Here is a 51,718-nt window from a genome sequence, read left to right as displayed (position 1 = left end):
AAAGCCTGAACGCCGGTCATAGATGGCGTCCAATAGAACGACTCAACTGCCATTCTTGCCTTCAAAAATGCCTCAGCCTGTTTTGCATAATTCGGTCTATCGCAGATCCCATCAGTTCCGATGAACGTCAGGGAATATTTGTCCATCAGAGGATTGATCCCCTTTGTTTGACGCTGTTCATAACCATCACCAAGACTGACTACTGCCACATTTGGCGCACGGGAAACCGTGAAGCCTTTTTGCGGGCTCCATGTGAATACTTCAGGCATGGTTAACTCCAGATAATAAAAAACCCCGCCGGAGCGAGGTTGTGTGATGTGGTTGCAAAGATTTATAAATCGTTCAGGGCACGAAATTCCTTATACAGCACTGACGCCTGAGCAAAATCCTCGAAAACCTGACGGTCAATTTTATTTTCCATCTCGTCAAACACTTCTACTGCATAGATGTAGTCATCATTACCATCAGCCATTGCTTCAATGCTTTTGAGTACAACGGTGCGCCCCTCGGTTCCGTTAATCTCATATTCGTAAGATGCCAGGGCAATTCCGATACCAGCCAGCTCGATAGTCATTATGCGTTTCCTTTAAGTTCTTTGTCGTGAGTGAAAGCACCATTCCAGGTCGCCTTCATTGGAAGATCACCCTTCAGATAAAGCTGGTAAATCCGTACTGCGCCTTTGTGAAGAAGCACGGGGATGTATTTAATAAAATCATCACCGCCGTGAACGCTGATTTTGCTCTGATGTTCGGTCAGGTATTTATCGCGGGCATAATTGCCTGCACGCCAACGAGTGCTACTCCTGCTCTCGTTGTATAGCCACTTTCGCCCCTCAAGGAATCGACAAATCATCATGACATTCACGCCGTTTAACATTTTGCAAAACTGCGTTGGAGTCATCCCCTCCTTAAACAGGTTCTCCATGCTCTCAACTTTGTTGCTAAGGTCTTTGTTGGCAACCTCAAGATGTTCGACCTTCTCGGTATATTCCAGCAAAGCATTTCGCAGGAAGACTGGGTCATTGAGAGCGCGTGCCGGGTCGAAGATTGGTGAGGAAATCTGCTTTTCAAGTTCCTGCCAGCGGTCAACCAACTTAGCGGTGAATTCTGGATAAAGCTGTGCGACAACTACGATGCTGTCACGCTTCCCTTCCTCACCTTTAAATACGTAGATATTGGTCGGGCGGCCTGCTGTGGGCTTTTCCTCAATTTGAGGAGAAGTGATTACGCCTTTAACCACTAAAGTTTCAATCGTTCTTTTCACATTGTCGTGACGCTTGCCTACCAGAGTGGCAATTTCCAAGCTGGACATAGTGACAACTTCGCTCTGTACTGCTAAATTACCTGTAAGCATTAATTGATACCTTGTCGTTTAGTTGATGTAAGCCGCCAGCAGCCACTGGCGGTTTTTCTTTTTGCGCCATCCCATACGCCTTTCAGTGAATCCCTTCCTTTCCATTCAAGCGATCTAACATCCCTTGTGCGTTACGGGCATGAAATCCATTCATGTCGATATTCTCAGTTTCGCGAAGCAGACTTTCCCGCGCCTTGTCGATCATATAGTGGCTTTCGTTTGCCATGTCGTAGAAGAAGCCATGGTGCGGAGAGCCGAGTTGATGCAGTGCCGGGTAAACCTGTTTGGCAACGCGACGGCCTTTATCCATCCATACCCACATGTAGGAAAGGTTAATTAGCTCTTCATCGGTGAACTGCTTAGCAATAGGTGAATGAGCGACTTCGCGATCCAGAATGTCGAGCACCCAGCGGCGGAATTCTTTGGCCACAGTTGTACGGGAAAACATTCCCATCAAGTGCGCGCCGCGCAGAGAGAAAACGCGAGAATCTTGCACTCCGCCAGGGGTGGTCACTTTAACCACCCCTGTCATGTTCACGGTAAATTCATCTGCATGCTTACGATAAAGGCGGTGAATGGCTTTATCGTCGGAGTAACCAAGCGCCTCCCCAACCTCTGCCGCTGTCAGCCAGATTTGCCCTGCCATTTCCATGTAGGCAAAGTTTGTGTTGTGGAACTGAAGCTGGTTATTCGCTATACTTTTCATGTCGGTTACTCGCTTAAGGTTTCTGACGCCGAAGCCCTGATTGTTAGTAGCAATCGGGGCTTCACTGTTTTTAGTGACCATTCAAAAAACCCTCTTCTCTCAAGCTTTTCTCTAATCGTTTAATGACTTCACCATTTAGGGAGCGGCATTCTTTGCTGGCTGCCGATTTCAGTGCGTCTTTCAGCCAGTCAGGAAAGCGAATCCCCGTCGGTGCTATGTTTCTTGCGTTTTCCATTTCATCTCCTTAGCTACATGCTGTAGTCATTAAATACTACATCATGTAACTATCAAGTCAACGAAAAATTGACTACATTATGTAGCTAGTTTTATTGGAGGGATTTTTTATGAAAGGTGCCAGTCAGATAGCTCCATTTGGTCTTCGCATGCCGGAAGAACTAAAAGACAAAATTTCTGAAAGCGCGAAAACCAATGGTCGGTCTATGAATGCAGAAATAGTCAGCATCCTAGAAGGTCATTTCTTTACTCAAAAGGCTGGGGGTAATGAATTTCTTCAGGTATTCAGAGAAATTAGAGCCCTAGATGAGGCTAGAGCTAAAGAGTATGAAGAATTTTTTGTTGAGAATGCCAAGAAAGACAAACCAAAAGAGTAAGCCCCACAAAGCAAAAACCCGCCGAAGCGGGTTCATTTTCTAATACTTATCTCACACAACATCTTTACCGCAGAATCGGCAAATGATGGCATCCTTTTTGATTTTTTCGGCGCAGTAAGGACATCTCTTAGTTTCTTCTGTATCAGCCAAGCCTTCATTGGCTTGTTGTCCAGATGGAGATCCGCGCATGCTTTCAGAATTTGTAAATGACCAAACTAATGCCACTATCCAACCTATTCCAGACCAGCCCAAGACAACTGTTAGCACCCAAATTGCACCAGCGTTTGTGTGACCGCGACCACTAGCAATTATCCCTGGCAAAAGATATCCCATGACCATTGCTATTATTAGGATTACCCCTTCCGCACTCATATCCCTATCCCCATAAGTAAAAGTTCGTTACATGGTAGCAGAGGGAGGTGGCAAGGCAATAAAAAACCCGCCGTAGCGGGTTTTTCAGCGTTGGTTGGTAATCAGATCTTCGATACCAACTCTTTCAACTGTTTCTTAGCTTGTTCAAAAAGAAGCTGTTCAATTACAGAGAGTGATGACTCTTTGTCGTGCGGGATGCGAACATTGACATAAATATTCTGGTTATGGTCGTCATAAATAAATTTAACCGTCGCAACAATCCCTGAATCACCCTCACCGGGGTAATCAAAAGCTGCGATATCTTCGACTTGATAATGCATTTTTAAACCTCCTTTCCCTTTTAGTTGCTCATAATTATTGCAGTTTTATTTGCCTCTATTCAATAAACCTTTCGGGCGCTGCTGATCTTGGATTATCAGCAATGTGTCTGTTTTCCATGCCTGACGTAACTTCTTAATGGTTGCCTCATCAAGTCCGTTAGTGGTGTTGACGGTAATATTCATCACCTGATTCAGGGAGGTAGCTCCGCCGCTTCCGCCTTGCATATCCTTGTTGCTAATTACCGAACCGTTATCACCGGGGATCATGAACTGCTTACCTGAGCTGGCTTGGTAAATTTCAGGCATACCGCCTTCGCCAACCTGATACATACTTCCCGCAGATACTGGCCCACCGTTTTTACGGGCACCGGCGATAGCAAGCCCCTTGGATGCAGCAAGCGCAGTAGTGTATGCGGTAGTACCAACAGTTGTAGCTGAGCCAAGAGTCGCTATTGATGCGCTGAGTGCCGCCGGAGCCCATGCCGCTGCCGCGGCTGTCGCCTGAGCTGTCGTTGCCGCTAAAGCAGCCGTTGCCGCTGCCTGACCAACAATCATGTTTTTAACGTACTGCAAGCCCATCTCGACAAGCCCACTGACAACGCTGTTCAAGATAGTTGTGCCGATGTTCGCCAAAGATTCTTGCAGACTCTGAGTCCCGTTTAAGAGACCAGTAATAGCATTGGATGCACCACCAGCAAGTGAATCAATTGCTCCACCCAGCAGTTGATTAGTCTGGCTTTGGTTCGACCAAATCTTCCACGCGGCGTCAATTCTCGCCTGCTCATACTCCATGTTGGCAGCATTCATCAAGGCGATACCGTTAGCTGTGATTACACCTTTCTCGGTTTCGAATTGCTGGATTAAAGCAAGTTTTCTGGCATTTTCATTTGCCAAAGCTTGGACTGGATCAACTCCTCCTTGAGCATCTTGTAATGGGCTAACACGAGAATTACTTTCCGCTCTTATTTTTGCGAGATTTACCTGATGCTGTTGCTCAAGTTGCTCAGATGTGGCGTTAAACTGTTCCTGGGATATTTTCTTCGCCGAAAGGGCTGTCTGAAGGTCAGTCACATCTTGCTTGTAACTGGCATTCTCTTTGGCTTCCGGCAAGAGCTTTTCTGCGGCTGCCTGTGCACGAATGGCATTACCGGTATCCCACTTCGCAGCTGCATAATCTCCTGCCAGCTTAATCTGCTCTGGAGTGGCGGCTGCACCAAGAGACTGCTGAGCGTTTAGGATTGCCTGATCGCGACTAAGTTGGCGGGTGGATTCGCCAGTCAATTCTGACTGCTCTTTCAGCTTTGAAAGTTTTTCAGTGATTGACTCTGCCTGACTGGCTGATTTCTTGCCTTCGGCGTTGGAAGATTTGCGAGCACTCGTATTCTTCTCAGTAGCTGCATATTCATCCTGCAAAGCCTTAATGCGTCCGTTATCTTTTATTCCGGCATCTTCTGCATCGTACTGAGCCTGAAGACGAGCGCGAGCCTCACCCTCTAACTTTGATAGCTCTAACTTACGCTTGGTGGACTTCTCAAGCTTGTCTACCTCTTTGCTATCACCGGCACCTGCAACTTTAATTGGCTGATTACTGGCTGATGAGTTGGCCTTAGATATCGCCGCCAAGTCTCCAACCAAAGCAGCTGCTTTGTTGCTAACGGCATTTATGCCTTCAGCTTGTGCAGCCCAGCCATCAAGACCAAGATAAGAATACGTCTTGGCTCTTCTGGCGAACATTTCTGCGGTGCTATTTAGGTCAGATATCTGCTGCGTGGCGGTTGGCACTTTCCCTGAAAGCCTGTCAATTGCAGCCGTAATTGAATCAATTACGTGCACCATCCCTGTGCTCGCGCCGGTGACGTCATTAATCTGTTTAACCATCTCTTGGAAAGAAATAATTAAACCATTTGTCGCCTGATCAACCGTGCGTGGAAGTCTCGAAAATTCCTGATTTACCAAACCCGTTTGCGTCATGATCGCGTTTAGCGCATCTTCCGCAGAAAGCTTACCCTCAAGCATTCGCTTGCGAAGCTCACCTACAGATATGCCGAGTCCTGCTGCCATTTGGCGAGCGAGTTCAGGCATTTGCTCGATAATCGAATTGAACTCTTCTGCGCGGACTGTGCCTCCGGCAATTGACTGTCCAAACTGACGCAATGCATTTGCCATTTCTTCCGAAGATGACCCACCAATGCGACCTATCTTTTGCAGAGTACTTGTCAGGGTAAGAATCTGATCATTCGTTGCCCCTGCACTTTTCAGTGAAGAGGTAAGCGTCTCCCACAGCTTCTCAGTATCTTTTAGGCTCGCACCTGATGAAGAGGCAATTGATGCCAGAGCCTGAAATGTCGCCGCCCCTTCTTTTGCGCTAGATGACAATCGGTCAATACGCGCCTGAAGCTGAGTCATCGTGTCTGCGATTTCTAGAAATTGCTTACCGTATTGAATCAGCTGAGAAACAGCGATTGCAGAGGCTATGGCGGTTAATCCTGTTTTAACACCGCTCATAATGCCAGTTGATTTCTGCTGTGCGGAATTCACCTGATCTTGCGCATTCTTTAGGTCATACAACTCACCAGCAAGTACGCCAATTTCCTTACGTTGAGCGTCTGTAGCTTTTGTTCCCGCCCGTAGCTCTGCAGCTAAAACAACTGCTGCTCTTGCACCCTTTTGTTGACGCTCTTCAAGAATTGCCACTTCATTGCCGAGCACCTCCATCATCCTGGCAGCCTGACTTGCATCCTGGCTTGACCTGACAATGGCTTTGCTTGATTTCTGGGAGGAACGCTCAAGTCCATCTAAAGCATTCGATGCTTTATCAGCCCCTTTATCCATTGAATCAAAACTGGCATTCACTTGACGCTGGCTATTTATGAGATCGCCGACCTCTAATTCAACCTGATAAACAATACTGCCCAGTTGCTCTTCACCCGCCATTTTTCGCTAACCTCGCAGCCTTTTTCTTCATGTAATCGTCGGCGACGGCATCATACTCGTCTCGGGTAAGGCCTTTCTGTTCCGGGTATTTGGCGTTTAGAAGCAACTGAAACTCAGTCATTGTTAGCTTCTCAGCCTGCTCACGTGGCATATCGAAATGAATGCGAGCTGCGTTGATGTATTCGTATGAATTAAACTCCGGCGTCGCGGCGTTGTTCTCATGACGCTGGAGCTGCCTAACTTTGGCTTTACCAATGATTCCGTGAGTGGAGAGTGACTGCGCGATAACAACCATCTCAGCAGGACTCATGAGCCCCTTTTTATATACAAATGACCACTTACCTGACTTGCTTGGGATTAACTCGCCAGTGAGCGCTGAGACATCTTTTTCGCAGCAAGCCTGAATGAAGCTCATAGCCGCCATCAGAACTTTTTTTGAGCGAAAGTTTCCGCATAGATATTTCAGCAGCCATTGCTGGTCGTCTTGGTTCCCCGAGACAGCCATATACAGGCTTCTCTTTGCATTGCTAATAGCGGTCAGCCTCCTGCATTCGGAAGCAATCAACTCTGCGTCAGCGTTGTTATGCAACTCATAGAAGGTTTCAACGATTTCACGAGGAGAGCCGATTCTCGACATAGCTGAGAAAGACGGACGGAGAAAGTAATCAACCCCTGATTTGGTATCAGTCAGCACCATTTCGCCATGCTCTAAAATCGGGTTCATTCGCTTTCCTTTGGGCAATAAAAAACCCGCACATGGCGGGTGAATAAGCACTTATGATCGCGGACACTCGAAAATGCCCGCTGTGATAATTACGCAGTGATTGTGATAGCGCTGGTTCCGGTCTTGCCGCCATCAGTTGTTGTGAATGTGATCGTCGCCGTGCCTACAGCCACGCGACTGACCAGACCGGAGGCATTCACAGTTGCCTTGGTTGCATCAGATGAAGACCAAACGCCCGCCTTGTTTGTTGCATCAGACGGCAGGACGTTGGCGGTCAGTTGAACCGTTGCACCCACCGCGCCGGTGCTTGTTGCCGGAGTGACCGTTACGCTAGCGACAGGAACATCATCAGTCGTGTCATTCACCTGGACAGTGTCAGCATCAGCGACTTTGAACTCAGTGGTAAAAGTTACAATGTCATTAGTCCCTCCATCAGAACTCAGCGCGGTGATAACCATATAACCGACAAAGGTAACCGGACCATACTCCATGCGTACCCATAGAGTCGGCTGACGAGCGGCTTTAATCTCGGTGTTGTAGTACTTGATGAAGTTGCCGATGCCGTACTGGTCGAGTTTGTCATTCTTGCGGACTTCACCTTCAAAGCTGATGGTGAAATCCGAGTTTGTGACGATGTTCTCTACATAGCCTTTTGTGTCATCGGCGTCAGATGTCACAGTGTTTGGACTGAAGTCGAAGCCTTTACTTGTACCGGCGGCCAGAGCTTTCCATTCAGACTCCAGTGGTACCGTATCCGCGCAACCATCGGCTACTTCGAGCACAATAGCGCGACCGAACAACTTGGAGTTGTCAGTTTGGCAAATTGCCATAGTTCATTCCTCTTTGACTTTGAATCGGCTATTCGCCGTAGACGATGCGGAACTGCAAGCGCAGAACCATGCGGTTTTCTTCTGTGAAAACGGGTGTAGGCGTTGCATCCATGTTTTCGATGTAGCCTAAGCAATCATCGAATGGATTAGCCTGTGTGAAATTGATAATGGCCTGAGCGTCTAATGCGGGTTGCTCGATATCATTTTGACCGGCAACAATCATCAGCAGGATATAGAACTCTGAGCCGAGGTCATTGCGAACGGGAGTGCCGCCATTTGGCTGAATGACTGCGTAACGCTGAGTGCCTTTATCTGAGGTCAGTTGCCGCCACTGGTACATCTGAAGCTTATAGCCAGCGATTAAGCCTGATTCCGTAATCCACTGTTTAAAGCGTTCGTGCATTGAAGGAGTCATACTTTCATCTCGTCAACGATTACTGCACTTACTTGCGCCTCCGTCTTATCTACGGCCTTTTCTAAGAACTGAGGTTCGCCGCTTTTATCCCAGATATACCCCATTGAACCTTTCGCGCTACCTTTCGCGACTGGCCGTAATTTCTTAGCGCCTAGATATTTACCGGGTGCGTTGTGAACATACATTGCGTAGTTAGCTGAGTACCCAACTTTTCCAGTAATGCGAGTCCCTTTAGTATCGATTTCTCTGTACTGGGAGTTGATTAGCATGCTGGTTGCTACTGGAACCATCGTAGCTGACTCGGTTCCGATGATAATAAGCGCCTTCGTGATAGCCCTGACCGCCTTCTTTCCCTGTACGTCTGATATGAATTTAGCGAGATTGTCGCGGGCTGCCTTTTGCCCTTTAACCGTTATACCCATATCAGACTCCGGTCAGAATGGCGAAGTCCTCAGCCACACGGTCGAATGTATCGGCGTATCGAATGACATGCCTCACCTCATCCGCACCGGCCGCCAGCGGGTCAGCACTTAGAGAGGTGCCGATCAGCACGAAATCACCCATCTCAGCCAGCGCGTACTCAGTCCATATCGTGTCTTTGACGACAAACTCGATACCTACGTCACTCTTGCTGGCTTTGATGTCACCGCCGTAGTCGCACAGGATTTGAATGGGCGCGGAATAGGTTGGTTTGCCGTAATCATCCTCATCAAGCTTCTTCCAGATGGTCGCGGTTGCTGTGTATGACCAATTGGCTGCTGCGCTCATAGCTGATACTCACTGTACTGGTCGGGGCAATCACCTTCTGCGCATTGCTTGAATCTACGAATTGTCACCCGCTTAACGTAAAGCGATCTAATGAAATCTCCATCCTCTAACACGATAAATTCAGGAGGAGACTGGTTACTGAACGAGAGCCACTCAGAGAAGCGGAAACGATGCAACTCAGGTCTTAATGTTTCCGAATAAACCTGATTTCCTTCGCCTATGTCGTAGGTGATCTCAATCTCAATTTTCGAGTAGCTGGTGACGATGATGTTAGCCATTAACAACCCCCAACAACGTCAAAAAATCCAACCGATGAGCCAACCGTGATTGGCAGAACGCCAGTGCAACCCGATGTATCCAATGCAGCCAGAGAATCCCTCAGCCAAGTAATCGAATCATCGCCATACTCAAACGAGCGACTCGCGCCCGATGGAGCACTCTGAGATTTAATCTTCCTGGCACCGGACGAGGCAGACATTAGAGCGGCGGCATACATCATGATTAGTGTCTGCGTGCAGTCGTCATAGCCTGCCCCATCCAAGCAATCGATAATCGAATTAACCCGGCATAGGATTGGTGTCAGCAAGGATGAAGGAATGGAATAGCCCAGTTCGGCGAGAAAGGCTTGAACATCTTCCGGCGTTAGCGGGGCTGCCATGATTACTTATCCTTTTTGGTTGCTGCTGCCAGCGCCGCTTCTGCTTCTTCTGCTCGCTTGGTTACCTCAGCGATAGCTTCGGCATGTGCCGCTTCTGCTTCTTCTGCCGCTTTGGTCAGGGCATCAATCTGCTCCTGCAAAGCTTTGGCATTAGATGAGAGAGGAGAAGAAGGTGTTGCCACCTCAAACACCAGCTTCTCGCCTTTCTTCTCGGTGGACTTATCAGCTTTGCCGCTGGCGATCCACTTTTCAGCAACCGCATCATCGACGTCGTATGACTGACCAACCTCCAGTTTCTGGAAGTTGGCACCGGCAAAAAGGTTTGCTACTAAAACTTTTACGAGTGCCATGGTTTTTCCTTAGCTGGATGCGTGGATGACAGAGAAGTGACCGTTGATGTCTTGCTTAACCATCAGGCCAGCAGCACCCCATGTACGCCACACGTAGTCAGAGTTGTAGAACTGGCGAGGGTCGGCAACAGTACCGAAGGCCTGCCCGACAATTGGAGCGATGACACCGGCTTGCAGAGGGACAATCACGATTTCGTTGCCAGTCAACTCAGCATCTTCTTTGATGGCTGAAATACCTGACAACTTCGCGATTTCTTCCAGCACGGTGCGCAGAGAGTTCACGTCGAAGTACTGTTCCCAGTTGGACATGATGTCGCTGGATACGTACCACGTCTGCTGACCGTATTGCAGGTTTTGCAGCTTCAGAACGTCGCGCAGAGCAATGGCTGCCGCACGCATGGCTTTCGGATCAGTGCTGGTCGCGAAGTTTACAGTCAGGGTTACCTGAGCAACGCGCTCATCATGGCGAATCCCCTTCCACGTTTTGCCGTCGAAGCTGATGTAGTTACCATCCGCGTCGCGGAAACCTTCCCAGATGTAGTCCACATACTGGCGACGAACATCATCAACTGAACCCGCCTGCGCATCAGACAATGAAGCCAGTGCAGAGCCTTTGTTGAACACCGGATCACGCCAGTTGAACTTGAATCCGCTGTCGTGGATCGGAACCATCGTGCCGTCGAAGGTATAGGACTTCGCATCCAACGCCGCACCAATCTGGCCTGACATGGATGTGTGAGCCCAGCCACGGCCACCGGTGCGAGCGTACTCGTACACTGACTCTTCTAGACGAACTGAGCGTGACAGTGGCATCAGGTCGTTCAAAAGGGTGAACTCGGTGTTGGGTTCGAACTCTTTCAGCACGGTCTGATCGTAAGCCTTGTACAGGCGGCGAATATCATCAACTGCGTTCACGGCATCAAGCGCAGGAGCATTGGCAGCTTCACCACGCACGCGAGTACGGGCAATAAAATCTGCTACTGCCTGAGCGCTGGAATTACGGGCAAACTGAAGCTCGTGAAACTGAGCCGTGTTGGCCTCAAGGTTTCCGGTCTCGGTCGCCTTCTTAGTGGAAAATGCAAACATTCGGTGCTCCTTACTTGATGACAACGCGCAGGAGCTGGCCTGCTGTCGAGATGGTGTATGAACGGTCTTCTTCTACGTATGCACGAGTAGATTCGCCGGTTGCTTTCGCCTTCACTCGACCATTGACGATAGAGAGAGGCTGGCCTTTGGTGTAAGTGCCGGTTGCTGCCGGAACGTTGAAGAAAACGCCAGGGGTTGGATGCATCGCCACTACCCAATCACCTGCCGCAATGGTGTCATCCACCGTTTTGCAGCACAGGTAATCGAAGTTTGCGACATAAAGGATTGCGTCTTCGTTGCCATCAACTGAGGCGGTGAATTTCTTCGTGGTGTTATCGAAGAAACCGACCGTGCCCGGCTGAGTTGCCGCTGCTGCCGCACCTTCACGATGCAGCTGCGGATTTGCGAAGATGCCACCCGCGTGAATTACATGCTTTCCATCTTTAGCCATTATTTACTCCGGCATTTCGCTGACTGATTGAGATGAGTTGGCTTGACGGAATAAACCATTCAGGCCGGTGGATGTGGAGCATTGAGCAAACAGTTCATTCAGTGGTTCGCCGTCCAGAGCGTTGACCGCAATATCAGTCATGCCGAACTTCGCTTTGACTGCTGCACGCTTCTCGCCTTTCTCTTTGTCAGAGTTGGCTGTAAGGCCGGTTTCGATGCTGTTCAGCTTTTCAGCGAATGGTTTGAACCAAGCCGGTGCTTCTTCGTTGTTGGTGGTGGTCTCTTTGGCTTTTTTGTCAGCCTCTTCTTTGTCTTTCTTGGCTTTTTCTTCTGCATCAGCTTTCGCTTTAGCATCGTCAGCCACCATCTGGTTGTACGCATCCATCAGCTCAGCCTCGGTCTTACCTTCGACCTCTTTGCCTTTCGCTTTCAGCGCGTTGGTGATGAGTTCTTTCATCGGTTTTGTTTCCTCTTTGACGGACTTATTATTGGCGCTGAAAAACGCCATGAATTGGTTAAAGAACTGCTTAATAGCTGGGTCTTGCGGGTCGGGAATTGCTGATTCAGCGATGTTCGCTGTTTCGATTTCTTGCTCATCACCTTCTGCGTTTACGAAGATGCCAACCCCCTCCTCTGGAGTCCCAGCGCCGGGCTGGTCAAGCAATACAGCGACGTGGTCAAAGTCCATGTTGGTGACGATCTTCTCGTAACGCTTACCCTTGGATTCGCCATTCGCGGTGATTTCTTTGTGAAGCAGGCCGGTTGATATATGAACGGGGTCAACGTTCTTGCCTGCTGCCATGTCATCCAGACGTTGAACGAGGCGCTTGCCGTTGTCGCTACCCTCCGCGTACCTCCGGTCAACGTACATATCGCCTGAAACCTTGCCACCATCACGGTTAACGTTCTGCAGCCAGGCGCCTACGTGATAGTCATTTACCGCCTGAACATCGCGCGCCGAAATATGCTTACCGTTTACCTTCGGATGCCCGAAAGGCATAGGGTTGCGCTCAAGCGACTTGTAGCTTTTTTCAATCTCAGCTGCCGGGTATAACTTCCGATTCATAACGATGTCGTCAACGATAGGCGTGACGCCACGAACCACGATGTGTGGTTTGCCGTTGATTGTCTCGGTAGTGATGTTTGAAGCGGAGTTGATGACCGACAGCACGTTTACGCAGATGCGTGACATGCTGTGTCCTCTTTGGTGGATTTCAGGCAATAAAAAAGGCCGCATAAGCGACCTTTGTATTTGGTTAAAATTAGAAGTTCGTTTTTAAAGTAACTTCTATTTGATCTATGTAAACATCATTTGCAACGTCCGAATGAAGTTTCACTTCACAAAGCTCACCACTTAGCGGCTGTGAAGTGTCCCCTATCCAAAACACGAAGGGCTCGTTTAATTGCCTTCTCAAATAGTCGACTATAAGCCTTGCCTCTTGCTGGTCTTTCGGCCACTTACATGTAAATGATAGGGTGTTTGAGTTCTGACCAGAAATAGAACGAAATGCAGTGATTATACCAAGGCAAGAACCATCCTCTGGTTTAACAGTCCCTTTAACGCCTAGATAAAAGCTGGTATTAAAAAACATGAGCTCTCCTTAGTTTAAAATGCTCATGCTAGTTATATCATTTACTTTCCTTCCATTCCTTACGTTCATCAGCCAACCTCTCAGCCAACCCCTCATTAAAAATCTCACCTTTATCATTCAAGATGACCGGTATCTGAGAACAGTAGCAGTGGTATTTATTACCGTTGATGCTGTACCACTCTCTAACCTCTTCTACAGTCCTGACTTTGCCATGCCAAAATGCGTGAGTTTGTCGAGTAGTTGGCTTTAGTGCTGAAAGATGTAACAGGCCAGTATTGAGCCCAAGCCTTTCTCTTGTCCATTCAGTCTCATTCCACTGCGCCTCTCTTAAAGCACCCACCTGTTCAGTCTGCGCGATGTTCTTCGCGTCAGACATCGACACATCGAGTCGTTTGCTGATGAGTCTGGCTGTCTCTTTCGGATTAACACCGCGCCCAATGGCACCTGAAATCACGTTGGAGAGGTCGGCGCGAGCCTTGTCGCTTATGCCTACCCAGTCGCTGTACGTGCTCACGTAAGCCGCTGCAATTTGGTTCTGGTAGGCCGGTGATGAAAGCAATGCGCTTAACGTGGTCTGTGAAGCGTACACTGGCGATTGCACAGAGAGGTTTGTAAACGCGTTGAGTGTGCCGCGCTGGTACTCGTCAGAAACGTATGCAAAAGCCCACAGGTTTTGAGAGCCACCTTCGAGCAGATAGTCATCAAGAATCACCTGCACTCGCTCTAACAGGTCGGCAAGCTGCTGCGCCGTCATGTCGTAGATATACGTGGCAGCATTCACCTGGTAGATGGTGTCGCAATGCAATGCGAATGATGCTTGTGCATTACCTTCCCTCACCCTGCCAGTTAAACGTATGTCGAATAGCTGTTTAAGCGACGTCTTGATGCCGAGGTATCTATCTTCGATATCTCGGTACATCTTGTTTACTGCTCGATATGACTGCGTAGGGTCGGCTTTATTGCGCGGAACTATCGGTGTCCCGATTCGGGGCGCTGTTGTCGTCATCTCCATTCAGCGGATCCTTACCGGTTGGTTTTGCGTTGGGGTCCGGCTCTGCCGGCTCCTTGATGGGTTCAAGCTCACCGGCAGCACGAATTTCGTTAACTTCAACCGCTGGCGTTCCGTATGCCTGCTGAGTTTTGTAGGCGATATCGGCCAACTTGCCCATGTTGTCGAGCTTCTCACTGTCCCCCGGCGCGAGTAAATCCGACCAATCGACGGTGACTTCTCCAGTTGTTGGCTGAGGAATTACCCCCAGTTCGCTCCATCTATGAACGACAGTAGTTATGATGTAAGAGAGCCAACTGCTTCTTCGGGAGTTGCATCGCGCCGCCCAAGCCTTCTTGTCTTCTGTTGAAGCAAGGTTGCCCGTTTGCTTGCCGAAAAGAATGTTGAATGGGCAGCGGATAGTTGCAGCGTAGCTGTTGGCTGACACAGTCCATGATGGAGTTGGGTCAGCAGCGGCCACCGATAGAACTGAAGCCTGCCCTGCCTGCATAACCAGAGACGAATCTGAGCCACGGTTGAGGCGAGTTATTTTGTCATTTAGAGCATCACCTAAATCTTTATAGCCTGCATCCACGGCCGCCTTTTTAAGGGTTTCCATGTCAGTATCTTTGGTGAACTCTATCCCAAGTTGGCGACTGGCGTTCTTCAGGAACCCTTCTGCGCTGCCGCCTTTGGTCTTCTCAATATCAAGCAGATCATTAAATCCGGCCTCATTGAGAGGTTCACCGGAAAGCATGTTGTCGTCTTCAGAGCCCTCGGCGAGAATTATCACCCGGTCTGGGTGCACCGTGATGCTTCTTACATTGCCGTATGTTCCGTCATCACCGACCGGCTGCTCATTGAACGTGTAGTTAACTGGCTGACTGTAAGTATCTGACCGCGTGTCGATGTCATAACTGCCAGGCTTAATCTGTGATTCCCATGCGGGGATCAGCTTAACTAAAGCGGCCTCGCCTAGCTTTGCAACCAGCGCCTTATCTACAGGCTCTGACCAGTCACGATTGTCTTTTATTTGCAGAATGATCGCCGAGTAATGCCCGACCATATTACGGCGGTCGGCATCCTTGATTTTTTCCCAATACTTTTTAAGAAGCTTGGTAACCGTCTTTTCCCAACGCGTTTCTTTCTTCTTCTTATCAGCAAGAGGACCATCAATGATAATTGGCTTATCAACCCAGCAGGAATCCAGCGTTACATGCACACCGGCATATGCAGCTGAGTTTCTGCGGTACGTCCGATAGAAAGTTGCGAAACTTACGGTGTCCGGGTACCCAAACTCTTCCCATAAGGTGGTGCGCTTGGTGTTCCCGTTAAACTGACCGACGTATAAAGCACGCTGGCGACCCACCGCGACTTGGTCAGCGAGGGCATTCACGAGGAACTGAACCTCGTTATTGGTATCACTCACTGATTGCTCCTTAGAAGAATACAGCGCCGACTTGTTTATGGTTGTTCTTGGCTACGGCAAAGTAGCGGAACGCATCAGAGCCGTGAGATGTGTGGTCATGTAATGGCTTGTCTTTCCAGCAGCCGCGTTTGTCATCCCATTCCTTCCTGTACCCTTCCAGATGAGTGATGCCTTCAGCGCACTTCTCGTCGTCAAAGACACATTTCGGGAGGATTTCACGTACTGACTCAATGCCTGTATCAACGCCCGTTTTCGGCACCACTTTGAATGTCATGGAGTAGACCTGGCCGTCAATTTCGTAGCCTTCGCGAGCCAGCTCTTTACGGGATTTGGCATCAGAGCCGAATTCACGGTTCTCAATGTCGTGTGGTCCCCAGTGGTCGCCATACTCATATCCTCGGTCTTTCAGCACTTTCATATAATGCCGCAGACCTTCACCGGAGTTTTCGTAGTAGTCGATGACGTGGAACTCTTCGCCAACCTCACGCACGAACCAGATGGACGTTGAGTCACCCACGCCGATATCCCAGAACGTATGAACGGAAAGGTGTGAATTATCTGGCAACGTACCAATGCGTTTATTGGTGTAAAGGAATCGGAATTGCTGTGCGTAGTAAGCGCCTTCAACTGATTGCTGGAATGCCTCTGCGGGTATGGTCGGGTATTCCCGCTTCATGTCATCGCCGAGCGTCTTTTCTTTGGCGTAGTACCACGCTTGCTGACGCTCGTTTAGGTGAACATCGTGCTTGGCTTCCATCTCGTCGAAGTAATCAACCAAGCGCTGCGGTAAAGCTTCTACCGGGTCGATTGCATACAGCGGATTTTTCCACCAGGAGAAGAAAAAGAATTTCCAGTCCAGCGGGGATAATGGCTTGCCTTGCAACTGAGCGTTCTCAGCTGTTTGGCAGTAATCGAAGAAGTAACCGGCGCGACCTTCAGCAGTGCTTTCGATAGTGGCAAAGCATCCGGTAGATACGGCCTCAAATGCGCCTGTGACAATCTCACGGGCCTTGTCTGGATACTTAGCGCATATCTTACCGAACTCTGATACGTGCAGGTAGCGCAGCGTGCCTCCACGAAATGAGGTGCTGACGTAGAGTGAGCCGCCCTTCTTGAATACCAACTCCCCGGCAGAGTCATTGCTCGCCGGGTTAGCGGCTTTAATTTCTTCGGGCAGGTTGTCGTAGGCGTATTTCACCTTTTCACGGAACAGGCGCTTTGCGTCGTTCAGCGTGTGGGCGATCAAAGCACATTTGGCAGACTCGAACAGCGCCGCATCCAACTGAATAATACAAACCTCGGTCGTGAAGCCGAGTTGACGAGCTTTAAGAATGATGTTGCGAGTGTGGATGCCTTCGAAGTACTCACGCTGTTCAGGTGTCATCCTGAAGCGTACCGGCTTGCCTTCTTTGTCCGTGATCCAATAAAGATTGTTCAGTCGCCAGTCTTTATCAGCCAGCAACTTGAGATGCTCAGGTTTCATTACGCCCCCTGAGACAGTGAATCCATCAGGTCTGAAATGTTATCGACTGATTTGTTGCCTTCGTCACTATCAAGGTTGTAAGCCTTGCGTTCTGCGGCGATCACTTTGATTTGAGCATCCACACCAGCCGCAATTGTGCGAGCCATTGAGGCGTGATTCTCAGTGGTGATATCAGTATCTTCCACAAACTCTCTGAGCTTGTTCGTAATCTCTCTCCAGCCTTTCAGCCCCTCTCGGTGGCTAAGTACTAACTCGGCGGTTGTGTCAGATGCTTCATCAACTATCTCTTCATCAGTTCGCACCTTTGACTGCGAACCGTCATTGCGAACCTCTGTGCGAACAAGCTTTAGCTTAGTTGCCGTCTTTACCTTCTCGGTAAGGTCGCGTTGCCAGTTGTGAAGTGTCGCTTTCTTGCGGATGGCGGTATCGCTCACACCATGCTTTTCTGCAATTGCCCGGATAGACAAAGAACCAGCTCGGTACGCCGATTCGATGGCCTCCCAATCTGGTTTGGTCATTCGTTATTCCTTCTAAAGCTCTACGGAGTCGCCGGTGATAAGTTCATAGGTGAAGCATTTATTGGTCAGCCAATCCCAGTGCAGCAATGCAGAAAGAACGAGAAGCCATTTCATGCGCGGCTTGAGTGATACCTTGTAGGCCAATGTGCCAATAGCCATGTTTCGCTCCTTTGTCATTATCTAGCCCACTCGTAAATGGGCTATGGAATGGCTATATGAGGTTTTGTTTAATCGCTTCATCTCTTGCAATGGAGTTAGCTAACTTGATGATGAGCGATGCCAAGACATAAGCGATTGCCGTTACTATCCATCCTGACCATGCAAAAAGAGATGTCATGATTAAGAATGTTGTCCATCCGGTCACGCGAGCGATAAACGATTTCCTCTTAGCGGCCTGGACGAGTACTTTCGCAATCTTTATCCGGCTTTCTTCATTGGATTTTTCATACAAGATGCTCGCGGCCACTGTTGCTATCGCAATTGGTATTGCAAGGATGCAGATCATCCAGTTAATCGACACAGCCAAAGTCACCAAGCCATCAATCTGATAAAAAACACCTGCGGCCATTGAGATCAGTAGAAGTAAAGAAACCACGTAAGCGATAAATGTCTTCATGATGCATCTCCCTGCATTATTGCAACCATGTCAGGATCCATTTGGTCGATGATTCTTTCACGTGCACCGTTAAGTAATTGCTTGCGGCCGCCCACGCCCCACTTATTCATGGTCTTGGCGCAGTTGCTGACTTCTTTGGATTCATTGGCAATCAGAAGGTCTAGCCGATTCAGTCGTGTCATACTGCTGACGCCATTTAAGATGGCATCGCGGAATGTGTTATATACCCTGATTTCAAACTCAGGCTTCAGCCATGCCGCGTATCTGATGACTACTAATTCAAGCGCCCATGTGCCTTGCTGTAGGCCGCCTTTGATGACATTGACCGATGCACTTTTTGTTGCATCGCTTAATGCTTTAACAAATCGCTTCACCTGTTTGCTTTTGAGGAAAACGCCTGGTCTTTGTGATTCAGTCGCCTCCCCATTTGCTACAGCTGCCGCGTGGAGATCATTCAGGTTGTAACGCCCTTCGTTGTCTACACGAACTGGGACGCCATTTACTACTACGGTTGGATATTGCATAGCGTTAACCTTTTAGAAAGTGAGCCTGTTCGCACAGAAAAGCCGCCCGAGAGAGGTCGCCACCTATAACGGCAATTCTCAGGCTCAGCTTTCTGAAAGACTCTCGTTGAGATGCGCTGCGATGCGCGGTGATTTACTAGGTAATAAAAAGCCCCGCTAGTGCGAGGCTCTGGTTTCTTCTATCTTTTTGATGGCTGCCAACTGGTTGTTGCCTTGGTCTATCAGGGTGAGTAGCGGGTCAATCCACAACACTGCCTGACAGTAGGTTATTCGCTGGGAGGTAGTGGCACTAACAGCGGCTTTAACAGGCTGGCTGGAATCGGCGTACATTGCGCTGGAACGTAAACGGTTCGCGTAGTCGTACAGGCCGTTAGCAATATCAGCAGGGATAGGCAGAGCACAGGTCGGCTCAGCCTTGAGAATCGTTCGATATTCAATTTCACGCTCCTGACTGTCGCCGGTGATTTTCACTGCGTATTTATCTGCCGCCGCTGCAATCTCGTTAGAACGCTGAAAGTTGAGTGATTGCGTGGATATGGTGAGCGTTTGCAGGTCATTATCGCTTTGCAGCTGGGTAACCTTGCCGTCAGCTTCAACTGATGTTCCGTAGAAGTGGAATGCAGCCCACATCAGGATGGCGATGACAGCCAGTATCAGAGCAGAAAGAGCAACGGCGATTTTATTAATCATGGAATAAGCACCCCCGCCATCCAGAACGGAATCCAAATCCAAGGGCTGGCGCGACCCGCTATAAGCAGAACGGATATGATGAAACAAAGGCCGCTCATGATTGCCCCATCAGGCAGACTTCGCGCTCTACTTCGCGGCGGTTCATCAGTCCTTGCCATTTCTTGCCACCGGCATAAATCCAGTTTCGCATTCCATCACAGGCTTTCTGGTATCGACCGGCATTTAGGTCTTTCAGAAGTGTGGACTTCTCGAAGGCGCTGATGCCGACGTTATAGCTAAATGTGATGAGAGCGGCTTTCTGATATTCAGATGATGGGACTTTTACCGAGCGCTCAACAGAACGCGCAAAGGGTTGCAGGTCTTTATCCAGCATCACTTTGCATTCTGCTTCGGAATAGGTTTTGTTGCGGATAATGTCGCTGCCAGTGTGTCCGTAACAAACAGTCCAGACTCCGGCCACATCCTGATAAGGCTTATATTTCACACCTTCAAGCGAAGGGATCATGACTGTGGCAATTGCCAGCGCACCACCACCAGCCGCAGCAATAATCTTGTTCCGCAGGGATGGTGAGATAGCCATGGTCAGTCCTCTTGAGGCGGAGTGGTTTTGTAACCTCGGTTTAATGCAGCTTCGTATGCTTTTGTCTGTCGGTTCTTGTAATAAACATTCACCAAGAAAGTTGCGATACCAATAACGATACCGCTCACTACTGCAACCTGGTTCCAGTCGAGGTCATGCATCCACTGTGACACGCCGCCTCCGCATACAAGTGTCCCGGATACGCAATAGCTTGCTACTGATGCGATTTTGTCGGGCATAGATTTAATCATCCGATCACCTCCAACATGCTTAGTTGGCTGTGTGTTTAGTCATAGGAATAGAGCCTCGACCGCTTAGGTTCATGAAGGTGAGGTGACTGATTGGTCGGGCTCTAAAATGATAAAAGCCCGCAATATGCGAGCTTCTAAAATGTGGCATCCAGTCAAGGAGTCGAACCTTGTCAGCGAGGTTTTGGAGACCTGCCATCGCCCGGCGAACCAGATATTTGTGTATGCTGGGTTCCGCAAGTTTCATCCTGCCCAGCGCAAAATCTCATAACCGATCAGCGGATTTCGTATTGTGATGCCTTCGTCGCCATGGTGAGCCTTTACCCCACCATCTAGCTCATTCATCACATCGGAAAGAACATTGCGGCTTTAAAATCTACGCGTGTTACGCCGCGCACATTGTCCGCTCAACAGCAATGTCCTTACCTGATGTGCAGATACGAAAAAGCCCCGCATTTCTGCGAGGCCTTAATTATGCTTTTCACTCACCGTAACAGATTCACGGATTTGTAGTGTTAGCGTTGATATTGGGCTACTTTCGTCAAGATGTCAATAACCATTTTCTTAATAAGAGTTAATTTGTAGAAAATTATTCTCACATGGTTACTTTGGACAGCATCAACTCTGCTTCTGACTCCTCAACATGGCATCGGGTTATCATAGCCTCGTAGAGCGGCTTGAAGTTCCTCCGCCACGTTGGCTCTGTTAATTCCATCACCTCGCCGCAGATGGCTCTACGCACGTTCTCAGCCGGTAATCTCGCATAGCCACGCCCTGAACATTTCGGACATTCTTTCTGAACCGGTACGCCCTGCAATTCCGTTTGCTCCTTGTCCAGCACAACGCCCTTTCCGTGGCACCGGCAAGCGTTGCTGATTATCCCTTTCCCATCGCATGGCTTACACAGCACCCTGACCACTTCGCGCCGTTGTGTTGCTACGTTGCAGGCCAGTTGATCGCTAATGCGAACCACGCCGGTAAACTCTTCTGGTCGTGCAACGCCGAAAGCAGATTTCATTGTGAAAACCTCTGCCTCTGTGAATCCTTCCCCGCCGCAGCAATCACACGTCCGGACGCTTGCAGCACTCCTGGAATAATCCTGATATGCGAAAGTTGCGAGTATTTGCAGTACGTGATGTTTAATATCATCTTCGAGCTGAGCCACAGCTCTGTATTGATGTAATTGTTTTTCAGCAAACCGGCACAGACTTTCCACGGCCTTGTCTGGTTTACTAATCCCCTGCTTTGCCAAGAACAAATCTAATCCAAAGCCGCTTTTGAGGTCTGCCAACCCTAAAGCGGCCATGATGTCTGTTCCGGTGAGAGTGTCAGAAGCGGTTGCCCTGGGCGAGTCGCTGATCATCGTGCTTTTCGCAAAGAAGTATTTCGATATTGACTCTAGCTTCATGCTTCTTCTCCGAGTTGTCTGAGGTCTTTTAGCTTCTGCTGATACTCAGCCTTGATGGCCTTGCACTCTTCAATCGTCCAACGGTGCCGGTCGTGGTTGCCTTCGATGCTTTCCACTTCAGCCAGACCAATGCGCCTGATGAGCTCTGCCCGGTACGGAACCAGATTCCCGCTTTTGTGCTGGTTGCATACGCTGCATTGCTTCCAGATTTGGCGAGGATCGAACCTTAGCTGTGGGGCTGCGGCCGTAGTTCGATAATGGCCGGCATCCCATTGAGCAGCGCTCAACGTTCCACATGAAACGCAGGGAAGGTGCTTGTCTCTTTCACGGATGTAGGCGTTTACGGCTTGCTGGGCTTGCTTGATGAAGTAACTGCGGGGTTGTACTGCGAGCTTTCGAATTTTGAGGCTTCGTCGTTCCTGCTGGGTTGTTTGCTTTCGCTGTTGTTCCTGTTGCTGTATGCGCTTCTGTCGGGCTTCGGTTGCTAACTTAGTGATTAGCTCTTCCTTGTGCTCTTCGCTGCACCACCAGTCGTACAGAGTGGCTGGCTTGAATCGTTTTTTGCATATTTTGCAGTTACGGCTTCTGGGTAATTTCATCACTCTCACTCCTCAGATGTTCAGATAATTCAATCCCGTCCATAGCGAAGAAGCTTTCGCAATCCCCGCAAACATGCGTCTCGTCCTCTGCCAATGCCATGCCACATGCGGCGCACGTTGCAACAGATGCTTCGTTTCCACTGGTCATATCTGATAATCTCGTCAAAACTTAATGCGTAATCTCTCTCGCATTTCTCACAAGAGAGTCCGTAATATTCTTCTTCTTCCTCTTCAAGCCGTGCGTTACATCTGCAACATCTCGTTGGCATGATTTATCTCCACATAGGGTTCTGCCAGACGTAACTCTGCCTTGGCTCGGATTTGTATTCGGGTAACAAAGCAGAGACGTGCCAGCCTGTGTAATCAGCGGATAGCTGCTTTGAGGTTTGGATGTTTCTGAGGGTGTACTGCTTGATGAGGTCTTCGGCTTGCTGAGTGGACATGATTTCGTGAGTGAACCATGTTGATTTAGCCATCGCATTTCTCCGCGTCTTTCATTTGCAAAAAGACAATCATTGCTGCGCGGAGGGGTGATTCATTCACATGCTGCAAAAACTCATGATTACCTGACCGCTCTGCAATCCATAGTCCGGTAGGGAAAAACTCAGCTTCACTTTCGTCAATAAATTCATAGTCCGGTTCGATGGTGATTAGATTTCCATAAATAATCGGCCATGCGTCGGCAGGGTTGTTGCAGGGGTCGTAGTCGCTCAACATGATATCCAGCATCATTTTCCCAAGAAGCCTGACCGGATGTTTCCCCCATGTTTCTTGCAGCACTGCCTGCTGAACATCAAAGTCACTCATCGCTGAATAATCTTTCATGCTTTCTCTCCATATGAGCCGTACCACCAGCCGTCATCGCCTTTAGCTAACTCAACCCTGACAGATGAGTTTGAGCCTTTAGCCACCATGCGCAGAACGCGCTTTGATACCGAAAAAGAACCTTGGTCGCTTACCTTGTATGCGTTTTCGGACTTGCCGATGCGTAGCTTTGATTCTTCTTCGTCGATTTGAATGTCTATGCTCTCGCTATACAGGCCAGTAACTTTTGTGACCCGGCAGCCAGTTGAGCCTGATTTAGTCATCCGAAATGATATCGACGGAGTTTTCGAGCCTCGACCGCGGCCAAGTTCTTTGGAAATGTTTGCTTGAGATACATAAGCCATTACGCCGCCCTCTTTGTTTCGCCAAATCTCCGAGCCCACTCCAATGCCTGACGAGATTCATCAGACCACCTGACGCCCTGCTCCGTGCCGAATGCGCTCATCATCTCGATAAGCTCACTCATCTCTCCGACTGTCATCCGGCTTGTAGATTGGCCGAGAACGACGAAGCCACCGTTGATGCCTGGGGCTGAGCGTTGGCCTTTCAGCCCGGCTGTCAGAATGTTCTTCCAGTCTTCCGTGCTGAGCCTCTGCCCGTACCAGACGACCTGTTGGCTGATATCCGTCAAACAAGCCCAAAGCTTCGCATTCTGAGAGAGTGAACGCGTGGCTTCCTGAATTGTGACGAAGTAAGGTTTATCTGGATTAAGCGGAGTGTTGCGGAGGTGGTTTATTGCGTTACTGAGGATTTGTTCGTTGCGTAATTGGTAGGTTTGTTTGGTCATTCTTGCCTCCGATGTTCTGAGGTTTCCCTGATAGGCATGGAGCCTATGGGAGTTGCTTCACAGCGAATGCACCATCGATGCCAGTATGGTTGCCCGGGTCGAAACTTATCAGCTTCTTTCCGCTCTCCGCACCGGTAGCATGATTCCATTTTCTGCATCATTCACTCTCCGGTTTAGGGGCGGCGACTTGCCCATCTTCGACGAAGAATGCTCCATGAAGCACTTTCCTTTTCTCGCTTATCGCTAGTTTTGCATCCTCCATGTCACGATATGAGCCCACATAATGACGCGCACCATTTAAGCGTATTTCTGCAATCCATCGATTATCCTTCTTACTCCAATAGACGCCCTTTACTCCACTTGTGTTATTGCGCTTCATGGCCTTATTCCATTGGTTTTCTGCATTAGTTGCTTCGCGTAAATTCTTCCATTCGTTATTGGTTTTTACTCTGTCGATATGATCAACAGTTTTTGGAAGTCGGCCTGTCATATAGTAATAGGCCATTCTGTGTGCAGGCCTGACATGACCAAAGCAAGTTATATACAAATAACCTTCGTCGTTTTTACTTCCAATCTGCAAGCCATCGGAACGGCGCGTGAATATTCCAGTAACTGGATCGTAATGAAGATAATCCCTCAACTGATACACCGTGATGTCATAGTTACTTCCGTTTGCTGCTACGGCTATTTCTATTGCATCTCGAACAAGAGACGCCTCTGTCGTATCGATGAGCACTCCTGCTGAAAGTTTTTTCTGAATCTCCATCAGCCTTTCCTCGCTGAACTTCTCTAAATCGTTATTCATTTCATACCTTTCTTCATCGCCTTCTTGCATGCCATGCAATCAACTTTTTCAGCATTAGTTGTGGTATTTCTTCTCATGTACCCGCAAACTGCTCCGAAGTAACCATCTCGGTGATCCTTCTCTTTTAGGTATCCCGGCATGCCGTTTTCAGTGAATATTGACCTCATGTGAGTCTTCATTCCGTCTTCCCCTTAATTATGATTCCGTGGGAGGTGATGATTGCGCTGCATTCAGACAGTGCATCATTAAATCCATCGTCTTGCGCCCTGGCCTCCGGGTAACTGTTGTGCTTGTATGGCTTCTCTTCAGGAAACTCAATTTCGATTGCCGCGCGGGATTCTTTCCAGAAATGCCAATATGCATTCAAGCCAGATCCAAACTCATAGTCATCGCCGGCTCTCTGGCTAAGAATGAATTCAGGCTTATAGCCAGTTAGCTCTGCTGCTGACTTTTCAAACGCTTCTCTGTCAAATGTTGCCTTAGTGTCCATTACCCCTCTCCCAGTAGTTGCTTCATTCGTGCATAGGTTTCCGGTGCGCTATCCCCTGCCGCCCATTCACGTTTGACCATGGAAATTAGCTCGTCCCAATGAGCGAGGATTGGCGCAAAATTAGGGCATATTTCTGCTATGACTGGGAAGTGATCGCGTATCTCTGGAATGGCCTTCACAAGCTTCATGCAGCGAGTTAAGTCAGATGGGTCACTAGGCGGACTGAAGTAGCTGCCGTAAAATGGCTTTTTCAAACCAAGCGCTATAGAAGCCATTGTCGCTGAACTAATTCCCACGCTACCGTCTGCTTGCCATTGAATAACTTTCATTGCTAATTCGTTGCTCATCAGAATTCCCCTTTCACTTGCCCGGCACACATCTGCACGAATATCTCAGCAACCTTCTCGCTGAATTCAAGCATGTTGGCTCGCTTGGCTGGTGTGCTTATGTCCTGTAACCAGTCGTAGTCATCAGCTGCGTAGCCGGCTATTACGGTGTAGTCGTCTGGTGTGATAATCATGGGTTAGCCTTCTTGAGTCCGAGCTTCTCGCGGAGTTCTGCGCATTTGCGCAAACCATCGCCTTTGCTCATCGCGCTCTTGACGCTCATCTGTGGAATGCGTGCGACCGGCGCGGGAATCTTCTCCCCTGATTCGATACGCTTAGCCATCAGTTTCAGCTCAGTACCACAACCCTTTCGGAGTTGAGCCTCTGACCAGTTCTCATGACGCATGTGATCACACAGGTTGGTCACCATCCAGTAAGCGGCTGAACTCGTCCACGGATAGGCTTCTGCACTGACGTAGCCACCACGGCGGCGGGAGTAGGTCATGGTCATCACGTAAAGCTCATCTTCGTCAGGCAGGCCAGCGGCCTTGAGAGCGCCCTGTTTGCACCATGCGATGAATTGACCAGGGGAAGGCAGATAAGGTGACTCCTGCTTGCGAGCGATAGCCATTCCAGCGTTTACCTGAAAAACGTTGTTAATTCCGTTCTCCGAAAATGCCAGTACCCATTGACGCCGAAGCTCGTTCAAATCCTCCTGAGATTTGATATTTGCCATCGCAGCCGGGAACGCCGCTGTAAGCTGACGGAACAACTCGTTGAATAACTTGATTGCCTGCTCAGATATTGCGGCTGGATTGGCTTGATCAACACTCCCTGCCATACGTTGCAGAGCTACTCCGTCGCGCTGCTGAATTGCGGTCATAATATTTTTCATATCTGAAGCCCTTCAGCCCAGTCCTGATTGTCGAAGTCAATGCTTCCACGTCCGGCAGGCGTTGATTGTTTCTGGATGGATTTGGCAGCCAGCGTGTCCCACTTTTCACGCAGCTTTGCAGGGGATAAAACGTTTGAAGACCAGAAAGTATTTTTGTTCGCCCACTTGAAGAGTGAGCAGATTTCTTTGTGAGTACGGTTGTCCTGTAGTCTCATCAGCCGGATTGTGTTTGCCCATGCCGTCCAGTTAGGCTCTTTGGCAGTAGGACTAACAGTCAGGACAGCTGAGAAAATCCACTTGGCGGCGATCAGGTCATTCGCCGTTCCCCACTGCTCACCTGATGGTGTGTAAATTCCGCCGATCGCCTCAGGATGCTTAGCAAGAAATGATTCGACTGCCTTCTCACGGAATTCGCGAGAATTCTTTGAGGGAGGTTTTTTAATGTCTTTCTTGTGTTTTGTATTAGTGTCTTTTGTGTGTCCCTGAGGTAGTGACACCTCTGTCACCGTTTTAGTGACATCTTTTGTCACTACGGTAGTGACACTGACATTGTTTAAGTGACACTCTGGAATTTGCCATTCTGATAAGGCTTTATTTGGCCCTATTAGTTGCCCGTCCCTGAGCAAAACCTTCATGATTAATAACTCATTTTTAGCCTTGTTAACTTTTTGCCGGGGCAATCTGGTTAACAGAGCTATCTGGCTATCAGCAATCCGATCCATCTTCTTGTTGAAGCCATATGTTTTCCGACAAACGGCATGAGCTACCTTGGCCTGATTCCTCGTCAGGTTTGCGCCGATAAGCTCCTCGTACAGCTCGTTTGCCAGACGGGTGAATCCATCGTCTGTATCGGCCACACGCTGCTCCACGACCTCCAGTGGAGGCCTTATTGGTATTACGTTTTCGTCATATGCAAGATTCATGAGGCCTCCGTGCCAGATTTAATTCCACTGCGATAGTCGGCAATGATCCGTTCTATTTCTTCGCTTGCTTCATCAGCAATCGAGAGAAACTTACCGTCGATAACACTCGTAATTTTTGAGTCACAAAGAAGCTCAACCAAGCGGCGAGCCTTCAACGCGCTGAACAACGGAATAGCATCAGAACGCGTGAGCTTCGTTTTGCCAGCCGCTTTAGCCTTCACCATCTGACCGGCTGCGACTGATGAAGCATTCACGCCATGCTCACGTGAGAGAGCGACAGCGGTGGTCGCTGCAACCTCGCCAGACTTCACCATTTCAATCAGGCCATCACCTACTTCCAGCAGTGCCAGGTGATGCTCAACATCAGCAACAGAACGCTTTACCTTCTTGGCGATCTCCGCTGATTCCCATCCTTGGTTGCTGAGGCGTTGATAAGCAGCTGCGCGTTCAAGTGGTGCCAGTGGCTTACCCTGAGAACTGGTGACCATGAAGGCAATGCGATCGGCTTCACTGCCTACAAAGTCTTTGCACTCAAGGCGAGGGATTTCATGCCCGGATTCAGTAGCCAGCTTCGCGCCGTAATAGCGGTGATGGCCGTCGATAATCTTGATGCCCTGCTGTGTCACTTGAACAGCCAGAGGAGGTAGGTATTCACCGTCGACAAACGCATCACGGAATTCTTCAACGTGCGCTTGGTCGATATCCCGGACGTTAAAGCCCGGCTCGACATACAGCTCACTCAGCGGAACCAGAAACGTTTTCTTTACCGTCGTCTCGGTACCGTTTTTATCTTTCGATTTGTACAAAAGGGAAAGGGATGACATAATTACTCCTGTGAATTGATCCAGTAATTCGCTTAGGCCTCAAAGCTGTTGACGCAGCTTGGGGCTTTTTCTTTTGTAAGCATCTGCGCTACCGTTTTTGCCAGTCTCGCTAAATCCTCGTCCTCTACTCCATACTCCAGCACAGCAAGCATCATGCTCACCTGCTTAAACAAACCGGCCTTCCAGCGGCTCACCGTGTACTCGGGAACCTTCATGGCTTTGGCGAAGTTGTTCTGCCCAATCATTGCTAACTTATTCAGTAACTTCGTTTCGATTTGCATCGCTTTCTTGCTTTGGGTTGCGTGTTCCATACGACATACTTCCGTTGTTGGTTAGTTGTGTGTTTGCGTGACTACTCCGTGGAGTTGCCACTTAGGTTTTGCTCCTGAGTTCAGAGAGCGGCCAAATTGTTTAAAGAGCGGTTGTTCTATGCTGCTTTTTTAGAGGTAGTTCCGTACATCAACCACTGAGCTGTACATTTCAAAGCACTTGCGATTTCAAGGAGATTGCGCGGGCGCTTTGTTTCTCCAGCTTCGAGCTGCTGATACGACTGTTGTGCAATCCCGGCTTGCTCTGCGACTTCAGCTTGGGTCAGTCCAAGTTCTGAGCGACGCTGTTTTGCACGCTGGGAGATGGTTTTACTTGTATCCATTCCGTTCTCCTACAGTTTTATCTGTATTGTTCTACAGGAAGACCTGTTTGTCAAATACAGTATTTGCTGTGAGAATTTGGTCGGTTTATTTATTCATCAGGAGAAGGTCATGAGCCTTGCCGATCGGGTTAAAGAAAGGCGCGATGTACTAGGCATCACACAAACAGAACTTGCCGATAAGGTTGGAATTAAGCAGCAATCTATTGCTAGTATCGAAAACGGAGAGACGAAAAACCCTCGTAAGATTTTTGAGCTAGCTCAGGCGCTTAAGTGTTCTGCACATTGGTTGAAGACCGGTCAGCAAGAATCAAATGCCACGCAGCTTGAAGGGATTTCGCTCTGGGAAGAAGACAGCGAAGATGAAGACGATGATGTCTATCTTCCTTTCTTTAAAGAGGCACAACTTGCTGCGGGTGACGGACGAGTGGTTGAACTGGACTGTGATGGGAAGAAGTTGAAGTTCTCGCTGCGTAGCCTCAAGAAGCTAGGCGTTAAGCCTGAAGAGGCGGCCTGCATGTCAGTTTGGGGTAATAGCATGGAGCCGGTATTGCCGGACGGCGCTACTGTCGCGATCAATACAGGAAGCACTGAAATCAAGGACGGCAAGATATACGCTCTCGATCACGAAGGAATGGCACGCGTCAAGATGATGTATCGGTTGCCAGGTGGTGGGATTCGCCTTCGTTCGTTCAATACTGACGAATATCCTGACGAAATTTATCTCGGTGAAGACAGTAATAAGATTAGAGTTGTCGGTGCAGTGTTCTGGTATGGCGTAACTATCAGATAACAATCACCAATTGCTAAACATCAAACCCGCTCCGGCGGGTTTTTTTACGTCTGGAGAAAACTTTAATTCATGCAAAAACAAGCAAATACAGATTTACAGCCACTTTTTACAGTTTTGACTGTTTACTCAATACAGTTTTGCCTGTACAGTTATTCCATCGAAACGAAACATCGATACGGCAGAAGGAACTATCAGCCGTGTTGGACAGGAAGTCCGACTGCTTCTTTAACAATATGATTTCTCCTGAACTCAGGAGACCGAAGGAAAGTGCTTCGGGATGTGGTGAATGCGCAGGCTGATGCGCAAGTGTAAGACCTGATGGGTGGTAGATATCGCTGGATGTAATCGGTTGAGTAAGCGCGTTGCTAATCCAGCACCGACCCAATAAACGACATGCGAAACCTTCGCCCCGGTGAAACCCCGGTGTCAACTAGCAAGTCGCATAGACAAGCCGGAGATCAGCACCGGCCACCACATCACCCAAGCACTTACCGAGGAACACATGATGAACTCAAAGCAAAGGTATAACGCACGTCGCATGACGGCTCACAACGCAGCGAAAGCAGCTGAGGCGAACAGTGAACTGGCTCTTTCCAAAAACGTCGCCACGGCGCTTGCAGGAGGTTCTAGTCGGGTAGCAAAAGCATTAAGCCTGACCGACTACAAAGCTTCTCTTCGCTTGCCTAAGCAGCAGAAAGAATGGGTAGCCAAGCAGCACAACAATGTGAAGAACCCGTTTGGGCAACTCATAAACGCTCGCCAGAAGATTCGCGGCAAAAGCATTCCACTGATTTAAACCGTCGCAGCCGGTCATCGCAGCGATAAATACGAGCATCCATATCACGTTATGAGGGGTTGAGAGAATGTTACGAGTCGATATTGAAAAAATAGATCGGATGATTTCCGCCCTGAAGGGCGTACGGCGCGAACTCAAGAAATACCACGATATCCGCGATAAAAGCACGGATGGGTTCAGCCCAAAACAGAATGGCAAGCGAAAGGCTGACTTGGATTTCCGCGCAATGACACTAATAAAATGGAGTCATGACCTTCACGCGCTTGCTGTAGAAATTGAGTTGGCAGACAAGCGAGAAAGCTACGACGAAGTAATCCTCTCAGACGGCTGGAGAGAGTTCAAATACAAGCCCCGCGAGCCATTCCCAACCTGTAAGTAAACCTTACAAGTTCAAACAGTAACTGCACTATGAGGTGAGAGATGAAAGAAATAATCTGGAAAAAACCTTCCGAATTACCGGTAGTAACTCGCGGCGAAGACGTGAAGATTTGGGCTGTTGTTGATATGTACCAATACGACATGAGGTTTGGCGAGTTAGGAGGTGATGGTAAGGCCAAGCGCATTGCTACAGTGAAGAAGGTTAATCGTCGCGTTGTTGAATTGAATTACGTGTATGCAGAAGTCACCGATGATGAGTTGGCTTACTTTGAGGAAAATGGGGATTTCCCAGAAGGGACTCCGAGCGGGCTTGATTACTGGACTAACGAAGACGGTGAATTCATCGGGTTCACTGGCTATTACAACCAGTACCCAGAAGAAGGCCGAATGTATTACGAGGAGTTCAAGTTGGGTGCTGATGGGAAATATCAAACCACAAACAATTGGACAGATAATCAGCCTGAATGGGTGCTTTTGGCATGGTCTGAGTTTGAAAAACCTGAAGTTCCTGAAAACCTGCCAGTCTAACCCCCCACTCCGCATCACATAACTAACTGAGACTACCGATATGAGTAAGCCGATTTCACAATTTAAGCCTGACGATGTGGTGTATGTCGTCAAGCTGGGCGTTCAGTTTCCTGAGTTCTACAAAGGGACTGTAGAGAAAGTTACAGCACCACAGATTCAAATTAAGCGCTATGGCTCATACGCAATGCCCGAGCGACCTTCAGTCTGCAAATTTTATGATAATTACCCTGACGCAATGGCTGAATTTATTAGGGAAAAGCTTCAGCCAGACATTGACAAAAATGAAAAGCAGATACAGACCCTGAAAAATAAAATCAAGCAACTGCAAGAAGCCACTGACCTTCCAGACGGATTCTACTAACCCCCCACCGGAGTCATCCCCATGCGATTAACAAACACTTTAACCGGTGAGCACTTTCTCGTCTTGAGGATGGCTAACCAGTACGAATACGTCATTAAAGAGATAGGCACACGAAATAAGTTGCGCATGAACCATGAGCAATATGCGGCTTATCGTTTGAAACCTGAAATTGAGGAAGTTGACCATGACCAAAGAACAATATGAAAGCTTCGAAGTTGCAGCAAAGCCTTTGATTCAGTGGCTTGCTGAAAATGTTCACCCACATCATTCAGCCGTAGTTACCAGCACTGACGCAGAGTTGTTTATGAGTGAATGCGTAGTGAAAACCGAAGAGTTTCTGAAAGACTGAGCCACTTCCTGCTGCGCATTCACTGAGTGCTCAGCATGATAAGCGCCCCTTATCAACTAAAGCTGTGTAGCTATTCGGCCTCCAAATCTGGGGGCCATTTTTTTGCCCCGAATAAGGAGATCGCCGTGAGCGAAACAACCGAATTATCCGTTATCGAGATTAAACCGGAACAGGCTCCGGCGCTCTACGTAGCAAATGGCCTTGATGGCTTTCTTGACCAAATCCGTAGTTCAGTGAATGAAGTCCCAGATTTAAGCACTGCTAAAGGTCGAGCACGAATAGCTTCACTTTCAGCCTCTGTTTCACGCAGCAAAACGGCTATTGAAAAGCCTGGGCGCGAGTTGCTTAAGAAAATTAAAGAGCAGCCAAAAATTATTGAAGCTGAGTTACGCCGATTCATTACTGAATGCGACACGTTGCGTGACAAGGTTCGCCTGCCGCTGACTGAGTGGGAGGCAGAGCAAGAAAAGCTAGCTGCCGAAAAACAGATGCAGGAATGGCACGAACAGGCACTGGCCGACAACGAAGCATTTGACCAAGCACGCATTGAACGCTTCGAAGCTGATCACGAACTGGCGGTGCTGATGAATACCCAGCACGACCGAGATGCCGCCGACGCTAAAGCAGAAGCAGAACGCCAGCGCATTGCTCATGAAGAAGAGTTAAAGCGGCAGGCAGTCGAGCAAGCGCAGCGTGAAGCCGCGGCAACTGCGCAGCGTGAACGTGAAGCGGCGATACAACGCGAAGCCGACCTGAAAGCACAGGCGGCGCTGGCTGAAGCCAACCTAATTGCTGCTGAGAAGAAGGCCGAACAAGACCGTATCGATGCAGCAAACAAGGCTGAAGCCGACCGGTTAGCAGCAGCACAGCAAGCAGAACGCGAGAAGCAGGAAGCTATCGCAGCTGAGCAACTCAAAGCCAAGCAGAAAGAAGATGCTCGCCTGGCAGAAGAGAAGCGCATCGCTGAGGAAGCCGCTGCCCGCGCTGCAAGCGTCGAACATAAACGCGCTATCAATCAACAGGCCGTGGCTGATTTAGTCGCTGCCGGCATCACTGAAGAATGTGCTGTGCAATGCGTCAAAGCCATTGCCAAAGGCCAAGTCTCAGCAATCGCAATCACCTACTAATTAAACCGGAGTAACCCACGATGAACTATGCATTCGCGGGTGGCGTCACCGTGGGCGTCACCCAAAACACCGAATCACTTCTCGACCGTATCTGCCGTAACGCGAAGAACGCTGCAAAGCGCTTCATTGAAATCTTAAACCAACCGGGTAACCCGCTATGAGATTTCAAATCATCGGCACCCTGCTGCACATCCTCATAGACGGCAGCGAACAGTCATTCCCGAATAACCCGCTCGGCTACAAGTTGATGGCTCGGGCGTTCTGCAAGAGTAAGGGGCTCGTATGAATATCACTTTTGAATGCGCCGCCGTGAAGGTTTCCGGCGGCACCTTGGGGTGCGGAATCAAGCTTGAAGTTGAAGGTGCTGAACTGCACTACACGCTACCAGACAAAGAAATGTTGTCCTTCATGGATGAGGAAAACATTCGCGAATATATGGAGTCTCGCGGCCATTTGGTGGTGATGAGACGGGAGGATGCAGCATGAGACACAGCAGCTACGACTACATCAGAGACCAGCATGAAGATTTGGATGCTGCAATCGAACGGGTGGAAGAAAACCTTCGCCAGCGCACGATGAAGATTGCAGAAACCTACCCCGAAACGCCTCTGGAATTTACCGACAAATCGAAACTCACCGCACAGCAGATTCACGCTCTGGACAATGAATGGGCTCAGGACGAGTACGCAAAGTTCATTGATGCAATCAGCAGCCATGAAGCACACGGAAGAATATCAAAAATGGAGAGCGCAGCATGAACCAGCTTCTGGTAAATCAGGTTCACGACATCATCAACCCGCTGAAGTTAGATTTCGAGCAGGTGTGTTCTGAGCCGAGCCTGACCTTTAAACGTGAGTCAGAGTTTGCCATGCAGATATTCGCAAACAATGACTATCTGGCAGGCGTGGCAGCCAAAAATGGCGTATCGACCCGCAGCGCGATAATGAACGTTGCAGCGATTGGCATTTCTCTAAACCCGGCTCAAAAGCTCGCGTATTTAGTGCCACGGAAAGGCGCTATATGTCTGGACATCAGCTATATGGGTCTGATGCATATTGCTCAGCAGTCAGGAGCTATCAAATGGTGCCAATCAGCGATAGTCAGGAAGAACGACCGCTTCATGCGTACCAGCATTGACCGCCCGCCAACGCATGAATTCAATGAATTCGACACCATTGAGCAGCGCGGCGAAGTGGTAGGCGCTTACACGGTAGTTAAGACAGATGAAGGCGACTACCTGACGCACACCATGCGAGCAGAATATATTTTCTCAATTCGCGACCGGTCAGAAGCATGGAAGAAATATCTCTCTGATAACACCAAGCGCTGCCCTTGGGTCACTGATGAAGAGCAGATGATCTTGAAGACAGTCGTGAAGCAGGCCACCAAATACTGGCCTCGCCGTGAGCGTCTGGATGCAGCTGTTGATTACGTGAATACCGAAGGCGGCGAAGGCATCAACTTTAGCCAGGAACGCGGACAGGAAAAGGATATTTCGCCTTCCAGCGACGACACCATTCAGGCGATTAATGACTTGCTCCTGCAAATGGACAAAACATGGGATGCAGACTTGCTCCCTATTTGCTCACAGATATTCAAGCGCCCTATCACCTCCCCTGAACAACTCACCGAGCCAGAAGCATTGAAGACGGTAGATTTTCTTAAGAAGAAGGCAGCCGCATGACACCTGAAATCATCTTGCAGCGGACAGGGATTGACGTCCGCACCACACAGCAGGGAAGCATAGATTGGCTCAAACTTCGGCTCGGCGTCATCACGGCCTCGGAAGCAGGAAAAGTCATCTCAAAGCCTCGCAGCGGTACCAAATGGACAGATACCAAACTCACCTATTTCTACACGCTTTTAGGCGAGGTTTGCACAGGGAATGTGGTTGAGGTAAATGCAAAGCCTCTGGCATGGGGGAAAGAATACGAAGCATCAGCAAGGTCGCTGTTTGAGTTCACAACGGACGTGAAAGTTACCGATGTGCCGATCATCTTCAAAGACGAAACTCTTCGCTGTGCCTGCTCACCTGATGGTGATTGTAGTGACGGGAAAGGTCTGGAATTGAAAAGCCCGTACACCAGTGCGGTATTCATGAAATTCCGGCTCGGCGGTTTCGACGCTATCAAAGCCGAGTACATGGCACAGATTCAGTACAGCCTATGGGTCACAGGAAAGGATGCCTGGTACTTCGCAAACTACGACCCGCGCATGAAGCGTGAAGGCCTGCATCACGTAGTTGTCGAGCGTGACCAGAAGTTCATGGATGAATTCGACGAAATGGTGCCCGAGTTCATCAGTAAAATGGATGAAGCACTGGCAGAGATTGGCTTCGAGTTCGGAGAGCAATGGAGGTAGCCATGTCACAGCAACCTTGGGAGCGATACGAACTGGATTTCCTCGCAGAAGTAGCCGGAACCATGACGCTTAAAGAGGTGGCTGAGAAACTTGAAAGGACTCAAGGCTCAGTTAAAAACAAAGCCATGTATCTCGGTATCACCCTCTTCTCTGCCAAAGGATGGCAGTCATGGACTCCAGAGCACACCGCCCTATTCAGCTCTCATTCAGATAAAGAAATATCCCTCATTACAGGCCGCTCTCTACGTGCAGTAGCCACTAAGCGCTACAACATCAGAATTCACGCCAGAGCAGCCTAACCCTCTTTCAAGGAACACATCATGAGCACAGATAAAAGCGTGTACGGATTAGTTACGCCTGAAGAGAACTTAATTTCTATTCTCTCAGGCTATGTATATGGCGGCAGACCAATGCAGCAAAGCTCCCTGGTCGGTGTGCTTCTCCTTCTCAAGCAACAAAAAGAAGACATCGCCAGCCTCAACCAGCAACTCTCAGCCAAAACAATCTCCGAGCAAAACATCATCAACGCTTTCGGCATCAAAGGTGAAGGCGCACACAGCAAGCTGGTCATTGAGTATGTGAGCGGGCTGGTGGCTGAGCGTGATGCCCTGGTGGCTGAGCGTGCTATTCGGGGTGGGTTATGAAAAAGCCGGTAAACAATGTGACATACGAGCAGTTGGTATCCTCAGTCACTTATGACGAAAAGACGGGGCTGTTTATCAGGGCGTCATCGAAGGGTGGCGTTGCCATAGGCTCTCCGGCTGGAGGGTTGCATGCCAATGGATACATCATGATGAACATTTCTAACAGAAAAGTCCTAGCCCACAGAATGGCATGGCTTTGGTGTTATGGATTTCTTCCCGACACAGAGATAGATCATGTGAATGGCGACAGAATAGATAACAGAATATCGAATCTTCGCTTAGTAAGTCGGTGTGAAAATCAAATGAATGTCCTACGCACAAAGGCCAATACAAGTGGAATTAAAGGCGTCTGTTACAACAAATTAGCGGGAAAGTGGCAGGCTAACATACAGGCAAATAATGAGAGATATCATCTTGGCCTTTTTGCCACGAAAGAAGACGCAGGGAATGCATATTCTGAGGCTGAGGAAAAACTACATGGCGAGTTCGCCGCCAATCTGCGCGCTGGGAGGAAGGGATGAAGACGATTTGCGATCAAGATGAATATTGCACATGTCCCGCTTGCCGAGATGAGCTTTATCCGCAGGCAGAAAGTCGGGTTATCGAGAGTGGGAACCCAAATATCAGCTTCCTAGAAAGGGAATTCAAAATTGGATATGGCAGAGCGGCGCGGCTAATCAAGAGCATGGAGGAAGAAGGCATTGTTAGTCCGCATGACTTCAAAGGTGTTCGGAAGGTATTAGTGAAGGAGCAACCTCATGAATAAACGACACTACGTTAGATATGCAGGCAATGATATGCCATTACATGCAGTTCTAGGCCAGATCATCGGCAAGGATGATTACTTTGTTACCGAGTTAGCTCGCCGCCTGGAAATAGAGGCTAACAACGAAGGTGAGGCCATTGGGTTTGTTCGACAAGTTATCATCGAGATCATTGCTGATAATGAGCCTCCAGCAAGAGAAACAGTATCTCAGCGATTGATGGCAAAATTCGAGGAGCAACCTCATGACTGATACAACAGATATCAAGGCGCTGAGCAATGAGCGCCTTCAAGAAGTTAAGAGCATCCTCAGCGGATTTGAGGAAGGTTATGATACGGTAGATGATAAGGAAAACTACGAGGCTATGCGTGGTGCTCAGTTGATAATCGATGAGCTAATTTCACTGCGAGACCAGCTCGAATCAGAACGCCAGCGGGCTGCTGGTTCAGAGGAAGAGTTGCACAAAGCATTGCATCGCGAGAAAGCAGCGGAACGTAAATTTCTGGCGGCTCAGGAGGAAATTGCAGAGCTGAAAGGCGATCAGGTGCCGGTTGCTTTCACAGACTCTGGTTCATTGGCAGCTATCAAGGGCGGCCATGAGGGACACATTTGGGGTGCTCCCGTTGGAGTTTATCGAGTGCCGCTATTCACCAACCCGCAAAAGCCGGTAGTGCTGCCTGAAATACTCAGCGCGTTGTATCGAGCCGGATTTAATGAGAGCCATCGGGCGATAGAGGTCTACCGTGTGAATGATGTTAAAGCAGCAATCGGGGCCGCAGGCGGCATCGTGAAGGATGGTGAGTGATGATAGCTTTCATTGGAACAATTCTTGTTTGGGCGCTGATAATCCTGGCTGGAATTGGTGGCGTTATCTGCGCAGTTGCTGGCTTCTTGGTATTAGTTAATTTTCCATCCAAGTTTCGATAAGGAAGGTGAGTGATGAAAATCCCAATACCTAGCCCAAACGGTGGATGGTGGCTGGCAGTTTCTTGGCAGAAGAAGAGCAACTGGAAATACTTCTACTTCTGGAATGATGGCCCGATGCGTTCTTTATGGTTAGGCCATCTCTGCATTGAGCTGTGGTGGAAATAACCATCAAACAAATAGCCGCTTAACGCGGTTTTTTATTGCCTGCTACATGAGGTATCCCCATGCCAATCACAAACGGCTCATTGGTAACAATGAAGTCAGGTAAAGCCGTGGGCACCGTTATGGATATCGTCCCCATTGATGACCTTTTAACTGAAGCAATCATATTGTGGGATGGCGAATCATTCCCGCGCCGGACTGATATCAGACAGCTTCGTGAAGCCACGACAGACAGCCCTAAGCTCTACAAATCCATGAATTAACCAGCCGCCTTGAGCGGTATTTTTATATCTGGAGAAAGCCATGAAAACTCACGATTTGAAAATCGCACCCGAGCACTTTCACCCAGTCCATTCAGGGAAGAAAACAGCGGAACTCCGCAAGAATGACCGGGGCTACCAAGTCGGTGACCTGCTTCATTTGCGTGAGTTTTCTGATGGTGAATACACAGGAAGTTTTGTTATGCGGGAAGTGACTTGTGTCACCCCGGTAGATTTTGCCGCGCCCGGCTACGTGATGCTGAGCATGGTTCCCGCCAAACTTTATGAGGTGGCATAAATGGCCGATGAAATTGATAACGCAGCAGCATTAGAAGAACTGGAGCGCGAGATTGCCCTTCTCAACCGTTCACGCGATTTCCTCAAATTTACCGGCAAGTGTCACTACTGCGAGCATCCACTATTACGGGGTAACTTCTGTGATTCAGGATGCAGGGATGATTACGAGCTTGAGAAGAGACAGAAAGCACAGCGGAGATATGCAGCATGAAAAAGATTATCGGGATGGCTGTGATTTGCTTTGCTCTGGCCGGATGTACTGACCCGGAACGGGCGGCAAAAGTGTTATCTGATAACGGATTCACCAATATTCACATCGGTGGTTACTCGTGGGCAGGATGCGCTAAGGGTGACGATTACGCTACTGAGTTCAATGCAACTTCACCGGCTGGTAAGCAAGTAAGCGGCGTCGTCTGCTCTGCGTGGATGAAAGGCTCAACCATCAGGTTCTTTGATTAAGGGAATCAACATGAGCATATCGACAACAAATTATGAATTCTCCAAGTATGAACCAGACCCAAAAACACTCTGCTGTCTCTGCAAAGAATCCTGCGCCCCCTCTCACCTAATAACCGTACCCGAAGACAAAAATATCTGCATTAAATGTGCTGAGTTGCTTGGTGAGATTGCTGCCGAGAACAGAGAGAAAATAAAGGATTCTGAAATTGAGAAGATGTTATCCATCGAAAGTGAAATGCCTGACTCTTATCAACCCTACGACCTCATGACAGCTCTTTACGACGCAGGTTATCGCAAGATGGAGTAGCCCATGACTCCCGAGCAAGAGATTGCATCCCGGGCAATAGCCAAACAAATACTCACCGAACGCCGCAGTAAAACAAACCAACTCACCTACCGCCAACTTCTCGATAAACACTCACCTACCGCTTATCCATTCTGCCCTGCTAAATATCGCAAACGGGTATGGATGTGGCTTGCTTGTTGGGTAAAGAGAGTGGCGGAGGGTAAATAGCAGAGGTAAGCATGAACGTAATGACGAAAGAAGAAGTAATGGATTTTTTACAGGTTAAATCTCGTGACACGCTTTATCGCTACGAGCGTGATAGCGGCTTCCCTCACCCCATTAAGACCCACCCAACCCTCTACCTTAAATCGGCGGTAGAGGCATGGGTAATCCGGCGCTCAGAGCCTAAGGCTGCATGAACTCACTTCACATTCTTAATGTGCCAGAGCAGCTTATCAGCAAAGATTTCATATCCCCGCCTCTGCTCATCCAGCCAATCGTGTTTGTTATAAACTGCCATCACTCCACCCAAATCATGCCCCATCATCTTCTCAGTGACGTGTGGGGCTACGCCTTCTTCCGACAATCTGGTAACAACGGTGCGTCGGAAGTCGTGCGCCCTCCAGTAACCCATCCCATCCATTTCATCTCGAATACGACCAATGTACCGGTTGGCAGCGGCTATGCTGATCGGCTGATTAATGTCATGCCCGGGGAACATAACGTTGTCATATGCATCCATTAATCTTTCTATTATGGGCTGAGCTTGTGAGAAAATAGGCCTGCGAATAATATTTCCCATCTTGCTATGTTCTTTCGGCACAGTCCAAATCAGATCCGTCAGGTCGAACTCCTGCTTGAGCGACAGGCGAAGCTCAGACAGACGACACCCCCACAGCATGACGAGCTGGTGAAGATATTTGTTGGCGGGTGATGCACGGGTTTTCTCGATGGCGATCCAGATTTGGGCCAACTCGTTAAATGTCAGAACGCGCTCGCCAGTCTCAGACCGCTGACCAACGTCCTTGGGCTCAATGCGCATCATCTCGCATCTGTCTATCAACTGACGACGCAGGCACCAACTAAACGCCGACTTAGCCTGAATAAACATCATGCGTGCACGCTTCTGGCCTTCCTTTTCTTGAGCGCCGAAGAAGCCGATCCAATCTTTAACGGAGATTGAACTTACCGAGCGGCCTTTAAACGAATCTTTCATGTGCTTTACCACAACTGCCTCGTACAGATTAATGGTGTTTGTACGCAACTGAGTGCGTACATAACCATTCATCCAATGCTCCAGGCAATCGCCGACTGTCAGATCGGATGAAGCATGTTTTGTGTCAAAGTGAGTGCGGGGATTTATTCCCTTGTCGTATAACAGGCGGAGTTCGCCAACAAGGGCTCTGGCATCTTTCAGTCCCATTGCGGGATACTTGCCAAGAGATATGCGCTGAGCCTTACCCTCCCAGCGATATCGAAACTGGAAGGCCATAGCGCCGAGAGGTGATATTCTTACACCAAGCCCGTCACCATCAGAAAGCTCTGGGCTCCCTGTGTACGGCTTGCCATGAAGTGAACGTAATTTAGTATCGCTGAGAGCCATGATATATTCTGTACACAGAGAAAAATGAATTTTGTACCCAATGTGTACCATTGATCAACTGGACTAGCTTAGTTTTATTTGGGATTTATAAGACAGGATAGGACGAAATAAGACAAAGAATGTAGTTAACACGTTGGTTTGAATAGACAAATACATACGAATATAGGCGCAATAAAGCAATGTCAGACAAACCAGTACAACCTACTTTCTACTTTCATGATTACGAGACATTCGGTAAAAATCCGGCGCTGGACCGCCCGGCGCAGTTTGCCGGGGTGAGAACTGACGAAGATTTCAATATCATCGAAGAACCGTTAGTGATTTATTGCCGCCCTTCTGATGATTATCTGCCAGAACCGGAAGCGGTGATGATCACCGGAATTACTCCGCAGATTGCGCTGGAACGTGGCGTGATCGAAGCGGAGTTCACCGCGCAAATCCATAAAGCGTTTAGCGTGCCGGGCACCTGTATTGTGGGCTACAACAACATCCGTTTCGACGACGAAGTCAGCCGTAATATCCTTTATCGCAACTTTTACGACCCGTACGCCTACAGCTGGCAGAACGGTAATTCCCGCTGGGATTTGCTGGATGTGATGCGTGCCTGTTACGCGCTGCGCCCGGAAGGCATCAACTGGCCGGAAAACGACGACGGTTTCCCGAGTTTTCGTCTTGAACATCTGACCAAAGCTAATGGCATCGAACATGAAAATGCCCACGACGCGATGGCCGACGTTTACGCCACGATTGCGATGGCAAAACTGGTTAAACAGGCGCAACCGCGTCTGTTCAGTTTCCTGCTCGAACACCGCAGCAAACACAAACTCAATACGCTGATTGATATTCCGGCGATGGCGACGCTGGTGCATGTCTCCGGCATGTTTGGTGCTGCGCGCGGCAATACCGCGTGGGTCGCGCCGCTGGCCTGGCATCCTGAAAACAAAAACGCCGTGATCATGTGCGATCTGGCGGGCGATATGTCCACGCTGTTAGATCTCGACCCCGACCAGATGCGTGAGCGCCTGTACAGTCGCCGCGACAGTTTGCAGGCCGGGCAATCTCCGCTGCCGGTCAAACTGGTTCACATCAATAAATGTCCGGTGCTGGCTCCGGCCAAAACGTTGTTGCCGGAAAACGCCGAACGTCTGGGCATTGACCGCCAGCGCTGTCTGGAGAATCTTCAGATATTGCGCCAGAACCCGCAGGTGCGTGAAAAAGTGGTGACGATGTTTGCCGAAGCCGAGCCGTTCACCGCTTCCGACGATGTCGATGCCCGTCTGTACGACGGTTTCTTCAGCGACGCCGATCGCGCCGCAATGCGGATTATCCTTGAGACACGCCCGGAAAACCTTCCGGCACTGGATCTGACGTTTAATGATTCGCGCATCGAACCGCTGTTGTTCCGCTTCCGCGCACGCAATTACCCCGCAACGCTGACCGACGCCGAGCAAAAGCGCTGGATCCAGCATCGCCAGACGAAGCTCACCGATGAGCGTGTTCAGGCGTACATTTTAGAGCTTGAATCGCTCTATAACTTGTATGAGGGTGATTCTGAGAAAATAGCGCTTCTCGGGGCGCTGTTTGAATACGGGAAGAAATTGGTTTCTTAATTGCAGGAGGCCGCTGCAACGGCGGCTTTTCAACACTGACCGAGAAAGTTTCGGTTTCTCAATAGCAGTGATCACTTAACGCGCTGCGCCGAAACCGCCAAAGAGGGAGGAAAGCGCCTCCCTCTTTGATCTCCCACGCTTTTTTCCAACACGCGCTACCGCTGGGACGACGGACATGTTCTGTTCCTCCTGCGTATGGCGCGAAATATTGCCGCTGCGCGGTTCCTTCCTCGAGGGCTTCGAGCCTTGCGGTCTCGAACCCTCGGTCAGCAAAATTTCTGAGCGCGCCATCTCAACTTTGAAAGAATCGATTTTGAGGCTTCTTTGTTTTTCAAAATTATGAATGTCATGGCGAGGTTGTGAACTAAAAAGCCTCTGGCCGCTTTCAAAAATCACGCTGAAAGGAGAGGTGGAAAACCGCGTATTTTTTCGCGCGGTTTGTAATCCGACTGGAAGGAACCGCGCAGCGGCGGGATTTTGCGGCATTTTCCGGAGCCGCTGGAAAATAGCCAGCGAGCGATAGCGCGCAGTTAAAAAGCGCGGGTGTCCAGAGGGCGCGCGCGTTAACGCGCCCTTTGGGCCAGTTTGGGCGGCGAGCCCAAGGTTTTGCGGTGTGGGCCGACGCCCACGACTTTGAATTTTATTTTTAAGCCGCCAATTTACAGCGGCCTCCTGCAATCAAGCTTCCGGCGCTATCTCCCCGCTCATCTGCGGCGGCTGCTTACGAAACGCATTGGTGATAAACGCCAGATACCCCAGGCCAATCGCGCCCCACACCAGACCGAGCGTCATCGAACTGGCTTCGAGGTTCAGCCACAGCGCACCGACGGTCAGCGCACCGATCACCGGCAGGACCAGATAGTTGATGTGGTCTTTCAGCGTACGGTTACGCTTCTCACGGATGTAGAACTGGGAAATCACCGACAGGTTCACGAAGGTAAAGGCCACTAATGCACCGAAGTTAATCAGCGCCGTGGCGGTCACCAGATCAAAGGTCACAGCAGACATCGCCACAACACCGACCAGCAGAACGTTGAACGTCGGGGTGCGCCATTTCGGATGCACGTAACCGAACACTTTCTCCGGGAATACGCCGTCGCGGCCCATCACGTACAGCAGACGGGAAACGCCCGCGTGCGCGGCCATGCCGGATGCCAGAACGGTGACGCAGCTGAAGCACAGGATGACGGACTGGAAGAATTTACCGGCCACGTACAACATGATTTCAGGCTGTGAAGCGTCCGGATCTTTAAAGCGCGAGATGTCCGGGAAGTACAGTTGCAGGAAGTACGACACCACCACGAAGATCACGCCGCCAATCAGTGCGGTCAGGAAAATCGCTTTCGGGATGACTTTACCCGCGTTTGGCGTTTCTTCAGACAACGAGCTGATGCCGTCGAAGCCGAGGAACGAGAAGCACAGGATGGTCGCACCGGTAATCATCGGCACCACATGCGCGTTTTCACTGAAGAACGGTTTCGTTGTCGCCAGTGTGCCCATGCCCTCGCCCATGTAAACGCCACGGACCAGCAGCCCCAGGAAGACCACCATGATCGCGACCTGAACCACAACAATAATGCTGTTGAGGTTAGCCACCACTTTGATGCCACGCAGGTTGAACGCGGTCATCATCGCGACCAGCGCGGTCACGAAGATCCACGACGGGACACCCGGGAAGATGGCTTCCAGGTAAATTTTTGCCAGCAGGATGTTGATCATCGGCATGAACAGGTAGTCCAGCAATGATGACCACCCGACCATAAAGCCGACGTGCGGGCTGATGGCTTTTTGCGCGTAAGTGTAAGCAGAACCGGCAGACGGGAAACGCTGCACCAGTTTGCCGTAGCTGACGGCGGTAAACAGCACGGCGATCAGCGCAAAGATGTACGCCGTCGCGACGTGACCATCGGTCAGGCCGGACACAATGCCGAACGTATCGAAGATGGTCATCGGTTGCAGATAGGCTAGACCCATCATCACAACCTGGACCAGCGTCAGGGTTTTACGCAGTTGTACGCGCTGAGTCGCCGGAGCGGCAGAAGGTTTAGCAGACATGGCTCAGTCCTCCCTGAATTGCAGACACCGGGCGTTTAAACGCCTCTGAAAGCAACGTACAGGGAAAACTTCGTGAGTTATTACCAGTAAACGGGGGGGTGATCTTCACATCGCTGATGACGGAGGTGAAGGCTGTGCGAATTTGGCCGCAGCTGAAAGAAGCACCGGCGGGCACCGGTACAGGTTTGAAGTATTGCCCCATGTTACATTTCCTCATAGTGGCGACCGTTGTTAATTTGGGGTCGCACACGAACCTTGTTATCTATCCGGATCTGGGTCCGGCCTCTGTTGAATTAGTTTGGGTACTGCACATACAAAAAAAATAACCGGCGCCTTTAAGCGTCGGTTATCTGCAGTGCTGCGTATTTTGCACAAATCACGCATAAATGACAACATTCAGAGGCGGTGAGTTACAAAATCTTTTCCGATTTTAAACATCTTGCCCGGCCAGTGCCGGTACAACGCCTGGGATGATGGGGATCAGGCGTTTTTGAGCATCCAGTCGATCTCTGTTTCTGTCACGCGCCGTTCGAACTGCAACAGTTCGTCAGATTTACAGGCGTGATAGACCTGCGAGAAACGTTCACCGAGGATTTTCTTCAGCGCTGGCTGGTCATCAAAATCATACAACGCATCGCTCTGGCGGATTGGCAGCGGGATCCCTTCCTGCTCCAGACCGTTTCCGGTCACCGGTTCGGGCAGCGCCAGATCGTTATCCAGCCCGTAGAGCATCCCGGCCAGTACGGTAGCGACCACTAAATACGGGTTGGCATCAGCGCCGGCCACGCGGTATTCCACACGATGATCGGCGGTTCCGCTGCACGGCACGCGCAGTGCGACAGTGCGGTTATTGTGCCCCCACGACGCCTGCGTCGGAACATACATGCCCGACTGGAAGCGGCGGAAAGCATTCACGTTGGGCGCTAAAACGGCCATCGACGCGGGCATCAGGGCAATCATCCCGGCGAGCGAACGTTTCATCAGCGCGGAATCTTTACCGTTCGCATCGGCGAACAGGTTTTTGCCGTTGTCATCGAGCACGCTGAGATGAATGTGCATCCCGCTGCCCGCATATTCGTCATACGGCTTCGCCATAAAAGTGGCGTCCATTTCATGATTTTCCGCCACCAGCCGCACCAGACGTTTGAGCATCAGGGCATGGTCACAGGCGCGCAGAATATTTTCGCTGTGGTGCAAATTGATTTCGAATTGTCCCGGAGAGGACTCCGCCACCGCGCCATCCGCCGGTAAACCCTGGATGTGCGCCAGACGGTCAATATCACTGAGCACATCGGCAAAGTGATCCAGATTATCGACGGAATAAACCTGCGTATGCAGGCTGCGCTCCTGCGTGCCGGGCGTACACGGCGGCTGAATATAGCCTTCCGCGTCCCGCTGCCTGTCGAGCAGATAGAACTCCAGCTCTACCGCTACCACCGGGAATAAGCCCCGCTGGCGCAATGTTTGCCAGATATGGTTCAGCACATTGCGTGGTTCAACGTTAAAGGGAGTGCCATCTTCGTCAAGCATGGTGAGAAGCAGCTGGCCGATGTGTTCGGGGTCGGAAGCCGAAGGCGTTAACGTGCCGGGAACGGGAATACAGGTGCGGTCGGGTTCGCCCAGTTCCTGGCCTAAACCAGCTTCTTCCACGACATTACCGAGAATGTCCATGGCGAAGACCGATGCCGGGAAATAACAGCCTTTTTCGAGTTTGCGCAGGGCGGAGACAGGAATGCGTTTGCCGCGGAAGGAACCATTGAGATCGGTGAGCAGGACGTCGACGTGCAGGGTAAGCGGGTGACGCTCCAGGTATTGAGACACTTCATCCTGGAACGCGCTACTTCGCTCTTCCACCGGCTTAGCAAGGGGCTCATTCTCGCTAATCTCTTTCTTAATATCGTTCATCAGTTCAGTCGTTTGCATAGGTTTTCCGCCATTTGCTGGTTTCCGGCGTCAATGGCACCACCATGATGCCTGCCGGTTATGCGTTACCGTTTCATTGTGCTGTTCAACGCAGTCTTCTCATTAGTCGGGATCCTCACGGGCGTGCTCAAAATATAGGCCATATGATTAACCCTAGCTGTAACATTAATTATTTGCAACACCTACAATCACGCAACATATCAGTTTGAAAAGCCATCAGTGCGCTGCTAAATTGTTCAACAGGAGTTCATTATTATTGACAGATAACGACCCTTTGCGTGCGGGGAGGCACGCGCTGGCGACACATTCATCAACTCAAAGAGGCGGTATTATGGGCAATATATTTTCCACGGCATCCGCAGGAAAACAGACAAGCTACAGACCGGTCATTGGGGTTGTGATGTGCGAAAACACGGTGGATGAAAACCCGGCGCTCACCGTCCACGAGAAGTATCTGGACGCTATTTTTAACGCCGACGCCCTGCCCGTTTGCCTGCCACACGAACTGGCGGCACGCGACGGGGCGATAGACCAGATCCTGCGCGGTCTGGACGGCATTTTCCTCACCGGCAGCCCGAGCAATATTGAGCCGCATCAGTACGGTGAAGAAGGCGTCGAAGCGCTGGCCGATCCGGGCCGCGACCGTCTGAGTTTGCAGCTTATCCGCGCCACGCTGGATAAAAAAATTCCGCTGTTTGCCGCGTGCCGTGGTTTGCAGGAGCTGGTGGTCGCGACCGGCGGCAGTTTGTACCGCAAGGTGCAGGAAGAACCCGGCTTTATGGATCACCGCGAAGACACGTCGTTGCCGCATGACGCGCAGTACGATCCTGCGCATCCGGTGTTTATCGAACCGGGCGGCTTACTTTCAGAATTATTACCCGACTATCAGCAGTTTCAGGTGAATTCCCTGCACGGCCAGGGAGCGAATCGTCTGGGCGCAGAACTGGCTGTCGAAGCCCGTGCGCCGGACAATCTGGTGGAAGCCGTGAGTGTCCGCGGTCACCCGTTTGCATTGGGTGTGCAGTGGCATCCGGAATGGCACAGCCTGACGGATCCCGTTTCCCGTCAGCTGTTTAACGCTTTTATCGCGGCGTGTCGCAAAGGCCATCAGGCCCGGAGCGCACAAGAGGAATAAAGGGATGAGCGAAGTCAGTCTGGCGCCTGGTCGCCGGCTTTCTGAAATTCGTCAGCAACTGGGCATGTCACAACGTAAAGCCGCCGAGTTGTCTGGCCTGACGCACAGCGCCATCAGTACCATCGAACAGGACAAAGTCAGCCCCGCCGTCAGTACGTTGCAAAAGTTATTGCGGGTTTACGGGCTGTCGTTATCGGAGTTTTTCGCCGAAGAGCGCAAAAGTGACGAACCGAGAATCGTCATTAATGCGGCAGATTTGATTGAGATCGGCAGCCGGGGTGTTTCCATGCGAATGGTGCATAACGGCACGCCAAACCACGCGGTCGCCATGCTGCTGGAAACCTATCAACCCGGCAGCACAACGGGCGACAAAATTAAACATCAGGGAGAGGAAGTCGGCACCCTGCTCGAAGGAGAAATCATCTTAACCATCAACGGTCAGAGCTACCCGCTGCGGGCAGGCCAAAGCTATGCCATTAACACCGCGAACCCTCACAGTTTCAGTAATATTTCGACGCGGATTTGCAGGATAGTCAGCGCACATACCCCTAATACCTTCTAGTTGTCAGCGTTCTGGGCCTGACGACGGGAACCCAAAGAAGGATGTCATCATGAGTGCTCAAACAGGAAGTCCCCGCGCTGCCGGTGCGCCTCACACCGACAGCTATTACGCCAGTTCTGTCAACGCTCACGCGCCGTGGCCTGAGCTTAATGACAATATTGAGTGCGACGTTTGTATTGTCGGTGCCGGTTATACCGGCATCTCTTCAGCGTTATATCTGTGCGAAGCCGGTTACGACGTGGTGGTGCTGGAAGCCGCGCGCGTCGGCTGGGGCGCCAGCGGGCGCAACGGCGGCCAGGTGGTCAATTCTTACAGCCGCGATATCGATGTGATTGAAGACCGTTATGGCCGCCAGACCGCCGACATGCTCGGCAGCATGATGTTTGAAGGCGCAAATATCATCCGCCAGCGCATTGATCAGTACGCGATTGACTGCGATTACCGCCCCGGCTGCATTTTTGCGGCGCTGAGCACAAGACAGCTCAATAAATTGCGTGACCAGCAAAAACTCTGGAACCGATACGGCCATACCGAACTGACACTGCTTGATGAAAGCGCGGTTCGCCGTGAAATCGCCACCGACCGTTATGTCGGGGGTCTGCTGGATAAAAATGGCGGGCATATTCATCCGCTGAATCTGGTGCTGGGCGAGGCCGAAGCGATACGCCGTCACGGCGGGCGCATTTTTGAAGGCTCGGCGGTCACGCGCATCGAGCACGGCGAACCGGCCATCGCGCATACGGCAAAAGGCACGGTTAAAGCGAAATATGTGATTCTGGCGGGCAATGCGTATCTTAGCCAGCAACTCGCGCCGCGCCTGACACGCCTGAGCATGCCGTGCGGTTCGCAGATTGTTGCCACTGAGCCGTTGTCCGATGACATGGCACTGTCGCTGCTGCCGAATAATTATTGCGTGGAAGACTGCAACTATCTGCTCGACTATTTCCGTCTTACTGCCGATAACCGCATGCTGTACGGCGGTGGCGTGACCTATGGCGGGAAGAATCCACCGAACATTGATTCGGTGATCCTGCCAAAACTCAACCGCACGTTCCCGCAGCTCAAGGGCGTGAAGATTGATTACCGCTGGGGCGGCAATTTCCTGCTGACGCTCTCGCGCCTGCCGCAGTTCGGGCGACTGGAAAAAAATATCTACTATATGCAGGGCGACAGCGGCCACGGCGTGACGCTCACGCATCTGGCCGGAAAGCTGATTACCGAAGTGCTGCGCGGCGATGCAGAACGTTTTGACGCATTTGCCCGCCTGCCGCACATGCCGTTCTTCGGTGGCCGCAACTTCCAGGTGCCGTTTACCATGCTCGGCGCCGCTTATTATTCACTGCGCGACCGGTTAGGCGTTTAACCGGCTACAGCCCTTTCCCCGCAGGCACCCTGCGGGGGCTTACCCTTTTCCGGCGACCGGAAATTCACTATCCGTACTGACTTCGGGCAACTCATTCAGATCGGGCAGGATCCCTTGCGAAATGTAATCTTTTGCCGCGATCGCCTGTTCAGTACCGCCAGCATCGCGGATAACCACATGTTTTATCGCGCCGTCTTTCAGCACCTCACGGCGTACACCGGTATATTCACTCATGTTTAGCTCCTTTTATGTTCACTGCTCATGGACATTACTCATCTTTAAGCATAGTTTTTTATTCTTAAGTGCAACTAATAAAAATCCTAAATGACCTCAGCAAGACGCTCATTTTCCTGATAAATTAGACCTGTTGTCATTGATGACTCAACCGCACTTCCCCCGCGCCCTTAAAGCTTTACAAGGAGATCTCTCTTGGACGCCAGCACGATTAATACCCTTTTCTTTATTGGCGCCCTGTTAGTCGCAGCGAGCATTTTGCTCAGTTCGTTCTCTTCGAAGCTCGGTATCCCTATTTTGGTCATTTTCCTGGCGATCGGCATGCTGGCCGGCGTCGACGGGATCGGTGGCATTGCCTTTGATAATTATCCTGCCGCGTATCTGGTCAGTAACCTGGCGCTGGCGGTGATTTTGCTTGATGGCGGAATGCGCACCCGCGCCTCCTCGTTCCGTGTCGCACTCTGGCCGGCACTTTCACTGGCGACGGTCGGCGTGCTGATTACCGCCGGTCTGACCGGGCTGGCGGCCGCCTGGCTGTTCCACATCAATCTGATGCAGGGCTTGCTGATTGGCGCGATTATCGGCTCCACTGATGCGGCGGCGGTGTTTTCGCTGATCGGCGGAAAAGGCCTGAACGAACGCGTCAGCGCCACGTTAGAAATTGAATCTGGCAGCAACGATCCGATGGCAGTCTTCCTGACCATCACGCTTATCGACATGATCTCCAAAGGTGAACACGGGCTGAGCCTGATGTTTGTCGTGGATGTCGTGCGCCAGTTTGGCCTCGGCATTGTGTTTGGCGTCGGCGGCGGCTGGCTGCTGCATAAACTTATCAACAAGATTACGCTGGCGGCCGGGCTCTATCCGTTGCTGGCGTTCAGCGGCGGCCTGCTGGTTTATGCGGCCACCATGGCGCTGGAAGGCAGCGGCATTCTGGCGGTCTATCTGTGCGGCCTGATGCTGGGCAATATGCCGATCCGTAACCGTCACGGCATTTTGCAGACGTTCGACGGGCTGGCGTGGCTGAGCCAGATCGGGATGTTCCTGGTGCTCGGCCTGTTGCTGACGCCGAGCGATTTGCTGCCGATTGCCCTTGCGGCGCTGGCGCTTTCCCTGTGGATGATCCTGCTGGCCCGCCCGCTCTCGGTGTTTGTCAGCCTGATCCCGTTCAAAAACTTCACCCTGCGCGAGCGTTTCTTTATCTCCTGGGTCGGCCTGCGCGGCGCGGTGCCGATCATTCTGGCGGTTTTCCCGATGATGGCTGGCCTGCCAAATGCCACGCTGTATTTCAATGTCGCGTTCTTTATCGTGCTGGTATCGCTGTTGCTTCAGGGCACCTCTCTGGGCTTTGCGGCCAAGAAAGCCAAAGTGCTGGTGCCGCCGCAGCCGACGCCGATTTCCCGCGTCGGGCTCGATATCGACGTTTATAACGACTGGGAACAGTTTGTGTATCAGCTCGGCTCCGACAAATGGTGCGTCGGCGCGGCACTGCGTGACCTGCAAATGCCGCAGGCGACGCGGATTGCGGCACTGTTCCGCGGTAAGGAAATGCTGCATCCGACCGGCAGCACGCGACTCAAGGAAGGCGATATTCTGTGTGTCATCGGTCAGGAAAAGGATTTGCCGGAGCTGGGTAAACTGTTCAGCGACAGCAATAAAGTCGTGCTCGACGACCGTTTCTTCGGGGATTTCATTTTGCAGGCCGATGCGCCGCTGGATGCAATTTCACAACTGTATGGCCTAAACCTGGAAGATTCCGTTGACCAGTCACAAACGCTGGGACATTTCGTTATCCGCCTGCTGGGTGGCGAACCGGTGATCGGTGACCATATCGAATGGGACGGGCTGACGTGGACGATTGCAGAAATGGACGGGAATCAGGTAAGTAAAGTCGGCGTGAGGATTGTGACGGAAAAAGCCTGAGAATGGGGCTTCTCCCCCTTCGCCGGGGGAGAAGCCAGGCCG

The 51,718-nt window shown here is 50.3% G+C and carries 80 protein-coding genes and 1 pseudogene (1 of these 81 running past the window's edge); 30 read left to right on the top strand and 51 right to left on the bottom strand.

Features of this window, described 5'->3' with window-relative positions; genetic code table 11:
- The 5 genes and pseudogenes from IV433_RS01770 to IV433_RS01750 form a co-directional block, all read right to left on the bottom strand.
- Positions 1-269 carry the 5' portion of a phage tail protein gene (locus IV433_RS01770; protein ID WP_195812677.1) on the bottom strand. Its footprint begins 82 nt before the window's first position, so the window shows 269 of its 351 coding nt (coding positions 1-269); it begins with the start codon at positions 267-269; the stop codon falls past the left edge of the window.
- Positions 270-331: 62 nt separating this feature from the next.
- Positions 332-574, bottom strand: a complete 243-nt coding sequence (locus IV433_RS01765) for a hypothetical protein (protein WP_195812678.1) — start codon at positions 572-574, stop codon at positions 332-334.
- A gap of 478 nt (positions 575-1,052) precedes the next feature.
- Positions 1,053-1,353 (bottom strand): annotated as a pseudogene (locus tag IV433_RS26080) (Rha family transcriptional regulator); the annotation flags it as partial.
- An 82-nt stretch (positions 1,354-1,435) separates the two neighbouring features.
- Entirely contained in the window at positions 1,436-2,140 is a 705-nt protein-coding gene (locus tag IV433_RS01755; protein ID WP_195812679.1) for a P22AR C-terminal domain-containing protein, read from the bottom strand.
- Complete coding sequence (locus IV433_RS01750; RefSeq protein WP_195812680.1) at positions 2,130-2,294, bottom strand: Arc family DNA-binding protein; 165 nt, start codon at positions 2,292-2,294, stop codon at positions 2,130-2,132. Before IV433_RS01750 ends, IV433_RS01755 begins: the two co-directional genes overlap by 11 nt.
- 109 nt (positions 2,295-2,403) lie before the next feature.
- Between IV433_RS01750 and IV433_RS26370 the strand changes: the two genes are divergently transcribed.
- The gene (locus tag IV433_RS26370) at positions 2,404-2,670 is read left to right on the top strand and encodes an Arc family DNA-binding protein (RefSeq protein WP_195812681.1); all 267 of its coding nucleotides are present in this window, start codon (positions 2,404-2,406) and stop codon (positions 2,668-2,670) included.
- A gap of 51 nt (positions 2,671-2,721) precedes the next feature.
- Here the strand turns inward: IV433_RS26370 and IV433_RS01740 are convergent, their stop codons facing one another.
- From IV433_RS01740 to IV433_RS01540, 41 genes are all read right to left on the bottom strand, one after another.
- Positions 2,722-3,042 carry a superinfection immunity protein gene (locus IV433_RS01740; protein WP_195812682.1) on the bottom strand — a complete coding sequence of 107 codons (321 nt, stop codon included), beginning with the start codon at positions 3,040-3,042 and terminating at the stop codon, positions 2,722-2,724.
- 101 nt (positions 3,043-3,143) lie between these two features.
- Entirely contained in the window at positions 3,144-3,362 is a 219-nt protein-coding gene (locus IV433_RS01735; protein ID WP_195812683.1) for a hypothetical protein, read from the bottom strand.
- A 45-nt stretch (positions 3,363-3,407) separates the two neighbouring features.
- Positions 3,408-6,296: a tape measure protein gene (locus IV433_RS01730; RefSeq protein ID WP_229893155.1), complete on the bottom strand. Its 2,889-nt coding sequence runs from the start codon at positions 6,294-6,296 to the stop codon at positions 3,408-3,410.
- Positions 6,286-7,020: a DUF6246 family protein gene (locus IV433_RS01725; protein WP_195812684.1), complete on the bottom strand. Its 735-nt coding sequence runs from the start codon at positions 7,018-7,020 to the stop codon at positions 6,286-6,288. The genes IV433_RS01730 and IV433_RS01725 overlap by 11 nt, the downstream gene beginning before the upstream one ends.
- Before the next feature lie 89 nt (positions 7,021-7,109).
- The gene (locus tag IV433_RS01720; RefSeq protein WP_195812685.1) at positions 7,110-7,850 is read right to left on the bottom strand and encodes an Ig-like domain-containing protein; all 741 of its coding nucleotides are present in this window, start codon (positions 7,848-7,850) and stop codon (positions 7,110-7,112) included.
- A gap of 28 nt (positions 7,851-7,878) precedes the next feature.
- Positions 7,879-8,265 carry a phage tail termination protein gene (locus tag IV433_RS01715; RefSeq protein ID WP_195812686.1) on the bottom strand — a complete coding sequence of 129 codons (387 nt, stop codon included), beginning with the start codon at positions 8,263-8,265 and terminating at the stop codon, positions 7,879-7,881.
- On the bottom strand, positions 8,262-8,687 hold the full coding sequence (locus IV433_RS01710; RefSeq protein ID WP_195812687.1) for an HK97 gp10 family phage protein: 426 nt from the start codon (positions 8,685-8,687) through the stop codon (positions 8,262-8,264). The genes IV433_RS01715 and IV433_RS01710 overlap by 4 nt, the downstream gene beginning before the upstream one ends.
- A gap of 1 nt (position 8,688) precedes the next feature.
- Complete coding sequence (locus IV433_RS01705; RefSeq protein ID WP_195812688.1) at positions 8,689-9,033, bottom strand: hypothetical protein; 345 nt, start codon at positions 9,031-9,033, stop codon at positions 8,689-8,691.
- Positions 9,030-9,311 carry a hypothetical protein gene (locus IV433_RS01700; protein ID WP_195812689.1) on the bottom strand — a complete coding sequence of 94 codons (282 nt, stop codon included), beginning with the start codon at positions 9,309-9,311 and terminating at the stop codon, positions 9,030-9,032. Before IV433_RS01700 ends, IV433_RS01705 begins: the two co-directional genes overlap by 4 nt.
- Positions 9,311-9,691, bottom strand: coding sequence for a DUF7370 family protein (locus IV433_RS01695; RefSeq protein ID WP_120131245.1), 381 nt, complete (start codon positions 9,689-9,691; stop codon positions 9,311-9,313). The genes IV433_RS01700 and IV433_RS01695 overlap by 1 nt, the downstream gene beginning before the upstream one ends.
- A gap of 2 nt (positions 9,692-9,693) precedes the next feature.
- Positions 9,694-10,041: a hypothetical protein gene (locus IV433_RS01690; RefSeq protein ID WP_195812690.1), complete on the bottom strand. Its 348-nt coding sequence runs from the start codon at positions 10,039-10,041 to the stop codon at positions 9,694-9,696.
- A 9-nt stretch (positions 10,042-10,050) separates the two neighbouring features.
- Positions 10,051-11,127, bottom strand: a complete 1,077-nt coding sequence (locus IV433_RS01685; protein ID WP_195812691.1) for a major capsid protein — start codon at positions 11,125-11,127, stop codon at positions 10,051-10,053.
- 10 nt (positions 11,128-11,137) lie between these two features.
- Entirely contained in the window at positions 11,138-11,578 is a 441-nt protein-coding gene (locus IV433_RS01680) for a hypothetical protein (RefSeq protein WP_195812692.1), read from the bottom strand.
- 3 nt (positions 11,579-11,581) lie between these two features.
- Positions 11,582-12,769, bottom strand: coding sequence for a DUF2213 domain-containing protein (locus tag IV433_RS01675; RefSeq protein WP_195812693.1), 1,188 nt, complete (start codon positions 12,767-12,769; stop codon positions 11,582-11,584).
- A 70-nt stretch (positions 12,770-12,839) separates the two neighbouring features.
- Entirely contained in the window at positions 12,840-13,169 is a 330-nt protein-coding gene (locus tag IV433_RS01670; RefSeq protein WP_195812694.1) for a hypothetical protein, read from the bottom strand.
- A 37-nt stretch (positions 13,170-13,206) separates the two neighbouring features.
- Entirely contained in the window at positions 13,207-14,181 is a 975-nt protein-coding gene (locus IV433_RS01665) for a phage minor head protein (protein ID WP_229893154.1), read from the bottom strand.
- Positions 14,126-15,586, bottom strand: a complete 1,461-nt coding sequence (locus tag IV433_RS01660; protein WP_195812696.1) for an anti-CBASS protein Acb1 family protein — start codon at positions 15,584-15,586, stop codon at positions 14,126-14,128. Before IV433_RS01660 ends, IV433_RS01665 begins: the two co-directional genes overlap by 56 nt.
- Before the next feature lie 10 nt (positions 15,587-15,596).
- Positions 15,597-17,069, bottom strand: a complete 1,473-nt coding sequence (locus IV433_RS01655) for a terminase (protein ID WP_195812697.1) — start codon at positions 17,067-17,069, stop codon at positions 15,597-15,599.
- Entirely contained in the window at positions 17,069-17,587 is a 519-nt protein-coding gene (locus IV433_RS01650) for a hypothetical protein (RefSeq protein WP_195812698.1), read from the bottom strand. Before IV433_RS01650 ends, IV433_RS01655 begins: the two co-directional genes overlap by 1 nt.
- Before the next feature lie 12 nt (positions 17,588-17,599).
- Positions 17,600-17,746 carry a hypothetical protein gene (locus IV433_RS01645; RefSeq protein WP_195812699.1) on the bottom strand — a complete coding sequence of 49 codons (147 nt, stop codon included), beginning with the start codon at positions 17,744-17,746 and terminating at the stop codon, positions 17,600-17,602.
- A 52-nt stretch (positions 17,747-17,798) separates the two neighbouring features.
- Positions 17,799-18,203: a hypothetical protein gene (locus IV433_RS01640; protein WP_195812700.1), complete on the bottom strand. Its 405-nt coding sequence runs from the start codon at positions 18,201-18,203 to the stop codon at positions 17,799-17,801.
- The gene (locus IV433_RS01635; protein ID WP_195812701.1) at positions 18,200-18,727 is read right to left on the bottom strand and encodes a KilA-N domain-containing protein; all 528 of its coding nucleotides are present in this window, start codon (positions 18,725-18,727) and stop codon (positions 18,200-18,202) included. The genes IV433_RS01640 and IV433_RS01635 overlap by 4 nt, the downstream gene beginning before the upstream one ends.
- Positions 18,728-18,883: 156 nt before the next feature.
- Complete coding sequence (locus tag IV433_RS01630; protein ID WP_195812702.1) at positions 18,884-19,417, bottom strand: hypothetical protein; 534 nt, start codon at positions 19,415-19,417, stop codon at positions 18,884-18,886.
- 94 nt (positions 19,418-19,511) lie between these two features.
- The gene (locus IV433_RS01625) at positions 19,512-19,997 is read right to left on the bottom strand and encodes a lysozyme (protein WP_229893153.1); all 486 of its coding nucleotides are present in this window, start codon (positions 19,995-19,997) and stop codon (positions 19,512-19,514) included.
- A gap of 2 nt (positions 19,998-19,999) precedes the next feature.
- Positions 20,000-20,248 carry a phage holin gene (locus IV433_RS01620; RefSeq protein WP_195812703.1) on the bottom strand — a complete coding sequence of 83 codons (249 nt, stop codon included), beginning with the start codon at positions 20,246-20,248 and terminating at the stop codon, positions 20,000-20,002.
- Positions 20,249-20,840: 592 nt separating this feature from the next.
- A complete protein-coding gene (locus IV433_RS01615) occupies positions 20,841-21,653 on the bottom strand; it encodes an antitermination protein (RefSeq protein ID WP_195812704.1) in 813 nt (270 codons plus the stop codon).
- On the bottom strand, positions 21,650-22,252 hold the full coding sequence (locus tag IV433_RS01610; RefSeq protein ID WP_195812705.1) for a recombination protein NinG: 603 nt from the start codon (positions 22,250-22,252) through the stop codon (positions 21,650-21,652). Before IV433_RS01610 ends, IV433_RS01615 begins: the two co-directional genes overlap by 4 nt.
- Complete coding sequence (locus tag IV433_RS26445; RefSeq protein WP_195812706.1) at positions 22,230-22,400, bottom strand: protein NinF; 171 nt, start codon at positions 22,398-22,400, stop codon at positions 22,230-22,232. Before IV433_RS26445 ends, IV433_RS01610 begins: the two co-directional genes overlap by 23 nt.
- A gap of 320 nt (positions 22,401-22,720) precedes the next feature.
- Positions 22,721-23,077 (bottom strand): phage protein NinX family protein, encoded by a 357-nt coding sequence (locus IV433_RS01600; RefSeq protein ID WP_195812707.1) that lies wholly within the window; start codon positions 23,075-23,077, stop codon positions 22,721-22,723.
- Complete coding sequence (locus IV433_RS01595; RefSeq protein WP_195812708.1) at positions 23,074-23,421, bottom strand: hypothetical protein; 348 nt, start codon at positions 23,419-23,421, stop codon at positions 23,074-23,076. Before IV433_RS01595 ends, IV433_RS01600 begins: the two co-directional genes overlap by 4 nt.
- Complete coding sequence (locus tag IV433_RS01590) at positions 23,421-23,864, bottom strand: recombination protein NinB (protein WP_195812709.1); 444 nt, start codon at positions 23,862-23,864, stop codon at positions 23,421-23,423. The genes IV433_RS01595 and IV433_RS01590 overlap by 1 nt, the downstream gene beginning before the upstream one ends.
- Entirely contained in the window at positions 23,861-24,013 is a 153-nt protein-coding gene (gene ninD, locus IV433_RS01585) for a protein NinD (RefSeq protein WP_195812964.1), read from the bottom strand. The genes IV433_RS01590 and ninD overlap by 4 nt, the downstream gene beginning before the upstream one ends.
- A gap of 8 nt (positions 24,014-24,021) precedes the next feature.
- Positions 24,022-24,699: an HNH endonuclease gene (locus IV433_RS01580; protein ID WP_195812710.1), complete on the bottom strand. Its 678-nt coding sequence runs from the start codon at positions 24,697-24,699 to the stop codon at positions 24,022-24,024.
- Between the two features lie 145 nt (positions 24,700-24,844).
- Positions 24,845-25,159 (bottom strand): hypothetical protein, encoded by a 315-nt coding sequence (locus IV433_RS01575; RefSeq protein WP_195812711.1) that lies wholly within the window; start codon positions 25,157-25,159, stop codon positions 24,845-24,847.
- Positions 25,159-25,506, bottom strand: coding sequence for a hypothetical protein (locus IV433_RS01570; protein WP_195812712.1), 348 nt, complete (start codon positions 25,504-25,506; stop codon positions 25,159-25,161). Before IV433_RS01570 ends, IV433_RS01575 begins: the two co-directional genes overlap by 1 nt.
- Positions 25,506-25,679, bottom strand: a complete 174-nt coding sequence (locus IV433_RS01565) for a hypothetical protein (RefSeq protein ID WP_195812713.1) — start codon at positions 25,677-25,679, stop codon at positions 25,506-25,508. Before IV433_RS01565 ends, IV433_RS01570 begins: the two co-directional genes overlap by 1 nt.
- A complete protein-coding gene (locus tag IV433_RS01560; RefSeq protein WP_195812714.1) occupies positions 25,676-26,380 on the bottom strand; it encodes a replication protein P in 705 nt (234 codons plus the stop codon). Before IV433_RS01560 ends, IV433_RS01565 begins: the two co-directional genes overlap by 4 nt.
- Positions 26,377-27,303: a replication protein gene (locus IV433_RS01555; protein WP_195812715.1), complete on the bottom strand. Its 927-nt coding sequence runs from the start codon at positions 27,301-27,303 to the stop codon at positions 26,377-26,379. Before IV433_RS01555 ends, IV433_RS01560 begins: the two co-directional genes overlap by 4 nt.
- The gene (locus tag IV433_RS01550; protein WP_195812716.1) at positions 27,300-28,127 is read right to left on the bottom strand and encodes a ParB/RepB/Spo0J family partition protein; all 828 of its coding nucleotides are present in this window, start codon (positions 28,125-28,127) and stop codon (positions 27,300-27,302) included. Before IV433_RS01550 ends, IV433_RS01555 begins: the two co-directional genes overlap by 4 nt.
- 32 nt (positions 28,128-28,159) lie before the next feature.
- Positions 28,160-28,438 (bottom strand): CII family transcriptional regulator, encoded by a 279-nt coding sequence (locus IV433_RS01545; protein WP_195812717.1) that lies wholly within the window; start codon positions 28,436-28,438, stop codon positions 28,160-28,162.
- Between the two features lie 116 nt (positions 28,439-28,554).
- On the bottom strand, positions 28,555-28,779 hold the full coding sequence (locus IV433_RS01540) for a helix-turn-helix domain-containing protein (RefSeq protein ID WP_195812718.1): 225 nt from the start codon (positions 28,777-28,779) through the stop codon (positions 28,555-28,557).
- A gap of 109 nt (positions 28,780-28,888) precedes the next feature.
- Between IV433_RS01540 and IV433_RS01535 the strand changes: the two genes are divergently transcribed.
- The 24 genes from IV433_RS01535 to IV433_RS01420 all read left to right on the top strand — a co-directional run bounded on the left by IV433_RS01535 (position 28,889) and on the right by IV433_RS01420 (position 39,289).
- Positions 28,889-29,569 carry an XRE family transcriptional regulator gene (locus IV433_RS01535; protein WP_195812719.1) on the top strand — a complete coding sequence of 227 codons (681 nt, stop codon included), beginning with the start codon at positions 28,889-28,891 and terminating at the stop codon, positions 29,567-29,569.
- Between the two features lie 502 nt (positions 29,570-30,071).
- Positions 30,072-30,365, top strand: coding sequence for a hypothetical protein (locus IV433_RS01530; protein WP_195812720.1), 294 nt, complete (start codon positions 30,072-30,074; stop codon positions 30,363-30,365).
- Positions 30,366-30,432: 67 nt separating this feature from the next.
- Positions 30,433-30,744, top strand: a complete 312-nt coding sequence (locus IV433_RS01525; protein ID WP_195812721.1) for a regulator — start codon at positions 30,433-30,435, stop codon at positions 30,742-30,744.
- A gap of 41 nt (positions 30,745-30,785) precedes the next feature.
- Positions 30,786-31,271, top strand: coding sequence for a hypothetical protein (locus tag IV433_RS01520; RefSeq protein ID WP_195812722.1), 486 nt, complete (start codon positions 30,786-30,788; stop codon positions 31,269-31,271).
- 40 nt (positions 31,272-31,311) lie between these two features.
- Entirely contained in the window at positions 31,312-31,632 is a 321-nt protein-coding gene (locus IV433_RS01515) for a hypothetical protein (RefSeq protein ID WP_195812723.1), read from the top strand.
- Between the two features lie 184 nt (positions 31,633-31,816).
- On the top strand, positions 31,817-31,981 hold the full coding sequence (locus IV433_RS01510) for a hypothetical protein (RefSeq protein WP_195812724.1): 165 nt from the start codon (positions 31,817-31,819) through the stop codon (positions 31,979-31,981).
- A gap of 125 nt (positions 31,982-32,106) precedes the next feature.
- A complete protein-coding gene (locus IV433_RS01505) occupies positions 32,107-33,108 on the top strand; it encodes a coiled-coil domain-containing protein (protein WP_195812725.1) in 1,002 nt (333 codons plus the stop codon).
- 20 nt (positions 33,109-33,128) lie between these two features.
- Positions 33,129-33,269, top strand: coding sequence for a protease FtsH-inhibitory lysogeny factor CIII (locus IV433_RS01500; protein WP_195812726.1), 141 nt, complete (start codon positions 33,129-33,131; stop codon positions 33,267-33,269).
- 121 nt (positions 33,270-33,390) lie between these two features.
- Positions 33,391-33,594, top strand: coding sequence for a hypothetical protein (locus IV433_RS01495; protein WP_195812727.1), 204 nt, complete (start codon positions 33,391-33,393; stop codon positions 33,592-33,594).
- Positions 33,591-33,866: a hypothetical protein gene (locus tag IV433_RS01490; protein ID WP_195812728.1), complete on the top strand. Its 276-nt coding sequence runs from the start codon at positions 33,591-33,593 to the stop codon at positions 33,864-33,866. Before IV433_RS01495 ends, IV433_RS01490 begins: the two co-directional genes overlap by 4 nt.
- The gene (locus IV433_RS01485; protein WP_195812729.1) at positions 33,863-34,792 is read left to right on the top strand and encodes a recombinase RecT; all 930 of its coding nucleotides are present in this window, start codon (positions 33,863-33,865) and stop codon (positions 34,790-34,792) included. The genes IV433_RS01490 and IV433_RS01485 overlap by 4 nt, the downstream gene beginning before the upstream one ends.
- Positions 34,789-35,469, top strand: a complete 681-nt coding sequence (locus tag IV433_RS01480; protein WP_195812730.1) for a YqaJ viral recombinase family protein — start codon at positions 34,789-34,791, stop codon at positions 35,467-35,469. The genes IV433_RS01485 and IV433_RS01480 overlap by 4 nt, the downstream gene beginning before the upstream one ends.
- Before the next feature lie 2 nt (positions 35,470-35,471).
- A complete protein-coding gene (locus IV433_RS01475) occupies positions 35,472-35,768 on the top strand; it encodes a hypothetical protein (RefSeq protein WP_195812731.1) in 297 nt (98 codons plus the stop codon).
- 21 nt (positions 35,769-35,789) lie between these two features.
- The gene (locus IV433_RS01470; protein WP_195812732.1) at positions 35,790-36,113 is read left to right on the top strand and encodes a hypothetical protein; all 324 of its coding nucleotides are present in this window, start codon (positions 35,790-35,792) and stop codon (positions 36,111-36,113) included.
- Entirely contained in the window at positions 36,110-36,634 is a 525-nt protein-coding gene (locus IV433_RS01465; protein WP_195812733.1) for an HNH endonuclease, read from the top strand. The genes IV433_RS01470 and IV433_RS01465 overlap by 4 nt, the downstream gene beginning before the upstream one ends.
- Positions 36,631-36,879, top strand: a complete 249-nt coding sequence (locus IV433_RS01460; protein ID WP_195812734.1) for a DNA translocase FtsK — start codon at positions 36,631-36,633, stop codon at positions 36,877-36,879. The genes IV433_RS01465 and IV433_RS01460 overlap by 4 nt, the downstream gene beginning before the upstream one ends.
- A complete protein-coding gene (locus IV433_RS01455; protein WP_195812735.1) occupies positions 36,872-37,129 on the top strand; it encodes a hypothetical protein in 258 nt (85 codons plus the stop codon). Before IV433_RS01460 ends, IV433_RS01455 begins: the two co-directional genes overlap by 8 nt.
- A complete protein-coding gene (locus IV433_RS01450) occupies positions 37,122-37,682 on the top strand; it encodes a hypothetical protein (protein ID WP_195812736.1) in 561 nt (186 codons plus the stop codon). The genes IV433_RS01455 and IV433_RS01450 overlap by 8 nt, the downstream gene beginning before the upstream one ends.
- 134 nt (positions 37,683-37,816) lie before the next feature.
- Positions 37,817-37,969: a hypothetical protein gene (locus IV433_RS01445; RefSeq protein ID WP_195822783.1), complete on the top strand. Its 153-nt coding sequence runs from the start codon at positions 37,817-37,819 to the stop codon at positions 37,967-37,969.
- A gap of 59 nt (positions 37,970-38,028) precedes the next feature.
- Positions 38,029-38,229 carry a hypothetical protein gene (locus IV433_RS01440; protein ID WP_195812737.1) on the top strand — a complete coding sequence of 67 codons (201 nt, stop codon included), beginning with the start codon at positions 38,029-38,031 and terminating at the stop codon, positions 38,227-38,229.
- A gap of 40 nt (positions 38,230-38,269) precedes the next feature.
- Positions 38,270-38,524 (top strand): DUF3850 domain-containing protein, encoded by a 255-nt coding sequence (locus IV433_RS01435; protein WP_195812738.1) that lies wholly within the window; start codon positions 38,270-38,272, stop codon positions 38,522-38,524.
- Positions 38,525-38,734, top strand: a complete 210-nt coding sequence (locus tag IV433_RS01430) for a hypothetical protein (protein WP_195812739.1) — start codon at positions 38,525-38,527, stop codon at positions 38,732-38,734.
- Positions 38,731-38,982, top strand: a complete 252-nt coding sequence (locus IV433_RS01425) for a hypothetical protein (RefSeq protein WP_195812740.1) — start codon at positions 38,731-38,733, stop codon at positions 38,980-38,982. The genes IV433_RS01430 and IV433_RS01425 overlap by 4 nt, the downstream gene beginning before the upstream one ends.
- A gap of 10 nt (positions 38,983-38,992) precedes the next feature.
- A complete protein-coding gene (locus IV433_RS01420) occupies positions 38,993-39,289 on the top strand; it encodes a hypothetical protein (protein WP_195812741.1) in 297 nt (98 codons plus the stop codon).
- Positions 39,290-39,689: 400 nt separating this feature from the next.
- Here the strand turns inward: IV433_RS01420 and IV433_RS01415 are convergent, their stop codons facing one another.
- Positions 39,690-40,871 (bottom strand): tyrosine-type recombinase/integrase, encoded by a 1,182-nt coding sequence (locus IV433_RS01415; RefSeq protein WP_195812742.1) that lies wholly within the window; start codon positions 40,869-40,871, stop codon positions 39,690-39,692.
- 179 nt (positions 40,872-41,050) lie between these two features.
- Here IV433_RS01415 and sbcB point away from each other — a divergent pair, with 179 nt between their 5' ends.
- Positions 41,051-42,481: an exodeoxyribonuclease I gene (sbcB, locus tag IV433_RS01410; RefSeq protein ID WP_195812743.1), complete on the top strand. Its 1,431-nt coding sequence runs from the start codon at positions 41,051-41,053 to the stop codon at positions 42,479-42,481.
- A 75-nt stretch (positions 42,482-42,556) separates the two neighbouring features.
- Here the strand turns inward: sbcB and IV433_RS01405 are convergent, their stop codons facing one another.
- The 3 genes from IV433_RS01405 to IV433_RS01395 all read right to left on the bottom strand — a co-directional run bounded on the left by IV433_RS01405 (position 42,557) and on the right by IV433_RS01395 (position 46,441).
- The gene (locus IV433_RS01405) at positions 42,557-43,159 is read right to left on the bottom strand and encodes a hypothetical protein (protein ID WP_195812744.1); all 603 of its coding nucleotides are present in this window, start codon (positions 43,157-43,159) and stop codon (positions 42,557-42,559) included.
- Complete coding sequence (locus IV433_RS01400) at positions 43,160-44,536, bottom strand: APC family permease (protein WP_195812745.1); 1,377 nt, start codon at positions 44,534-44,536, stop codon at positions 43,160-43,162.
- 480 nt (positions 44,537-45,016) lie between these two features.
- A complete protein-coding gene (locus IV433_RS01395) occupies positions 45,017-46,441 on the bottom strand; it encodes a glutamine synthetase family protein (RefSeq protein ID WP_195812965.1) in 1,425 nt (474 codons plus the stop codon).
- A 349-nt stretch (positions 46,442-46,790) separates the two neighbouring features.
- Between IV433_RS01395 and puuD the strand changes: the two genes are divergently transcribed.
- The 3 genes from puuD to IV433_RS01380 are packed head-to-tail and all read left to right on the top strand — an operon-like array spanning position 46,791 to position 49,519.
- Positions 46,791-47,594 (top strand): gamma-glutamyl-gamma-aminobutyrate hydrolase, encoded by an 804-nt coding sequence (gene puuD, locus IV433_RS01390; protein ID WP_195812746.1) that lies wholly within the window; start codon positions 46,791-46,793, stop codon positions 47,592-47,594.
- A 4-nt stretch (positions 47,595-47,598) separates the two neighbouring features.
- Complete coding sequence (puuR, locus tag IV433_RS01385; protein WP_195812747.1) at positions 47,599-48,156, top strand: HTH-type transcriptional regulator PuuR; 558 nt, start codon at positions 47,599-47,601, stop codon at positions 48,154-48,156.
- Between the two features lie 49 nt (positions 48,157-48,205).
- A complete protein-coding gene (locus tag IV433_RS01380) occupies positions 48,206-49,519 on the top strand; it encodes an NAD(P)/FAD-dependent oxidoreductase (protein WP_195812748.1) in 1,314 nt (437 codons plus the stop codon).
- Positions 49,520-49,558: 39 nt separating this feature from the next.
- On the opposite strand, the gene IV433_RS01375 is transcribed toward IV433_RS01380, so the two are convergent.
- On the bottom strand, positions 49,559-49,753 hold the full coding sequence (locus IV433_RS01375; protein WP_195812749.1) for a hypothetical protein: 195 nt from the start codon (positions 49,751-49,753) through the stop codon (positions 49,559-49,561).
- A 195-nt stretch (positions 49,754-49,948) separates the two neighbouring features.
- Here IV433_RS01375 and IV433_RS01370 point away from each other — a divergent pair, with 195 nt between their 5' ends.
- Positions 49,949-51,676: a potassium/proton antiporter gene (locus IV433_RS01370; RefSeq protein WP_195812750.1), complete on the top strand. Its 1,728-nt coding sequence runs from the start codon at positions 49,949-49,951 to the stop codon at positions 51,674-51,676.
- The last annotated feature ends 42 nt before the right edge of the window (positions 51,677-51,718 follow it).

Source organism: Rahnella laticis, assembly GCF_015644585.1.
GTDB lineage: Bacteria > Pseudomonadota > Gammaproteobacteria > Enterobacterales > Enterobacteriaceae > Rahnella > Rahnella laticis.
Note: the sequence above shows the minus strand (reverse complement) of the source record. Positions and strands in the feature narration are given on the sequence as shown.

What these genes read in the sequence shown, in the direction of transcription:
- IV433_RS01490 (WP_195812728.1), top strand. Translation starts at nt 33,591, where the DNA reads ATGAGACACAGCAGCTACGACTACATCAGAGACCAGCATGAAGATTTG.
- IV433_RS01655 (WP_195812697.1), bottom strand. Translation starts at nt 17,069, where the DNA reads ATGAAACCTGAGCATCTCAAGTTGCTGGCTGATAAAGACTGGCGACTG.
- IV433_RS01580 (WP_195812710.1), bottom strand. Translation starts at nt 24,699, where the DNA reads ATGCAAGAAGGCGATGAAGAAAGGTATGAAATGAATAACGATTTAGAG.
- IV433_RS01455 (WP_195812735.1), top strand. Translation starts at nt 36,872, where the DNA reads ATGAATAAACGACACTACGTTAGATATGCAGGCAATGATATGCCATTA.
- IV433_RS01535 (WP_195812719.1), top strand. Translation starts at nt 28,889, where the DNA reads ATGAGCCTTGCCGATCGGGTTAAAGAAAGGCGCGATGTACTAGGCATC.
- IV433_RS01560 (WP_195812714.1), bottom strand. Translation starts at nt 26,380, where the DNA reads ATGAAAAATATTATGACCGCAATTCAGCAGCGCGACGGAGTAGCTCTG.
- IV433_RS01700 (WP_195812689.1), bottom strand. Translation starts at nt 9,311, where the DNA reads ATGGCTAACATCATCGTCACCAGCTACTCGAAAATTGAGATTGAGATC.
- IV433_RS01375 (WP_195812749.1), bottom strand. Translation starts at nt 49,753, where the DNA reads ATGAGTGAATATACCGGTGTACGCCGTGAGGTGCTGAAAGACGGCGCG.
- IV433_RS01625 (WP_229893153.1), bottom strand. Translation starts at nt 19,997, where the DNA reads ATGGCTATCTCACCATCCCTGCGGAACAAGATTATTGCTGCGGCTGGT.
- IV433_RS01415 (WP_195812742.1), bottom strand. Translation starts at nt 40,871, where the DNA reads ATGGCTCTCAGCGATACTAAATTACGTTCACTTCATGGCAAGCCGTAC.
- IV433_RS01765 (WP_195812678.1), bottom strand. Translation starts at nt 574, where the DNA reads ATGACTATCGAGCTGGCTGGTATCGGAATTGCCCTGGCATCTTACGAA.
- IV433_RS01400 (WP_195812745.1), bottom strand. Translation starts at nt 44,536, where the DNA reads ATGTCTGCTAAACCTTCTGCCGCTCCGGCGACTCAGCGCGTACAACTG.
- IV433_RS01730 (WP_229893155.1), bottom strand. Translation starts at nt 6,296, where the DNA reads ATGGCGGGTGAAGAGCAACTGGGCAGTATTGTTTATCAGGTTGAATTA.
- IV433_RS01440 (WP_195812737.1), top strand. Translation starts at nt 38,029, where the DNA reads ATGCCAATCACAAACGGCTCATTGGTAACAATGAAGTCAGGTAAAGCC.
- puuR (WP_195812747.1), top strand. Translation starts at nt 47,599, where the DNA reads ATGAGCGAAGTCAGTCTGGCGCCTGGTCGCCGGCTTTCTGAAATTCGT.
- IV433_RS26445 (WP_195812706.1), bottom strand. Translation starts at nt 22,400, where the DNA reads ATGACCAGTGGAAACGAAGCATCTGTTGCAACGTGCGCCGCATGTGGC.
- IV433_RS01470 (WP_195812732.1), top strand. Translation starts at nt 35,790, where the DNA reads ATGAGCACAGATAAAAGCGTGTACGGATTAGTTACGCCTGAAGAGAAC.
- IV433_RS01380 (WP_195812748.1), top strand. Translation starts at nt 48,206, where the DNA reads ATGAGTGCTCAAACAGGAAGTCCCCGCGCTGCCGGTGCGCCTCACACC.
- sbcB (WP_195812743.1), top strand. Translation starts at nt 41,051, where the DNA reads ATGTCAGACAAACCAGTACAACCTACTTTCTACTTTCATGATTACGAG.
- IV433_RS01600 (WP_195812707.1), bottom strand. Translation starts at nt 23,077, where the DNA reads ATGAAAGATTATTCAGCGATGAGTGACTTTGATGTTCAGCAGGCAGTG.
- IV433_RS01690 (WP_195812690.1), bottom strand. Translation starts at nt 10,041, where the DNA reads ATGGCACTCGTAAAAGTTTTAGTAGCAAACCTTTTTGCCGGTGCCAAC.
- puuD (WP_195812746.1), top strand. Translation starts at nt 46,791, where the DNA reads ATGGGCAATATATTTTCCACGGCATCCGCAGGAAAACAGACAAGCTAC.
- IV433_RS01680 (WP_195812692.1), bottom strand. Translation starts at nt 11,578, where the DNA reads ATGGCTAAAGATGGAAAGCATGTAATTCACGCGGGTGGCATCTTCGCA.
- IV433_RS01430 (WP_195812739.1), top strand. Translation starts at nt 38,525, where the DNA reads ATGGCCGATGAAATTGATAACGCAGCAGCATTAGAAGAACTGGAGCGC.
- IV433_RS01635 (WP_195812701.1), bottom strand. Translation starts at nt 18,727, where the DNA reads ATGCAATATCCAACCGTAGTAGTAAATGGCGTCCCAGTTCGTGTAGAC.
- IV433_RS01545 (WP_195812717.1), bottom strand. Translation starts at nt 28,438, where the DNA reads ATGGAACACGCAACCCAAAGCAAGAAAGCGATGCAAATCGAAACGAAG.
- IV433_RS01595 (WP_195812708.1), bottom strand. Translation starts at nt 23,421, where the DNA reads ATGGCTTATGTATCTCAAGCAAACATTTCCAAAGAACTTGGCCGCGGT.
- IV433_RS01520 (WP_195812722.1), top strand. Translation starts at nt 30,786, where the DNA reads ATGAAAGAAATAATCTGGAAAAAACCTTCCGAATTACCGGTAGTAACT.
- IV433_RS01610 (WP_195812705.1), bottom strand. Translation starts at nt 22,252, where the DNA reads ATGAAATTACCCAGAAGCCGTAACTGCAAAATATGCAAAAAACGATTC.
- IV433_RS01620 (WP_195812703.1), bottom strand. Translation starts at nt 20,248, where the DNA reads ATGATTAAATCTATGCCCGACAAAATCGCATCAGTAGCAAGCTATTGC.
- IV433_RS01590 (WP_195812709.1), bottom strand. Translation starts at nt 23,864, where the DNA reads ATGACCAAACAAACCTACCAATTACGCAACGAACAAATCCTCAGTAAC.
- IV433_RS01740 (WP_195812682.1), bottom strand. Translation starts at nt 3,042, where the DNA reads ATGAGTGCGGAAGGGGTAATCCTAATAATAGCAATGGTCATGGGATAT.
- IV433_RS01575 (WP_195812711.1), bottom strand. Translation starts at nt 25,159, where the DNA reads ATGGACACTAAGGCAACATTTGACAGAGAAGCGTTTGAAAAGTCAGCA.
- IV433_RS01445 (WP_195822783.1), top strand. Translation starts at nt 37,817, where the DNA reads ATGAAAATCCCAATACCTAGCCCAAACGGTGGATGGTGGCTGGCAGTT.
- IV433_RS01465 (WP_195812733.1), top strand. Translation starts at nt 36,110, where the DNA reads ATGAAAAAGCCGGTAAACAATGTGACATACGAGCAGTTGGTATCCTCA.
- IV433_RS01645 (WP_195812699.1), bottom strand. Translation starts at nt 17,746, where the DNA reads ATGGCTATTGGCACATTGGCCTACAAGGTATCACTCAAGCCGCGCATG.
- IV433_RS01710 (WP_195812687.1), bottom strand. Translation starts at nt 8,687, where the DNA reads ATGGGTATAACGGTTAAAGGGCAAAAGGCAGCCCGCGACAATCTCGCT.
- IV433_RS01705 (WP_195812688.1), bottom strand. Translation starts at nt 9,033, where the DNA reads ATGAGCGCAGCAGCCAATTGGTCATACACAGCAACCGCGACCATCTGG.
- IV433_RS01555 (WP_195812715.1), bottom strand. Translation starts at nt 27,303, where the DNA reads ATGAATCTTGCATATGACGAAAACGTAATACCAATAAGGCCTCCACTG.
- IV433_RS01650 (WP_195812698.1), bottom strand. Translation starts at nt 17,587, where the DNA reads ATGACCAAACCAGATTGGGAGGCCATCGAATCGGCGTACCGAGCTGGT.
- IV433_RS01755 (WP_195812679.1), bottom strand. Translation starts at nt 2,140, where the DNA reads ATGGTCACTAAAAACAGTGAAGCCCCGATTGCTACTAACAATCAGGGC.
- IV433_RS01715 (WP_195812686.1), bottom strand. Translation starts at nt 8,265, where the DNA reads ATGACTCCTTCAATGCACGAACGCTTTAAACAGTGGATTACGGAATCA.
- IV433_RS01480 (WP_195812730.1), top strand. Translation starts at nt 34,789, where the DNA reads ATGACACCTGAAATCATCTTGCAGCGGACAGGGATTGACGTCCGCACC.
- IV433_RS01485 (WP_195812729.1), top strand. Translation starts at nt 33,863, where the DNA reads ATGAACCAGCTTCTGGTAAATCAGGTTCACGACATCATCAACCCGCTG.
- IV433_RS01500 (WP_195812726.1), top strand. Translation starts at nt 33,129, where the DNA reads ATGAACTATGCATTCGCGGGTGGCGTCACCGTGGGCGTCACCCAAAAC.
- IV433_RS01525 (WP_195812721.1), top strand. Translation starts at nt 30,433, where the DNA reads ATGTTACGAGTCGATATTGAAAAAATAGATCGGATGATTTCCGCCCTG.
- IV433_RS01695 (WP_120131245.1), bottom strand. Translation starts at nt 9,691, where the DNA reads ATGGCAGCCCCGCTAACGCCGGAAGATGTTCAAGCCTTTCTCGCCGAA.
- ninD (WP_195812964.1), bottom strand. Translation starts at nt 24,013, where the DNA reads ATGGAATCATGCTACCGGTGCGGAGAGCGGAAAGAAGCTGATAAGTTT.
- IV433_RS01475 (WP_195812731.1), top strand. Translation starts at nt 35,472, where the DNA reads ATGTCACAGCAACCTTGGGAGCGATACGAACTGGATTTCCTCGCAGAA.
- IV433_RS01735 (WP_195812683.1), bottom strand. Translation starts at nt 3,362, where the DNA reads ATGCATTATCAAGTCGAAGATATCGCAGCTTTTGATTACCCCGGTGAG.
- IV433_RS01540 (WP_195812718.1), bottom strand. Translation starts at nt 28,779, where the DNA reads ATGGATACAAGTAAAACCATCTCCCAGCGTGCAAAACAGCGTCGCTCA.
- IV433_RS01450 (WP_195812736.1), top strand. Translation starts at nt 37,122, where the DNA reads ATGACTGATACAACAGATATCAAGGCGCTGAGCAATGAGCGCCTTCAA.
- IV433_RS01530 (WP_195812720.1), top strand. Translation starts at nt 30,072, where the DNA reads ATGATGAACTCAAAGCAAAGGTATAACGCACGTCGCATGACGGCTCAC.
- IV433_RS01570 (WP_195812712.1), bottom strand. Translation starts at nt 25,506, where the DNA reads ATGAGCAACGAATTAGCAATGAAAGTTATTCAATGGCAAGCAGACGGT.
- IV433_RS01420 (WP_195812741.1), top strand. Translation starts at nt 38,993, where the DNA reads ATGAGCATATCGACAACAAATTATGAATTCTCCAAGTATGAACCAGAC.
- IV433_RS01395 (WP_195812965.1), bottom strand. Translation starts at nt 46,441, where the DNA reads ATGAACGATATTAAGAAAGAGATTAGCGAGAATGAGCCCCTTGCTAAG.
- IV433_RS01720 (WP_195812685.1), bottom strand. Translation starts at nt 7,850, where the DNA reads ATGGCAATTTGCCAAACTGACAACTCCAAGTTGTTCGGTCGCGCTATT.
- IV433_RS01675 (WP_195812693.1), bottom strand. Translation starts at nt 12,769, where the DNA reads ATGTCACGCATCTGCGTAAACGTGCTGTCGGTCATCAACTCCGCTTCA.
- IV433_RS01495 (WP_195812727.1), top strand. Translation starts at nt 33,391, where the DNA reads ATGAATATCACTTTTGAATGCGCCGCCGTGAAGGTTTCCGGCGGCACC.
- IV433_RS01750 (WP_195812680.1), bottom strand. Translation starts at nt 2,294, where the DNA reads ATGGAAAACGCAAGAAACATAGCACCGACGGGGATTCGCTTTCCTGAC.
- IV433_RS01665 (WP_229893154.1), bottom strand. Translation starts at nt 14,181, where the DNA reads ATGGAGATGACGACAACAGCGCCCCGAATCGGGACACCGATAGTTCCG.
- IV433_RS01640 (WP_195812700.1), bottom strand. Translation starts at nt 18,203, where the DNA reads ATGAAGACATTTATCGCTTACGTGGTTTCTTTACTTCTACTGATCTCA.
- IV433_RS01685 (WP_195812691.1), bottom strand. Translation starts at nt 11,127, where the DNA reads ATGTTTGCATTTTCCACTAAGAAGGCGACCGAGACCGGAAACCTTGAG.
- IV433_RS01515 (WP_195812723.1), top strand. Translation starts at nt 31,312, where the DNA reads ATGAGTAAGCCGATTTCACAATTTAAGCCTGACGATGTGGTGTATGTC.
- IV433_RS01670 (WP_195812694.1), bottom strand. Translation starts at nt 13,169, where the DNA reads ATGTTTTTTAATACCAGCTTTTATCTAGGCGTTAAAGGGACTGTTAAA.
- IV433_RS01435 (WP_195812738.1), top strand. Translation starts at nt 38,270, where the DNA reads ATGAAAACTCACGATTTGAAAATCGCACCCGAGCACTTTCACCCAGTC.
- IV433_RS01725 (WP_195812684.1), bottom strand. Translation starts at nt 7,020, where the DNA reads ATGAACCCGATTTTAGAGCATGGCGAAATGGTGCTGACTGATACCAAA.
- IV433_RS01565 (WP_195812713.1), bottom strand. Translation starts at nt 25,679, where the DNA reads ATGATTATCACACCAGACGACTACACCGTAATAGCCGGCTACGCAGCT.
- IV433_RS01510 (WP_195812724.1), top strand. Translation starts at nt 31,817, where the DNA reads ATGACCAAAGAACAATATGAAAGCTTCGAAGTTGCAGCAAAGCCTTTG.
- IV433_RS01615 (WP_195812704.1), bottom strand. Translation starts at nt 21,653, where the DNA reads ATGAAGCTAGAGTCAATATCGAAATACTTCTTTGCGAAAAGCACGATG.
- IV433_RS01425 (WP_195812740.1), top strand. Translation starts at nt 38,731, where the DNA reads ATGAAAAAGATTATCGGGATGGCTGTGATTTGCTTTGCTCTGGCCGGA.
- IV433_RS01550 (WP_195812716.1), bottom strand. Translation starts at nt 28,127, where the DNA reads ATGTCATCCCTTTCCCTTTTGTACAAATCGAAAGATAAAAACGGTACC.
- IV433_RS01630 (WP_195812702.1), bottom strand. Translation starts at nt 19,417, where the DNA reads ATGATTAATAAAATCGCCGTTGCTCTTTCTGCTCTGATACTGGCTGTC.
- IV433_RS26370 (WP_195812681.1), top strand. Translation starts at nt 2,404, where the DNA reads ATGAAAGGTGCCAGTCAGATAGCTCCATTTGGTCTTCGCATGCCGGAA.
- IV433_RS01460 (WP_195812734.1), top strand. Translation starts at nt 36,631, where the DNA reads ATGAAGACGATTTGCGATCAAGATGAATATTGCACATGTCCCGCTTGC.